This window comes from Undibacterium sp., assembly GCF_030683615.1.
GTDB lineage: Bacteria > Pseudomonadota > Gammaproteobacteria > Burkholderiales > Burkholderiaceae_D > Undibacterium > Undibacterium umbellatum.
Genome location: NZ_JAUXQE010000021.1, coordinates 346029 through 403699 on the forward strand (window position 1 = coordinate 346029; position 57671 = coordinate 403699).

52 protein-coding genes and 1 pseudogene (2 of these 53 cut by a window edge) are annotated in these 57671 nt (G+C 49.5%); 22 read left to right on the forward strand and 31 right to left on the reverse strand.

Features of this window, described 5'->3' with window-relative positions; genetic code table 11:
• The 6 genes from Q8K39_RS11120 to Q8K39_RS11145 all read left to right on the forward strand — a co-directional run.
• Positions 1–141 carry the 3' end of an ABC transporter substrate-binding protein gene (locus tag Q8K39_RS11120; protein WP_305260144.1) on the forward strand. The gene continues 1479 nt to the left of window position 1, outside the view, so 141 of the gene's 1620 nt are visible here — the last part of the coding sequence; its start codon lies beyond the left edge, outside the window; it ends in the stop codon at positions 139–141.
• A gap of 134 nt (positions 142–275) precedes the next feature.
• On the forward strand, positions 276–1280 hold the full coding sequence (locus tag Q8K39_RS11125) for an ABC transporter permease subunit (protein ID WP_305260146.1): 1005 nt from the start codon (positions 276–278) through the stop codon (positions 1278–1280).
• Positions 1281–1328: 48 nt separating this feature from the next.
• Positions 1329–2261, forward strand: coding sequence for an ABC transporter permease subunit (locus Q8K39_RS11130; protein ID WP_305260148.1), 933 nt, complete (start codon positions 1329–1331; stop codon positions 2259–2261).
• Positions 2262–2274: 13 nt separating this feature from the next.
• Entirely contained in the window at positions 2275–3291 is a 1017-nt protein-coding gene (locus Q8K39_RS11135; protein ID WP_186951278.1) for an oligopeptide/dipeptide ABC transporter ATP-binding protein, read from the forward strand.
• Entirely contained in the window at positions 3291–4277 is a 987-nt protein-coding gene (locus Q8K39_RS11140) for a peptide ABC transporter ATP-binding protein (RefSeq protein ID WP_305260328.1), read from the forward strand. Before Q8K39_RS11135 ends, Q8K39_RS11140 begins: the two co-directional genes overlap by 1 nt.
• A gap of 183 nt (positions 4278–4460) precedes the next feature.
• The gene (locus Q8K39_RS11145) at positions 4461–6491 is read left to right on the forward strand and encodes a M13 family metallopeptidase (RefSeq protein ID WP_305260329.1); all 2031 of its coding nucleotides are present in this window, start codon (positions 4461–4463) and stop codon (positions 6489–6491) included.
• 243 nt (positions 6492–6734) lie between these two features.
• On the opposite strand, the gene Q8K39_RS11150 is transcribed toward Q8K39_RS11145, so the two are convergent.
• Positions 6735–8726, reverse strand: a complete 1992-nt coding sequence (locus Q8K39_RS11150) for an ATP-dependent DNA helicase (protein WP_370868593.1) — start codon at positions 8724–8726, stop codon at positions 6735–6737.
• Positions 8727–8770: 44 nt separating this feature from the next.
• Complete coding sequence (locus Q8K39_RS11155; RefSeq protein ID WP_110253319.1) at positions 8771–8971, reverse strand: YdcH family protein; 201 nt, start codon at positions 8969–8971, stop codon at positions 8771–8773.
• A gap of 84 nt (positions 8972–9055) precedes the next feature.
• Between Q8K39_RS11155 and Q8K39_RS11160 the strand changes: the two genes are divergently transcribed.
• A complete protein-coding gene (locus Q8K39_RS11160) occupies positions 9056–9856 on the forward strand; it encodes a PP2C family serine/threonine-protein phosphatase (RefSeq protein WP_186951275.1) in 801 nt (266 codons plus the stop codon).
• A 49-nt stretch (positions 9857–9905) separates the two neighbouring features.
• On the opposite strand, the gene Q8K39_RS11165 is transcribed toward Q8K39_RS11160, so the two are convergent.
• From Q8K39_RS11165 to Q8K39_RS11175, 3 genes are all read right to left on the reverse strand, one after another.
• Positions 9906–10553, reverse strand: coding sequence for a glutathione S-transferase (locus tag Q8K39_RS11165; protein ID WP_186951274.1), 648 nt, complete (start codon positions 10551–10553; stop codon positions 9906–9908).
• An 86-nt stretch (positions 10554–10639) separates the two neighbouring features.
• Positions 10640–12430, reverse strand: a complete 1791-nt coding sequence (locus tag Q8K39_RS11170) for a FimV family protein (RefSeq protein WP_305260154.1) — start codon at positions 12428–12430, stop codon at positions 10640–10642.
• 496 nt (positions 12431–12926) lie between these two features.
• The gene (locus Q8K39_RS11175; RefSeq protein ID WP_305260155.1) at positions 12927–13685 is read right to left on the reverse strand and encodes an RNA methyltransferase; all 759 of its coding nucleotides are present in this window, start codon (positions 13683–13685) and stop codon (positions 12927–12929) included.
• Positions 13686–13891: 206 nt separating this feature from the next.
• Between Q8K39_RS11175 and Q8K39_RS11180 the strand changes: the two genes are divergently transcribed.
• Both Q8K39_RS11180 and Q8K39_RS11185 read left to right on the forward strand, forming a co-directional pair.
• Positions 13892–14683, forward strand: a complete 792-nt coding sequence (locus Q8K39_RS11180) for an inositol monophosphatase family protein (protein WP_186951982.1) — start codon at positions 13892–13894, stop codon at positions 14681–14683.
• Between the two features lie 89 nt (positions 14684–14772).
• Positions 14773–16158 carry a DEAD/DEAH box helicase gene (locus Q8K39_RS11185; RefSeq protein WP_305260156.1) on the forward strand — a complete coding sequence of 462 codons (1386 nt, stop codon included), beginning with the start codon at positions 14773–14775 and terminating at the stop codon, positions 16156–16158.
• A 64-nt stretch (positions 16159–16222) separates the two neighbouring features.
• On the opposite strand, the gene Q8K39_RS11190 is transcribed toward Q8K39_RS11185, so the two are convergent.
• A complete protein-coding gene (locus Q8K39_RS11190; protein ID WP_305260157.1) occupies positions 16223–17020 on the reverse strand; it encodes a hypothetical protein in 798 nt (265 codons plus the stop codon).
• Positions 17021–17279: 259 nt separating this feature from the next.
• Between Q8K39_RS11190 and mutS the strand changes: the two genes are divergently transcribed.
• On the forward strand, positions 17280–19910 hold the full coding sequence (gene mutS, locus Q8K39_RS11195; protein WP_305260159.1) for a DNA mismatch repair protein MutS: 2631 nt from the start codon (positions 17280–17282) through the stop codon (positions 19908–19910).
• Between the two features lie 65 nt (positions 19911–19975).
• On the opposite strand, the gene Q8K39_RS11200 is transcribed toward mutS, so the two are convergent.
• The gene (locus tag Q8K39_RS11200; RefSeq protein ID WP_305260161.1) at positions 19976–20533 is read right to left on the reverse strand and encodes a peptidylprolyl isomerase; all 558 of its coding nucleotides are present in this window, start codon (positions 20531–20533) and stop codon (positions 19976–19978) included.
• 79 nt (positions 20534–20612) lie between these two features.
• Between Q8K39_RS11200 and Q8K39_RS11205 the strand changes: the two genes are divergently transcribed.
• Positions 20613–21746: a cupin domain-containing protein gene (locus Q8K39_RS11205; protein WP_305260163.1), complete on the forward strand. Its 1134-nt coding sequence runs from the start codon at positions 20613–20615 to the stop codon at positions 21744–21746.
• Positions 21747–22052: 306 nt separating this feature from the next.
• Here Q8K39_RS11205 and Q8K39_RS11210 read toward each other — a convergent pair whose 3' ends face one another.
• The 3 genes from Q8K39_RS11210 to Q8K39_RS11220 all read right to left on the reverse strand — a co-directional run bounded on the left by Q8K39_RS11210 (position 22053) and on the right by Q8K39_RS11220 (position 23153).
• Entirely contained in the window at positions 22053–22307 is a 255-nt protein-coding gene (locus Q8K39_RS11210; protein ID WP_305260165.1) for a hypothetical protein, read from the reverse strand.
• Positions 22308–22466: 159 nt separating this feature from the next.
• A complete protein-coding gene (locus tag Q8K39_RS11215; protein WP_186951265.1) occupies positions 22467–22814 on the reverse strand; it encodes a cytochrome c in 348 nt (115 codons plus the stop codon).
• A gap of 15 nt (positions 22815–22829) precedes the next feature.
• Entirely contained in the window at positions 22830–23153 is a 324-nt protein-coding gene (locus Q8K39_RS11220) for a cytochrome c (RefSeq protein WP_305260166.1), read from the reverse strand.
• A gap of 270 nt (positions 23154–23423) precedes the next feature.
• Between Q8K39_RS11220 and Q8K39_RS11225 the strand changes: the two genes are divergently transcribed.
• The gene (locus tag Q8K39_RS11225) at positions 23424–24287 is read left to right on the forward strand and encodes a MoxR family ATPase (protein WP_305260167.1); all 864 of its coding nucleotides are present in this window, start codon (positions 23424–23426) and stop codon (positions 24285–24287) included.
• Positions 24288–24356: 69 nt separating this feature from the next.
• On the opposite strand, the gene acs is transcribed toward Q8K39_RS11225, so the two are convergent.
• Positions 24357–26351, reverse strand: a complete 1995-nt coding sequence (gene acs, locus Q8K39_RS11230) for an acetate--CoA ligase (RefSeq protein WP_305260169.1) — start codon at positions 26349–26351, stop codon at positions 24357–24359.
• A 324-nt stretch (positions 26352–26675) separates the two neighbouring features.
• On the opposite strand from acs, the gene Q8K39_RS11235 reads away from it, so the two are divergent.
• The 7 genes and pseudogenes from Q8K39_RS11235 to Q8K39_RS11265 all read left to right on the forward strand — a co-directional run bounded on the left by Q8K39_RS11235 (position 26676) and on the right by Q8K39_RS11265 (position 32643).
• The gene (locus Q8K39_RS11235; RefSeq protein WP_305260171.1) at positions 26676–27275 is read left to right on the forward strand and encodes a TIGR00645 family protein; all 600 of its coding nucleotides are present in this window, start codon (positions 26676–26678) and stop codon (positions 27273–27275) included.
• A gap of 74 nt (positions 27276–27349) precedes the next feature.
• On the forward strand, positions 27350–28873 hold the full coding sequence (locus tag Q8K39_RS11240; protein WP_305260172.1) for a fumarate hydratase: 1524 nt from the start codon (positions 27350–27352) through the stop codon (positions 28871–28873).
• A gap of 54 nt (positions 28874–28927) precedes the next feature.
• Positions 28928–29773 carry a glutamate racemase gene (murI, locus tag Q8K39_RS11245; protein WP_305260173.1) on the forward strand — a complete coding sequence of 282 codons (846 nt, stop codon included), beginning with the start codon at positions 28928–28930 and terminating at the stop codon, positions 29771–29773.
• A 140-nt stretch (positions 29774–29913) separates the two neighbouring features.
• A complete protein-coding gene (locus Q8K39_RS11250) occupies positions 29914–30573 on the forward strand; it encodes a MarR family winged helix-turn-helix transcriptional regulator (RefSeq protein WP_305260176.1) in 660 nt (219 codons plus the stop codon).
• Positions 30574–30752: 179 nt separating this feature from the next.
• On the forward strand, positions 30753–31505 hold the full coding sequence (locus Q8K39_RS11255; RefSeq protein WP_305260178.1) for a hypothetical protein: 753 nt from the start codon (positions 30753–30755) through the stop codon (positions 31503–31505).
• A 30-nt stretch (positions 31506–31535) separates the two neighbouring features.
• Positions 31536–32080 (forward strand): annotated as a pseudogene (locus Q8K39_RS11260) (carboxymuconolactone decarboxylase family protein).
• 65 nt (positions 32081–32145) lie between these two features.
• Entirely contained in the window at positions 32146–32643 is a 498-nt protein-coding gene (locus Q8K39_RS11265; protein WP_305260180.1) for a redoxin domain-containing protein, read from the forward strand.
• A gap of 80 nt (positions 32644–32723) precedes the next feature.
• Here Q8K39_RS11265 and Q8K39_RS11270 read toward each other — a convergent pair whose 3' ends face one another.
• The 5 genes from Q8K39_RS11270 to Q8K39_RS11290 form a co-directional block, all read right to left on the reverse strand.
• Positions 32724–33071, reverse strand: coding sequence for a hypothetical protein (locus Q8K39_RS11270; protein ID WP_186951255.1), 348 nt, complete (start codon positions 33069–33071; stop codon positions 32724–32726).
• A gap of 16 nt (positions 33072–33087) precedes the next feature.
• The gene (locus Q8K39_RS11275; RefSeq protein ID WP_305260184.1) at positions 33088–33603 is read right to left on the reverse strand and encodes a hypothetical protein; all 516 of its coding nucleotides are present in this window, start codon (positions 33601–33603) and stop codon (positions 33088–33090) included.
• Between the two features lie 123 nt (positions 33604–33726).
• Positions 33727–34203 (reverse strand): hypothetical protein, encoded by a 477-nt coding sequence (locus Q8K39_RS11280; RefSeq protein ID WP_186951253.1) that lies wholly within the window; start codon positions 34201–34203, stop codon positions 33727–33729.
• 57 nt (positions 34204–34260) lie between these two features.
• Positions 34261–35454 carry an amino acid aminotransferase gene (locus Q8K39_RS11285; protein ID WP_305260186.1) on the reverse strand — a complete coding sequence of 398 codons (1194 nt, stop codon included), beginning with the start codon at positions 35452–35454 and terminating at the stop codon, positions 34261–34263.
• A gap of 248 nt (positions 35455–35702) precedes the next feature.
• Positions 35703–38975 (reverse strand): amidohydrolase family protein, encoded by a 3273-nt coding sequence (locus Q8K39_RS11290; RefSeq protein WP_305260188.1) that lies wholly within the window; start codon positions 38973–38975, stop codon positions 35703–35705.
• Positions 38976–39221: 246 nt separating this feature from the next.
• On the opposite strand from Q8K39_RS11290, the gene Q8K39_RS11295 reads away from it, so the two are divergent.
• On the forward strand, positions 39222–43118 hold the full coding sequence (locus Q8K39_RS11295; protein WP_305260190.1) for an ATP-binding protein: 3897 nt from the start codon (positions 39222–39224) through the stop codon (positions 43116–43118).
• A gap of 29 nt (positions 43119–43147) precedes the next feature.
• Here the strand turns inward: Q8K39_RS11295 and Q8K39_RS11300 are convergent, their stop codons facing one another.
• On the reverse strand, positions 43148–44299 hold the full coding sequence (locus Q8K39_RS11300) for a CaiB/BaiF CoA-transferase family protein (RefSeq protein WP_305260192.1): 1152 nt from the start codon (positions 44297–44299) through the stop codon (positions 43148–43150).
• A gap of 23 nt (positions 44300–44322) precedes the next feature.
• Positions 44323–45465, reverse strand: coding sequence for an acyl-CoA dehydrogenase family protein (locus Q8K39_RS11305; RefSeq protein WP_305260194.1), 1143 nt, complete (start codon positions 45463–45465; stop codon positions 44323–44325).
• A gap of 141 nt (positions 45466–45606) precedes the next feature.
• On the opposite strand from Q8K39_RS11305, the gene Q8K39_RS11310 reads away from it, so the two are divergent.
• Positions 45607–46263 carry a TetR/AcrR family transcriptional regulator gene (locus Q8K39_RS11310; RefSeq protein WP_186951249.1) on the forward strand — a complete coding sequence of 219 codons (657 nt, stop codon included), beginning with the start codon at positions 45607–45609 and terminating at the stop codon, positions 46261–46263.
• Positions 46264–46291: 28 nt separating this feature from the next.
• Here Q8K39_RS11310 and Q8K39_RS11315 read toward each other — a convergent pair whose 3' ends face one another.
• The 13 genes from Q8K39_RS11315 to Q8K39_RS11375 form a co-directional block, all read right to left on the reverse strand.
• Positions 46292–46654, reverse strand: coding sequence for a hypothetical protein (locus tag Q8K39_RS11315; protein WP_305260197.1), 363 nt, complete (start codon positions 46652–46654; stop codon positions 46292–46294).
• 227 nt (positions 46655–46881) lie between these two features.
• Complete coding sequence (locus Q8K39_RS11320; RefSeq protein ID WP_305260199.1) at positions 46882–48312, reverse strand: aldehyde dehydrogenase family protein; 1431 nt, start codon at positions 48310–48312, stop codon at positions 46882–46884.
• 25 nt (positions 48313–48337) lie between these two features.
• Positions 48338–49618 (reverse strand): FAD/NAD(P)-binding oxidoreductase, encoded by a 1281-nt coding sequence (locus Q8K39_RS11325; protein WP_305260201.1) that lies wholly within the window; start codon positions 49616–49618, stop codon positions 48338–48340.
• A 14-nt stretch (positions 49619–49632) separates the two neighbouring features.
• Positions 49633–49908: a 2Fe-2S iron-sulfur cluster-binding protein gene (locus Q8K39_RS11330; protein ID WP_305260203.1), complete on the reverse strand. Its 276-nt coding sequence runs from the start codon at positions 49906–49908 to the stop codon at positions 49633–49635.
• Complete coding sequence (locus Q8K39_RS11335; protein WP_305260204.1) at positions 49901–51028, reverse strand: FAD-binding oxidoreductase; 1128 nt, start codon at positions 51026–51028, stop codon at positions 49901–49903. Before Q8K39_RS11335 ends, Q8K39_RS11330 begins: the two co-directional genes overlap by 8 nt.
• A 36-nt stretch (positions 51029–51064) precedes the next feature.
• On the reverse strand, positions 51065–51961 hold the full coding sequence (locus tag Q8K39_RS11340; RefSeq protein ID WP_305260205.1) for a dihydrodipicolinate synthase family protein: 897 nt from the start codon (positions 51959–51961) through the stop codon (positions 51065–51067).
• Positions 51962–52277: 316 nt separating this feature from the next.
• The gene (locus Q8K39_RS11345) at positions 52278–52880 is read right to left on the reverse strand and encodes a HupE/UreJ family protein (RefSeq protein WP_305260206.1); all 603 of its coding nucleotides are present in this window, start codon (positions 52878–52880) and stop codon (positions 52278–52280) included.
• 26 nt (positions 52881–52906) lie between these two features.
• Positions 52907–53551 (reverse strand): urease accessory protein UreG, encoded by a 645-nt coding sequence (gene ureG, locus Q8K39_RS11350; RefSeq protein WP_305260208.1) that lies wholly within the window; start codon positions 53549–53551, stop codon positions 52907–52909.
• Positions 53552–53586: 35 nt separating this feature from the next.
• The gene (locus Q8K39_RS11355) at positions 53587–54267 is read right to left on the reverse strand and encodes an urease accessory protein UreF (protein WP_305260209.1); all 681 of its coding nucleotides are present in this window, start codon (positions 54265–54267) and stop codon (positions 53587–53589) included.
• Positions 54268–54269: 2 nt separating this feature from the next.
• Positions 54270–54788, reverse strand: coding sequence for an urease accessory protein UreE (ureE, locus tag Q8K39_RS11360; RefSeq protein ID WP_305260211.1), 519 nt, complete (start codon positions 54786–54788; stop codon positions 54270–54272).
• A gap of 3 nt (positions 54789–54791) precedes the next feature.
• On the reverse strand, positions 54792–56489 hold the full coding sequence (ureC, locus tag Q8K39_RS11365) for an urease subunit alpha (RefSeq protein ID WP_305260212.1): 1698 nt from the start codon (positions 56487–56489) through the stop codon (positions 54792–54794).
• The gene (locus Q8K39_RS11370) at positions 56486–56791 is read right to left on the reverse strand and encodes an urease subunit beta (protein WP_305260214.1); all 306 of its coding nucleotides are present in this window, start codon (positions 56789–56791) and stop codon (positions 56486–56488) included. Before Q8K39_RS11370 ends, ureC begins: the two co-directional genes overlap by 4 nt.
• 9 nt (positions 56792–56800) lie before the next feature.
• A complete protein-coding gene (locus Q8K39_RS11375; RefSeq protein ID WP_110253278.1) occupies positions 56801–57103 on the reverse strand; it encodes an urease subunit gamma in 303 nt (100 codons plus the stop codon).
• 289 nt (positions 57104–57392) lie between these two features.
• On the opposite strand from Q8K39_RS11375, the gene Q8K39_RS11380 reads away from it, so the two are divergent.
• Positions 57393–57671 carry the start of an RNA polymerase sigma factor gene (locus Q8K39_RS11380; protein ID WP_305260216.1) on the forward strand. Its footprint extends 324 nt past the window's final position, so 279 of the gene's 603 nt are visible here — the first part of the coding sequence; the start codon lies at positions 57393–57395; its stop codon lies beyond the right edge, outside the window.

The window sequence follows — 57671 nt, forward strand, 5'->3', positions numbered from 1 at the left end:
CAGGAAATAGTACGTGAAGAAGCGCCTTTGCTCTTGTTGGCACACTCTTTGCGTTACACACCAGTGCGCAAGAACGTGATTGGTTTCAAAATGGACTCAACCGCGCATCATTATTTTAAGAAAGTAGATTTGGATAAATAAGTAACACCGAAATGTGGCACCAATTTTGCAAGACTTTTGCAAATTGGTGCCACCGTTGTATCTGGAGCGTTGTTTTCAGATCTGCTGAAATTGTTTGTTATCCTGTTTGAATTTTGTTCGCAAAAGGTTTTTCGATGCTGGGTTTTATTTTTCGACGCCTGGGTGTAGTCATCCCCACTTTCCTTGGCATCACGCTACTGGTTTTTTCATTGATACACCTGATACCCGGCAATGTAGTTGAAGCCATGACGGGTGAACGCGGCATGGATCCGGAGCGGTACGCCAGCCTCATGCATCTGTATGGACTGGATCAACCCTTATACCAACAATATTTTTCTTATCTGGGAAAAGTCATACAAGGTGACCTGGGGCGCTCCATCATCACTCAGGAACTAGTCAGCAAAGAGTTCTTTACCCTGTTCCCGGCAACGCTGGAATTGTCGTTATGTGCGATTATTTTTGCGGTTGTCCTGGGCTTGCCAGCGGGCATATTGGCGGCATTAAAGCGTAATACTTTCCTTGATTATTCCGTCATGGGTGCCTCCCTGACCGGTTACTCCATGCCTATCTTTTGGTGGGCACTCTTGCTCATCCTGATGTTTTCCGTGACGCTGGGCTGGACGCCGGTGTCTGGTCGCATTGATATCCTGTTTGATCTGCAGCCAGTCACAGGATTGATGCTGGTTGACAGCTTGCTGTCAGGTGAAGAAGGTGCTTTCAAATCAGCGGTCATGCATCTGATTTTGCCTGCGATTGCGCTTGGCACTATTCCGCTGGCAGTGATTGCCCGCATGACGCGCTCTGCCATGCTTGAAGTTCTTAAAGAAGACTATGTACGCACGGCACGTGCCAAAGGTATGTCATGGATGCGGGTAGTCTGGGTGCATGCCTTGCGCAACGCCTTGATACCGGTCGTCACCGTTATTGGCATGCAAGTAGGTACCTTGCTGGCAGGTGCCATCCTGACTGAAACCATTTTCTCCTGGCCAGGCATAGGCAAGTGGCTGATTGAAGCAATACAAAGGCGTGATTACCCTACCGTACAAGGCGGGATATTATTGATCGCCACCATCGTCATCACCGTCAATCTGGTTGTTGACGTGCTGTACGGCGTGATCAATCCACGCATACGCCACTAATGCCATGCACAACTCCCATCATCATTTAAAAGATTTGATTGCAGAATTATGAGCAATACTAATTTACCGGCTAATGCAGTGAGCACGGCCAACTTGTCGCCGCCTCATCCACTGGTAGAGTTCTGGCACTATTTCAAACAAAACCGAGGTGCCGTCATAGGCCTGGCACTGGTGGGCATACTCAGTCTGTGTGCCCTGTTTGCGGAATGGATAGCACCACATTCCCCGATAGAACAATTCAGGGAATCCACGCTTACGCCACCAGCCTGGGCCGCCACTGGCAGCAGCAAATTTTTGCTTGGCACTGATCCGGTAGGCCGCGACATCCTGTCTCGCTTAATTCATGGCTCACGCCTGTCGCTGTTCATAGGCCTGGTATCAGTTACCCTTTCCATGAGTGTCGGCGTCACCCTGGGCTTGATCGCCGGTTTTTCCCGTAGCTGGACCGGGCGCTTTGCACGCATGCTGGAAACCATCATCGTGCGCTTCATGGATATCCTGCAGGCTCTGCCCAGTCTGTTGCTGGCGATCGCCGTAGTAGCGATACTTGGCCCAGGCCTGATGAATGCGATGTATGCCATTGCCATCGTCCTCATGCCGTCGTATGCCAGACTGACACGTGCGGCAGTCAGTGGTGAGCTGAACAAGGATTACGTCAATGCCTCCCGTATAGCTGGTGCCAGCAATTTGCGCCTGATGTTCAATTGTGTGCTGCCTAACTGTGCTGCCCCCATCATCGTCCAAGCTACGCTTGGATTTTCCACGGCGATACTGGATGCTGCAGCTCTGGGCTTTCTGGGTCTTGGTGCGCAACCCCCTACACCTGAATGGGGCTCTATGCTGGCCAGTGCGATGGAATTCATACAAAGCGCCTGGTGGGTCGTCACCTTTCCTGGTCTGGCGATCCTGATTTCTGTATTGGCCTTTAATCTCATGGGTGATGGCTTGCGCGATGCACTCGACCCCAAGCTAAAACGCTGAACAAAGATTCAACATGAAACCATTATTGGATATTAAAAATTTGCGCGTTGAATTTGGCTCGGAAACTCAGCCATTCAAGGCTGTTGATGGTCTTGATCTTTTCATAGAACAAGGTGAAGTAGTTGGCATCGTCGGTGAATCAGGATCGGGTAAAAGCGTGACTTCCCTGGCTCTGATGGGTCTGATCGACTTCCCTGGACGTGTGCGTGCCGATCAAATGGAATTCGATGGCCGCGACCTGCTGAAAATGAAGGACAAAGAAAGACGGCAACTGTTGGGCAAGGATATCGCCATGATCTTCCAGGATCCCATGACCAGTCTTAACCCTTGCTACACCGTGGCTTTTCAGTTGATGGAAACCCTGCGCCTGCATCAGGGTGGCAAGGAAAAAGACTTGCGCGCCAAAGCATTGGCATTATTGAAGCAAGTTGACATCCCAGACCCGGAAAGGCGCATGAATGCCTATCCGCACCAACTCTCTGGAGGCATGAGTCAGCGTGTCATGGTCGCCATCGCTATCGCCTGCAACCCGCGCCTGCTGATCGCGGATGAACCAACGACAGCACTGGATGTTACCGTACAGGCGCAAATGCTGGAATTACTACTGCAATTACAGAGTGAGCGCGGCATGGCATTGATGTTGATCACCCATGACCTGGCCGTTGTCGCACAGACTGCCAAGCGCGTTGTGGTGATGTATGCCGGGCAAGTGCTGGAAACTGGCACTGTGCCAGAAATATTCAATACCCCAAGACATCCTTACACCCAAGCTTTGCTGGCGGCCCTTCCTGAACATAACCTGGGCAAGGCGCGCCTGCAAACCATACCTGGCGTAGTCCCTGGCCTTTATGACAGGCCAACAGGTTGCTTGCTGGCACCGCGCTGCAGTTATGCGACTGAGCACTGCCAAACTGACCGGCCGCAATTGCAAGGACAGCCTAATGCCCAGGTACGTTGTCACTTCCCTCTGGATGCGCAAGGCGTGCCAGGGAATGGATGGCAAGCACCACAAATTGATCAGGCAGCATGATGCAAAATACCACTACGACTCCCGTATTACTGGAAGCAAAGAATCTGGCCAAGCATTACGCAGTGTCGCAAGGCTTTCTCAAACCCAAGGCAATGGCAAAGGCGCTGGACGGCGTATCTTTCCATTTGACTGCAGGCAAAACCCTGGCCGTGGTTGGTGAGTCTGGCTGCGGCAAATCTACCCTAGCCCGCCAGATCACCATGATAGAGACACCCAGCAGTGGCGAGTTGTGGATGGGTGGCAAAAATATTGCGCATGCAGATAAGCTCACACTCAAACAAGTGCGGCCTCTGGTGCAAATGGTGTTCCAAAACCCTTATGCCAGCTTGAATCCCCGGAAAAAAGTCGGTGCAATGCTGGAAGAGCCATTGATCATCAACACCCATCTGTCAGCTAAAGAGCGGGAAGAAAAAGCCAGGGCGATGATGACGCAAGTGGGGCTACGTCCGGAACATTACGGGCGCTATCCTCATATGTTTTCAGGTGGGCAAAGGCAGCGCATAGCGATCGCCCGGGCACTCATGCTTGATCCTGAAGTCATCGTCGCCGATGAACCAGTCTCTGCACTGGATGTATCTATTCAGGCACAAGTCTTGAATTTATTGATGGATTTACAGCAACAAAACGGTGTTGCCTACCTGTTTATCTCACACAATCTGTCAGTAGTGGAACATATAGCAGACGATGTTCTGGTCATGTATCTTGGGAAAACCGTAGAACATGGCGACAAGCAAAGTATTTTCCAGCGCCCGCTGCACCCTTATACCAAGGCATTACTGGCATCAACTCCGCGCATAGATCCGGCACAGCGCCAACAGAAAATGATGCTGGATGGCGAATTGCCCTCACCGCTCGCCCCACCACCTGGGTGCGCCTTCAATAATCGCTGTCCGCATGCCAATGAAAGATGCCGACAAGAAATACCTCTATTGCGTCCATTTGACAACCGGCTCGTCTCCTGCCACAGAGTGGAAGAAATTATCTAAAACTTTTACTAAATCTGGCGAACTTCGTTAAACTCTCGCAGTCTTACTCAGACTCGTGAAATGTTGCAGCAGCATTATTGTAGCAATTTCCATGGCAGCCTTGATGATTGCCTTATTTTTAAGCTCACCTTCACTCCCAGGAGACCCCAAGTGAAAGCACAAGTACTTAGCGCTATCGCGCTGATGATCGCCGGTACTGTTGGCAGTCAACTCGCGACAGCCGCAGAACCAGCGAAAACAGCATCTGCAGCATCGGTCTTATTGTCCGGCATAGATTCCAAGCATAATGATGCCGCGGTCCGCGCCCAAGATGACTTTTTTCGCCATGTGAATGGTAGCTGGTTAAAAAACACGGAAATCGCCTCTGATAAATCTTCTGCTGGTGCTTTCATCGACTTGCGCGAAGCAACTATCCCGCGCTTGCATGCTCTAATCGAAGGTTTGGCAAAAGCAAAAAATAAACCTGGTACAGATGCGCAAAAAATCGGGGATATGTACGCAAGTTATATGGATACTGCCCACATCGACTCACTGGGTTTAAAACCTCTGCAAGCTGAATTTGCCAAAGTAGATGGCATGACAGACAAAAAACAAATTCCTGGCTTGATGGCTTGGCTGAATCGTGCCAGCATAGGTGCACCATATGACCTGCAAATTCATCAGGATAATAAAGACTCAACCAAATATGTACTTGACATTGTCCAATCCGGTCTGGGTCTGCCTGACCGTGACTATTACCTCAACAATGAAGATGCGAAATTAAAAGAGTATCGCGCCAAGTATATGACCCATATAGAAAAAATGTTGTCCATGTCCGGTGATAAGGATGCGGCGAAACATGCGGCAGACATTCTGGCACTGGAAACTGACATGGCCAAAGTGCAATGGACCAAGGTTGAATTACGCGACCCAGTCAAGGCTTACAATAAATTCGAGATCAACAAACTCGATACGCTGACCCCGGGTTACGACTGGAATGCTTATTTGAGTGATCTCGGCGTCAAAGGCAAGATCGATTATATTATCGTCAGTCAACCCAGTTATCTTTCCGGTTTGAACAAGATTTTGCAAGAGACTTCACTCGATAAACTGAAAACCTATTTCAAATGGCACATCTTGCGTTCAGCAGCGGGTCAACTCCCGGCACAGTTTAGCGATGAAAACTTTGCCTTTAACTCCACCACCTTGCGCGGTGTTCCAGCACAAGAGCCGCGCTGGAAACGTGGCGTGCGCTTGGCTGATTCAGCCCTTGGTGAAAGCTTGGGCAAGATGTATGTGGCCAAGCATTTCCCGGCTGAAAGCAAAGCCAAAATGGAAAAACTGGTTGGCAATCTGCTGCTGGCCTACAAGCAAAGCATAGATACTCTGGACTGGATGAGCCCGGAAACCAAGAAAGAAGCCCAGGCAAAACTGGCGACATTCATGCCCAAGATTGGCTATCCAAACAAATGGCGCGACTATTCTGGCCTGAATATCACCAAAGGAGATGCTTTAGGCAATTTGCGTAATGCGCGCATGTATGCTGCCCAATTTGAATTGAATAAATTGGGCAAACCGGTAGATCGCGATGAATGGGGCATGACGCCACAAACTGTCAACGCTTATTACAATCCAGAGCTTAACGAGATCGTCTTCCCTGCAGCGATCCTGCAACCGCCATTCTTCAATGCCAAGGCTGACGATGCTGTCAACTACGGCGGCATCGGCGCAGTCATCGGCCATGAAATCAGCCATGGCTTTGATGACCAGGGCGCGCAATATGACGGCAAGGGCAATTTACGCGACTGGTGGACCAAGGAAGATCACGCAAAGTTTGCTGCTAAAACCGCAGTACTGGTCAAGCAATATAGTGCCTTCAGCCCTATTCCTGGTTACAACGTCAACGGCGAACTGACTTTGGGCGAAAACATTGCAGATAACTCAGGTCTGGCGATTGCTTACAAAGCTTATAAATTATCTTTGGGTGGCAAGCCTGCACCAGTCATTGGTGGATTGACAGGTGATCAGCGTTTCTTCATGGGCTTCGCCCAGGTATGGCGTGGCAAGATGCGTGAAGCGTCGATGATAGTGCAATTGAAAACAGACCCACACTCCCCGGGAGAGATCCGTGCCAATGGTACTTTGCGCAATATGCCTGGCTTCTATGATGCCTACAAACTCAAGGAAGGTGACAAGATGTTCTTGGCACCAACCGAGCGCGTAAGTATCTGGTAATCCAAGCGCAGTTGACTTAGAACCTGTTTGCGATCTGTAGCGAGCGTGCTCCGTCGGAGTGAAGATCAGCGCAAAAAGCGGAATGTACTTCTTGTACATGAGCATTTTGAGCAGCACATGAGCCCCGATCACGCGCGCGCAGTAAGATCGTAAACAGATTCTTAGCAAAAGGCAGCACTGTTTTCAGTGCTGCCTTTTTACCTCGGTGCAGCAGGTTTCTCAAATGTGTTGCGCAATTCTTGTTTAACCGGGATTTTTGATTTTCTTGAAAAATGCCTGCACTTCTGCCAATTCCCTGGTACGTGCGAAACTTGGCAAGCTTTGCCAGATGCGCTTGCCATAAGGTTTTGAGATCAGCCTTGGATCGCAAATCATCAATACTCCTTTATCACCCTCGTCACGAATCAAGCGACCTGCACCTTGCTTAAGGTTGATAATCGCTTCCGGCAATTGATGATGAACGAAGCCATTCAGGCCTTTTTTCTCCATTGCCGCAATTCGGGCAGACAAGACAGGGTCATCAGGTGGTGCGAAAGGCAGTTTATCGATAATCACCAGAGACAAGGCATCGCCACGCACATCCACCCCCTCCCAAAAACTTTGACTGCCGATAAGGACACCATTGCCCGCCGCACGGAATCGATCAAGCAATTCAGTTCGCCCTGCATCACCATGAATGAATAAAGGGAAATCCAGGCCACGTTTTTGAAACTCATCCCGCAAACGCTCGGCGCTGTGTTTCACTGCTTTCAAGGTGGTACACAACAAGAAAGTCTTGCCACCGGCAGCCTCTATGACGGGCAATGCTGCATCGATTACCGCATCCATGTATTCGTAGGAGTTAGGCTGTGGCATGCCATTTGGTACATACAAGAAGCCCTGCTCCTGATAATTAAAGGGACTAGGCCAGGTGCGGGCTGGCTGATCCCACAAACCCATTTGCGAGACATAGTGGCTGAAGTCATTCTTGACCGCCATGGTGGCTGAAGTGAAAATCCAGGTACGCGGCACGCCTTCACGCTGCTTGTTAAATATGGGAGCTATTGACAAAGGTGTGCGGTGCAATTGCAGAGAAGTGGAAAAAGCCTCTACCCACAAAACATAATCGCCAGATTTTCCATCATCTGCGGCATTCCATTTTTCATATTGCTCCGCCAGCAAAATGGAACGTGCCCTGCATTGTTCCAATGTTTCAGCGCGCTCTGCCTGCTTTTCCAGCACCGCAATCATCTCATCCATCGTGGATTTCAAGGTTTCCAGCGCTTCAAAGAAGGGGCTGGAAGGTGCGATCTGGTCTATGGAATAGCGTACGATGTCTTGCGGAAAAGCCAGGCGCAAATCGCGCGCTGCACGCTCTACAGGAGCTACCAGCTTGGCCCACTCTGCCCCGTCACGTGCATGTGACAAACCTTCTGCCAACACATCACGGCAAAGCTCCAGCACTTGCGAAGTCGAGACCGTTTCGCCAAAAAACAGGGTGGCCGTTTCCGGCAATTGATGCGCTTCATCAAAGATGACTGTATTTGCAGACGGCAACAGCTCTGCAATGCCCGTATCTTTCAGGGCCACATCAGCAAAAAACAAGTGGTGATTGACCACGACCACATCTGCCTGTTGCGCTTCCTTGCGTGCTTTCATGACAAAGCAGTCTTGATAATACTGGCACTCTGACCCCATGCAGGTATCCTTGGTCGAAGTCACCAGGCTCCAGACTGAGGCGTTTTCCGGCACGCGCGCCAACTCTGCCTTGTCGCCAGTCATTGTTGTTTTAATGAAACGACCTATATCACGCAAATAGCCAACATCTTCACGCGAACTGAGCCTGCCGTTTTGTATGGTTCTTTCCAGATGGTAGTGGCAAAGATAATTTGCCCTGCCCTTCAGCAAGGCTATGGATACTGGAGCCTTCAATACTTTACGTATGGTTGGTATATCGCGCAGAAACAACTGATCTTGCAGATTTTTGGTTCCTGTAGAAACGATGACCTTGCCACCCCACAGCAATGCCGGGGTCAGATAAGCATAGGTTTTTCCCGTGCCTGTGCCTGCCTCTGCCAGCAGGGTTGTTTGCCCGGCGATGGCATCGGCAATGGCTTTTGCCATCTCTGTCTGTGCCTGACGCGGGCGATAGCCTTTCACCGAGGCACTCAATGGTCCGGTCAAGCCAAAAATATGTTCTACTTCAGCATCATGAATGCCAATTGCATTCGGTGTGGCGAGTGATTCAGTCAAAATGAGGCAATCAGAAACTAACTACAAAGACGTGGAAAAGTGGATAATCATGCAGGGACATCTGGCGTCAGCTGCATTCTTAACAAAGTAATATGATCTTTTAACTGCAGTTTTCTTTTTTTCAGGCGACGCAGTTGCAGTTCATCGTGGCAGGGATCTTTAATCAGGGTCTCAATTACCACATCCAGGTCTCTATGTTCTACCTCGAGCTCGATAATGCGTTGTAGTATTTGTTCTGGGTGGCTCATAGTCTTCTGGTTGCAGTAAAATAAAGTTTAATTAAGGAAAGACCATTTTTGGGTTAATCCCGTTAGTTTAATCTACCAAGACGTATGAGCCAATATAAGATCGAAGCAGGAACCGGACAACATATCGGTGACCGGCAGGAACAACAAGACCGCACAGCACTTTTTGCGGCACCACATGCGCCAGGTTATGTCATGGCAGTCATTGCTGATGGCATGGGCGGAAAAAGCGGTGGCGCACTTGCCGCCGAGCAAGTCGTTCGCACGGCAAAACAATTATTTGATGAATTTTACCCAGGAAATAATGTTCGCAGCCTATTGGAAAATATCGTCAATGAAGCACACACCGTCATTAAATTGTCTGGTGTTTCATCTGAGAAAGAACCACATAGTACCGTAGTCGCATTAGTTATTACACCGCAACAGGAGGCCATTTGGGCTTATGTTGGGGACTCGCGCCTTTATCGCTTTGATGGCCCTAATTATGCCGAAAAAACCAAAGATCATTCTTATGTAGAAAAATTGGTGGATGAAGGCAAAATTACGGCAGAAGAAGCTAAAACCCACAGATTATCGAATATTCTGGTCAATGTACTTGGCTCTAGCACTGCTGCACCTTACATTACCTTTGGTGAACATGCCCCATTGAAGGCGCATGACAGCTTTTTATTATGTTCAGATGGCCTCTGGCATTACTTTGAAGATCATGAGTTATCAGCAGCCGTTGCTGCCAACAGCCCACGCCAGGCTTCAGAATTTTTGATAAGAAAAGCCAGAGACCGCGCAAGCGGTCGCGGTGATAATTGCACCTTTGCCATTGTCAAGCTGGTTGATCCGCCTACGCAAGCCAAAACTTATACGGTACAAAAAATGCGCAGGGCTGTATAAACACAAGCGGCTGGTGCAATGCTTTTGTTTGTTGCGCCAGCAGCTTTGACTATTTTGCGCGGTTTGCCATCAATTCCTGATTTGCCTTACGGTCTGCATTGACTTTTTGCATGCTTGGGCGTTCAGAAATCTGTTTGACATATTCGCGGGTAGGCAATTCTGCCAGAAAATCCCTGCCATAAATAATCTTGGTCGCCATCGACACCAAAGGAAAATGCACAACTGCAGCGCAATCAGCCAAAGTGAATTCTTTACCGCCAACAAATGGATCAAATTTTGCCAGGCTCGCAAACGCGGGAATACTACGGCCTAGCTGTTTTTCCACTTTGGCCTTGACTTCATCTGTAACTTTGCCGCCAAAGAAGGCCTCTGCATACAATTCACGGGCGGGTAATTCCAGGTGCAACTCCATGAAAGCGATTAATTCGCGTAATTTGGCAGCGGCAAATGGGTCAGCCGGCATCAAAGGATGTGCAGGAAAACGGCTTTCAAGATATTCGACGATAACCTGAGATTCACATAAAGAGCCATGCTCAGTCACAATAAAAGGTATTTTACCCATTGGCGAATGCAATAATTGATCTGGGGACTTAGCTGTCCAGATTAACTCTTCCTCAAAAGGAATGGCCTTTTCCAATAGAGCCAATTTCACTTTATTGTAGTAATTACTGATAGCAAAACCGCAAAGTTTGATCATATGTCCCTAACCTATTTTAAATAATTTGCTGCAATCCTACTTTTTTGAACCTGCTGACTGACACTCTTCAAACGCAACTGTTCGGACTATTTTTCCCTGTGAAACTCGATAGTCTCAAAATTAATCAAATTCGACTCACTACTGTTTTCCTTGGTCGCAAGAACCTCTTCTTCTACCGGCAAGTCTGAAACGTTGTTCCATCCCCGATTTCTTTCCATGCCTGGTAATGCTGGTGATTTCTCTAGCTCATTGGCGACAGAAATGAGCAGCAGAATGTCACGATATACTGGCAACTCGAAACCCATGCGTTTGCCATCCCGGTCGTCCACCAATAGGCTTTCAAGGAAGGGCAGGATGTCGTTACTACTCCACATCTGGCAAATACGGTTCATCAAATGTTCAAAATCTTCCAGTTGCCTGCTCGGCAGTGTTGCAGGATCTGTTTCATACTCTGGGATATTTGCATTGAAAAAAACGATGAAGCGATCGCGCAAGGCATCATATTTTTCCTTACTAGAAGTTACCCGATATAAGTCGAGCAAATACAGCCATGGGACTGGCGACTCTGGATGGTCTATTTCGGCCTGCGGCTCAAGGATTTCTATTGCTCTCTGTGGATCATTGACAGAAATCCAGAATTCTGCCTCTTGGGTCACATCAGATATCTCTTCTACCTTAACCGACGACTGGCCCTTACTGGAAAAGAAGTTAAAAGTACTGCTATTGCTGTCTTCCAGAGTCGGGACATAGGCCTTGCTAAATATTGATGGTGTCTCAAGTTTACCAAGATTGGCAGCCGATCCAGCTTTTCTTACCGGGGCAGTTACCGGCCTGCTGGTTCCAGCCTTATCTTCCTCATCATCACCCACATGATACAAGGCACTTGTCGTTGTCGGGCCATAAGATGCTTGTATGCTGTCAACGATTTCTTCTATATTCTTTTTAGGCTCGGGCTCTGATACTGGCTCTTTCTGTTGCCACCAGCTTGCAGCCAATTCTTTGCGCATGCGGCTGACGTAAAGCAAAAGAAAGGCGATGATAGCCAATCCAGCAAAGATGAATGCACTTAAACCAATCACCCAATTTCGCGAAAAACTGTTTTCCCTGGCCTCTTCCAAAGCGACCTTATCCAACTGACTCTGGCGTTTAAGCTGTTGCGCTTCTTGCTGCAAACCGAGAATTTTCTGCTGCTCACCTTGCAATTTTTCCACAGGCATCTGATTGGGTTTTTCATCCCGCAACATGGCCGCAAGCTGTGCTTGCGCTGCCCGCAAATCTTCAATATTGGATTGTGCCCCACCGAGAGAAAGCTGATCACTAAGACGCAAGCCTTGCGACAAAATAGGCAGATCATCCGATAGCTTTAGCGTATCCCTTTGTTCAACAATTTGCTGTGGGGGAGTGATTTTATTTTCGGTTTGTCTGGATAGCTTTTTTTTCGTGATTGGCACTTCAGCAGCAACAACTTCACCCGCGTCAGGATTACGCCGGGTCTTCCTGCGGCCATTTTTTTCTAAGGCTTGTGAAATTTGTACGCCCTGCAGCCCTGTCGACATAGCCTCTTCATTGCCTGAAGCCACTTTTGGTGCACTGGAAACGCTAGCGGGCAAGGTCGGCGCGAATTGAGGCGGATCAAGCAAAATCAGGAACTCGCGATGCAATTGAATTTCACACCCCATGTCCACCAGGATCTTGACGGCGGGTTCCAAGAGGTCTTTCCTCGTCACCAAAGTCAGGAAGCGGGCGCTCCCCTTTTGAATCAGAGTGACATTTACGGGAGCCAACAAATTGCCATCTGGGCTTTCTACCTTGGCCTTGAAGCAGGATTGTTCAATCTCTGCCGCATCATTGCCAGTCAATTCCAGCTGAGCACGCAATTGCTGCCCCAAAGCAGATTGTACGGTTAAATTGCTGAACCCTAATGCAAAAGCATCCCCTGCTGCTCCAGATGCTAGTGCACCAAGGCAAAGCAGATATATCGTCGATCGGCGGAATGGGACAAAAATAATAATGACCTCAGAAAGAAAATGCGTTACTCCAGAAAATCAATTGCTATTCCTGAATGTATATTAACTGCAATCTTACTGGCTTTATAACAATCCTTGAAGGCGTAACTAATTGTAAAACGCAAACAATGGTAAGAATGTTTGTTGATTTCAACATTTTTATCATTTACAACAACATAATCAAGCGCCCAACTCCCTAGGAATAAGGCGAACTCTTAATGTATTTTCGATCAATTTGAAGGAAAACTACAAAAAGATCAATACTAAAGCCCGGACTATCCTGTTTATTGAATTGGTCAAAAAGACACAAACTGAGCCGCTGATGCTTTGTTTCAGCAGAAATTTGACTGCTTTATTCCTGCGTTATTTATTTCTTGGCAGTGTCTAGTATTTTTCTTGCAATGCCACGCAAAATATTTACCTCCTCAACTTCCAATTGCGTCCGTGACAACATGCGCTTCAGACGTGGCATCAGTTTTTTGGGATTGTCAGGATGCAGAAACTCGATCGCAACTAGCGCCTGCTCCAGATGCTTATACATGCCGTCTATTTCATCCACTGCCGCCAATTGCCCTTGAAAACCAATATTACCTGAGAATAATTCGCCTGTATCGATTGCCATACGACATTCATAGGACAAGAGTTGTATAGCTTGCGCCAGATTCAATGAAGAATAAGCGGGATTAGCCGGGATATTGATTAAGGCATGGCAATTCATGACAATGTCATTTGGCAACCCAAACCGTTCATTACCAAAAATCAGTCCTATTTTTGCATGCTGACTTTGCACCATGGTTTCAGCAAATACTCTGGGACTGAGAATTGGGGGTGAAAACTCCCGCAATCTGGCGCTGACTGCTGCCACATATTCACACCCTTGCAATGCATCGTCAATGTGATCAACGATGCGGGCATTGTCGAGTATATCTTGCGCGCCACTGGCAAGTGCAATTGCTTCTGGATTTTTCAATGCATCTGCAAAACGCGGCTTTACGAGGATCAGTTCACTAAAACCCATGGTTTTAATGGCCCGGGCAGCAGAGCCTATGTTGCCTGGATGACTAGTTTCAACCAGAATGAAGCGCATGCGCTGAAAAAGAGATGTGTCGGTTTTAGGCAAGTTCATTTAAAATAGAGGTATCACGCGTTAATTTCTTATTCGGTTGTCGTTTTGGTTATACGTATTGGTTGTGCATATTATCAACCAGACGGATCGCTGCCGGACGTAAATTGCGCACGCTCTTTATCATTTTTGTCTAGCATCGTGACAGCATCCTTTTCTATGGATAGTTGTTTGCATGCTGTCATTTTATCGGAAACCTTATGCACCCAATGCTGAATACGGCAGTAAAAGCTGCTCGTCGTGGCGCGACCATTATCAATCGCGCATCTTTTGACCTTGACCGTGTCCAAGTCACAGAAAAACAATTCAATGATTTCGTGACCGAAGTCGATCACGCTGCCGAAGCTGCCATCATTGAAGTGTTGACTTCTGCCTATCCTGATCATGCCATTCTTGCTGAAGAATCAGGCGCTTCCGCTAACTTGCACGACGAAAATGATAATGTATGGATCATTGATCCACTCGATGGCACGACCAACTTCATCCACGGCTTCCCACAATATTGTGTGTCCATCGCACTGCAACAGCGAGGCGTGATTACACAAGCTGTCATTTACGATCCTACGCGCAATGAAATGTTCACGGCCAGCAAAGGCGCTGGTGCATTTCTGAATGACAAGCGTATCCGCGTTACCCGTTGCGACAAACTGGCTGATGCTTTGATCGGTACGGGCTTCCCATCCCGTGATCTGTCTGGTCTGGATGAATACCTGGCGATGTTCAAAGTCATGACTACTAAATGCCAGGGCTTGAGAAGGCCAGGCTCTGCTGCACTGGATCTGGCTTATGTAGCAAGTGGTCGCCTTGATGGCTTCTTTGAAAAAGGCCTGGCTCCCTGGGACATCGCTGCAGGCTCACTCGTTATTACTGAAGCTGGCGGTATCGTTGGTAACTTCTCCGGTGATTCTGACTACCTGCATAAAGGTGATGTGTTGGCTGGCACACCAAAAGTATTTGCCCAGATGGTCAATGCATTACAGCCGTTTTCCGCAAAAAAGTAAATTCTCACGCTCCGATTATTTGACCGGGGCGCCTCTCTCTTCGGGCTGATGCAAATCAGCCCGATCATAAAGAAATACAGTAAAACCACATGGCATCATTCAACGAACTCGGCTTATCCGAGAACATTGTTCGCGCAGTAACGGAACAAGGCTACACCTCTCCAACCCCGATACAGCTGCAAGCTATTCCTGCTGTCATCAAAGGCGGCGACCTGCTAGCTGGCGCGCAAACCGGCACTGGCAAAACCGCCGGCTTTACCCTGCCTATCTTGCAACGACTATCAACTTCAGCCAATGCACCAAAAGATAAAACCAGCAGACGCCCTATCCGCGCCCTGGTATTGACACCTACACGCGAACTTGCAGCCCAGGTAGAAGAAAGTGTCAATACTTACGGCAAATATGTGCCACTGAATTCTGGCGTGATTTTTGGTGGCGTGGGCATCAATCCACAAATCAAGTTATTGAAGCAAGGTGTCGATATTTTGGTAGCAACACCTGGCCGTTTGCTAGACCATCATCAGCAAGGCACGATAGACCTGCGCAACATTGAAATCCTGGTTTTGGATGAAGCCGACCGCATGCTAGACATGGGCTTTATCCACGACATCAAAAAAGTGCTGGCGATCTTGCCAGCCAAACGACAAAATTTGCTGTTCTCTGCCACCTTCTCTGACGAAATCAAAACCCTGGCCGACCGCCTGCTTGATAACCCGGCGATGATAGAAGTTGCACGTCGCAATTCCACCGTAGAAATCATTGCACAAAAAGTGCATCCGGTTGACCGTGACAAAAAACATCCTTTGCTGGCGCATCTGATCAAGACCCATCAATGGTCACAAGTGCTGGTATTTACCCGCACTAAGCATGGCGCCAACAAATTGGTAGAACAATTGGGCAAAGATGGCATTGCTGCCATGGCCATTCACGGCAACAAGAGCCAATCTGCACGGACAAAGGCTTTGGCTGAATTCAAGGATGCCAGCCTGACTGTACTGGTTGCGACCGACATCGCTGCCCGCGGTATTGACATTGACCAATTGCCTCACGTCGTCAACTATGATTTACCGAACGTGCCGGAAGATTATGTGCATCGCATTGGACGCACGGGCCGCGCTGGCGCCACTGGCGAAGCGGTCTCCCTGGTGTGCGTTGATGAATTCAAGTTGCTGGCCGACATAGAAAAGCTCATCAAACGTCAAATTCCGCAAGAGATCATCGATGGCTTCATCCCCGACCCACATGCAAAGGCAGAGCCTATTCAGTTGCGCAGCTTTGATCACCGTGGTGGCGGAGGCGGCAGAAGTCAGCCATCAGGCCGAGGCCAACGCCCATCTGGTGATGGCCGCAACCAGCAAGCTCGCACGCCAGGCAAAGCTGCTGCACCGCAGGGTGCCAAACCACGTCCGGCGGGCCCAAGGCCAGCAGTAAAACAATCTGCTCCGCGCAGGTCTGGTAGCCGTGGCAACGGTTAACATCCGCGTTTAAGCAGATTAAAAACACTAAGTGCCATTCTGGCCCTTAGTGTTTTACAAATATTCATTTATTCGTTGCATGAATCGCCTGCTGCAAACTCAGCATACTCGTCTGGCTAACTTGTATAAAACCTCGTCGAGGGCGGTCAAGGTCTATTGTCAAGAATACAGCCATGCTAATCAGTATTTGTAATGCCAAGGTCGCAAAGGCAGCCCTTTGCCCAGTCAGACCAGAGGCATAGCCTATCGTCGCAGCTGTAATGATGATTGTAATCAGCAAAAGCAACACAACTGTCTCAGGCACATGTCTTTGCAAGCCCGCATCCCTTTTACCAAATGCATCGATAGTGTCATTCAACGACTGTACAAACATGCCAGTGGTCACAGCACTCTTATCAAGCTCGACTGACTTCATGGCGAGCGCCCACAACTGATCCGAGATTTGGCTAGATTTTTTTATTAAGGCATCACGTTTTTCTACATCTGCCAGACTAACCTGCCCTTCCTCTACTCGTAGGTCTATGTACAGCTTCAACATGGTCTGCGCCTGCTCGCGTATGCTCGCGGGTAACAACTGGGTGCGCAAATAGGTGGTGCCAATTGCATTCGCTTCACTCACTACCGATTGATTGCGCTCATCAAATCTTTGCAGCGCCAGAGAAAAGGCAAAACTCAACAGCAAAGCAAGCAAGCCCAACATGGAAGCCTGCAAAGTATTGATCTGCGACTTAGCAGCATCATTCGCCAGCGCTTGTTTGCGCACGCCATTTCTATATGCAAGCTCGTTGGCAATCAACATACCGGCCAGAAGCAGAAAAACAATCAGGGCAGTGCTTTGCCCATACATAAACTCATTCGTCATCAGCTGGTGCCCTCTCGAAATTAAGGAAGATATTGCCACAATCAAATTTTTTTATTTTAACAATATCTTATACAGATTTTTGTGTTATCTCTCAATTGCCCCACCTGTAAGTCATTGATTTCAACAATAAGGCCGGCCACCCGTAGACCAAGGCAATCGTCTATGATATGGTGCGCACCAAATTTGAACTGCGTCGATACCAATCCCATCTCTTCGGCAAGTAAAAGCAAGAAAACAAAGCGAATAAAATCAAAGCCTTATGACAGCAAAAGAAACACAACACACGCCGATGATGCAGCAATATTTACGCATAAAGGCAGACTATCCGGAAACCCTGGTGTTTTATCGCATGGGAGATTTCTATGAACTGTTTTTTGGCGATGCCGAAAAAGTATCGCGCTTGCTAGGCATCACCCTTACTCAGCGCGGCAGTTCTGGCGGCGAGCCCATCAAGATGGCTGGCGTACCTTTTCACTCACTGGAACCGTATCTGGCCAAACTGGTCAAGATAGGTGAATCTGCTGCCATTTGCGAGCAGATAGGTGACCCGGCAACCAGCAAGGGGCCGGTAGAACGCAAAGTCTTGCGCGTGATTACCCCAGGCACCCTGACTGATACCGATTTGTTGCCAGAGAAATCTGAACGTCCATTGCTGTCATTGTGTATGTTGCAACAAAGAAAAACCGTCAGCATAGGCTTGGCGTGGCTGTCACTGGCCAGTGGCGCTCTGAAGTTGATGGAAATATCGACCGATGAAAAATCCCTGCCACAACGACTGCAGCAAGAGCTGGAGCGTATCAGCCCCGCTGAAGTATTACTGTCCGCTGGCACGCTTTTGCTGGATGAGCACTACGCTCAACTTCCAGGTAAATTTTCTGAATTGCCCGACTGGCATTTTGATATCAAGCAAGGGCAAAAAGCCTTGCAAGATCAACTAGGCACCGCCTCATTGACAGGCTTTGGCGTAGAAAACCTGAATGCTGCCCTGGGTGCTGCAGGCGCATTGCTCCGCTACGCCGAAAGCACACAAGGCCGCGGTCTAAAGCATGTCAATACATTAAATGTCGAAAGCGAACATGAGTTCATCGGCCTGGACACTGCCACACGACGCAATCTGGAGCTGACTGAGACTTTGCGCGGGCAAGAATCACCCACCCTGTTTTCTTTGCTCGATCATTGCCGCACTGCCATGGGCTCGCGCCTGCTGCGCCACTGGCTGCATCATGCACGACGCGATCAGGCTGTTGCCAGGTCGCGCCATGATGCAATCAAGGCACTGATCCAGGCAGACTCTACCGATGGCCTGGCAACCACTTTAAAGGCCATCCCTGACATAGAGCGCATTACAACGCGTATCGCCCTGCACTCTGCACGACCTCGTGACTTGTCTGCGCTGCGCGATGGCCTGCAAAATCTGCCTGGCCTGCGCAATTATGTGAACTTATGCATTGCCGACAATCAAACCAGTCTGCTAACCAAGGTACTCTCTGATCTGGATACACCGACAGAATGCCTGGATCTGCTAGAACGTGGTTTGATGCTACAACCCGCCTCCATGGTGCGCGATGGTGGCGTAATTGCGACTGGTTTTGACGCAGAGTTGGATGAATTGCGCGCGCTATCAGAAAATGCAGGGCAATTCCTGATAGATCTCGAAGTCTCTGAACGTGAACGTACGGGCATCGCCAATCTGCGCGTAGAATACAACCGTGTACATGGCTTTTATATAGAGGTCACGAACGGACAAAGCGATAAGGTACCGGACAATTATCGCCGTCGCCAGACCCTGAAAAATGCTGAGCGCTACATCACACCAGAATTGAAAGCCTTTGAGGACAAAGCGCTGTCAGCTCAGGAGCGTGCGCTGGTGCGGGAAAAAATGCTGTATGAGCGCCTGCTGCAAGATCTGTTGCCGCAAGTTCCGCTATTACAAAGAGTAGCGAATGCAATTGCACAACTTGACACCCTCGTAAGCCTTGCCGAGCATGCAACCAGGAATAACTGGTGCGCGCCGCAATTGGTGGGTGAGCCAACTCTACATATTGCCCAGGGTCGCCATCCGGTGGTCGAAAACCAGATAGAACGCTTCATCGCCAATGATTGCGATTTTTCTGCTGAACGCAAATTGTTGCTGATCACTGGCCCCAACATGGGTGGTAAATCAACTTTCATGCGCCAGGTCGCGCTGATCACCTTGCTCGCCTATGTAGGCAGTTATGTACCTGCTACTGAAGTGACAATAGGACCAATAGACCGTATCTTCACGCGCATAGGCGCGGCGGATGACCTTGCAGGTGGCCGCTCTACTTTTATGGTGGAAATGACAGAGTCGGCTGCCATCTTGAATGGCGCTACCGACCATTCGCTGGTGCTGATGGATGAAGTGGGCCGCGGCACATCCACATTTGATGGCCTGGCTCTGGCCTGGGCAATTGCCAAGCACCTGATACAGGTTTCCAAGAGCTATACCCTGTTTGCCACGCATTATTTTGAACTGACGCAACTGCCTGAAGTGCACCCGTCAGCAGAAAACGTGCATTTGTCGGCGGTAGAACATAAGGAAAACATCGTCTTCCTGCACGCAGTGCAGGCTGGCCCTGCGTCGCAAAGTTATGGTTTGCAGGTGGCACAACTTGCGGGAATACCTCAGGTAGTTATCCGTGCTGCCCGCAAGCACCTGGCAGACCTGGAAGCACAATCGCTACAATCGACGCCACAGTTTGATTTATTCTCTTCCGCAGCTGGTGCACCTGAAATAGAAGTTATTGAACCAGATCCCGTCAATACCGAACTACTGGACACTCTTGAAACCATGGATCCTGATAGCATGACGCCCAGAGAAGCGCTAGCTGCCTTATATGAATTGAAGAACCTGGCAAACAAGGGCTGATTAAGACAAGTTCCAGAAAGAAAAAATGCCGCGGAGATCATTCAGCGGCATTTTTTAAATCAGACCTAGTGTAAAGGATGGCTGCGATATTCATCGCCCATACCTTCGTCATCTTCATCATCTTCATCATGATGATGTCCGTGTGCACCATGGACGTGACCATGAGCGACTTCCTCTTCCGAAGCCGCACGCACGTCCTCAACTGTCAGGCTAAAACGCAAGGCGATACCAGCCAGGGGGTGATTGCCGTCAAGCACAACTTTATCATCGGCAATATCTGTGACTGTAAAAATATGCGCGTTATCTTCGTCAGTCTCATCATCCGATTCTTCTGGCATGCCTTCGAATTGCATGCCAACTTCCAGCGGTGACGGAAAGCGTTCGCGTGGCTCCACTTTCACCAAAGCTGCATCGTAATCACCAAAGGCGTCTTCGGGATTGAGCTGGATAATGGTGCTAAAGCCCTTTTCCTTGCCTTCCAGGACTTCTTCTATTTTGGGAAACACGTTATCGTACCCGCCATGCAGGTACACCATAGGCTCCTGACCTTCTTCTATCAGGTTATCTTGCGCGTCTTTCAAGGTATAGACTGCAGTAACAACTGAATTTTTGCCTATCTTCATAGCAATTCCTTAAAAATTTATTTTGCACTGAGATTATACCTGTCTAGTCGAGTCGTTTGCCGCAGCCTATAATGCGGGCATGAAAAAAAATACCACTCTCCTGCCCCTGCTGGGCGACATTACAGCAGAAGAATTTCTCAGCGAATACTGGCACAAGAAGCCTTTGCTGATACGCCAGGCTATCCCCGGCTTCCAACCCCTGATCCCAAAAGCTGAGCTATTTGACATGGCTGGCCGTGACGATGTTGAATCCAGGCTGATCAGCTTCTTCAACAAGCACTGGGAAATGAAGTCTGGCCCACAAGCAAGCATACCCTTCAAGGAAAAGAAAGACTGGACGCTACTGGTACAGGGTGTGAATTTACACGATGACAAGGCAGATGCTTTGCTCAGGCAATTTCGCTTCATACCTGACAGCCGGCTTGACGATCTGATGATCAGCTTTGCGGCCGATGGCGGCGGCGTTGGCCCCCATTTTGATTCTTATGACGTGTTCCTTCTGCAGGCACATGGACAGCGCAAATGGCGCATTGGCGCGCAGAAAGACCTTACGCTGATTGATGGCATGCCCCTCAAGATATTGCGCAACTTCAAGGCAGAGCAAGAATTCTTGTTGGAACCGGGCGACATGCTTTACCTGCCGCCTAAATATGCCCACGATGGCATTGCCATAGGCGAATGCATGACTTACTCCATAGGTTTTCGTGCCCCCTCGTACCAGGAACTGGGTGAATCCTTCCTGCACTTCATGTCGGACTCGATAGACTTGCCAGGAAGATACGCAGATCCAGACCTGAAAGTCAGCGCCAAACCGGCAGAAATTAGCAATGAAATGCTGGAACAAGTTGCTGAAGAGATTGCCAAGATTCAATTTACAGATGATGACATACTCATTTTCCTGGGTGAACATCTGACAGAACCCAAACCTAGTGTGTTCTTCAGTGGACCGGAAAAACCGCTGGCACCTAAACGCTTCCATCAGTCAGCCTTGAAAAATGGCGTAAGGCTATCGCGCAAATCCCTGATGTTATACAAAGGAAAACATATTTTCATCAATGGTGAATCATTCGCTGTTGGCAAAGAGGACAAAATCTGTCTGAGCAAATTAGCAAATCAAAGAGAACTCGACGGCGCTGATTTGGCTAATATTTCCGCAGATGCGTTAGAAACATTTTGCCTCTGGTATGAAGACGGCTGGCTGGAAATACGTTAAGGGATGCTGCAATGCGCCATATTTCTAAAATATGAAAGAAAATTTTCTTTCTGTAAATGGCGCATTTTCAAGAAAAAGCTGAAAATCCCCACTAAAATTAGCTACTTAGCTAGAAATAATGACTGATTTGAGTGCAAAAATGCATCTATGCCTATTCCATTAATGGAAAAATCATTATAATTCCGGGTTAGGAAACTTTCGTAGGGGCCGAATGTCGTTTTGGCGAGAAGCTCGCGAATTAACCTATAGAGCGATAATTACCGGTAATTATTCATCGCAACGTTTTGATCTTCTTTTTTGATCTATTTATTGAAAGTACAAACATGAAAAAATCACTCTTGCTCGTTTCCCTGTTGGCATTGACTCTGGCTGCTTGCGGCGAGAAAAAAGCTCCTGAAGCATCCGCTCCAGCATCTGCAACGGCTCCAGCTCCAGCATCTGCACCTGCAGAAGCTCCAGCAGCAGCTCCAGCTCCAGCAGCAGCATCTGACGCAGCAGCAGCATCTGGCGCAGCTCCTGCAGCATCTGCAGCAGCTTCCGCTCCAGCAGCAGCTTCCGCATCTGCTTCCAAGTAATTTTTAATTACTTAAGAAAAACCGACCTTCAGGTCGGTTTTTTTTCGTCTAGAGAAATGCGAATAGCTATTCCTTACCCATTAAGCGAAACAGAAGATATAAAAAAAGCCACGATAATTCGTGGCTTTTTCATACAAGCAAAAGTTTATTTCTTCAACACAAGCTCACTTGGCAAACTTTGCAAGTAGGCTGCAATATTTTGTATGTCTTTGCTTGATAAAGCTTTGGCTTGCGTGACCATGGTTGGATTAGAGCGGCCATAAGCGCCATCGGCTCCACGCTGATAAGCGTACAAAGCCTGGGCAAGATAGTCCGCATGCTGACCAGCCAGCTTTGGATAAGAAGGATCCAAAGGTTTGGAGTAGTTTTCGCCATGACAAGATGCGCAATTGAATTTCTTTGCAGCCTCTTTACCCGCATCAATATTACCTCCAGCATAAGCTGCGAAAGACAGGCTAGACAACAAAGTTGCCATCAACAGATTTTTCTTCATGATGCTATCCTATTCTTATTTTTGTTGTGAGTAGTATGCTGCCAGATCTGCAATATCCTGATCTGTCAGGCTACCAGCAATGCCGCGCATGGAAGGATGTTTACGATCACCTTTTTGATAGGCTTTCAAGGCACTCTCAATGTATTTGGCAGATTGACCACCTATCACGGGTACTTGGTATACCTCAGGAAAAGTCGCTTTATACCCTGGAATAGCGTGACAACCGATACACATCGCGATTTTCTTTTCAGCAGCATCTTTAGGATTGCCAACTGGATCTGCTGCCGTAGCAGCTTGAGCGAAGCTCGCCAAAGCGAGGAGTGCAAACAATTTTTTCATATGAGCGATTATTAATTAGCAGGCAGATCAATAAATATAGCGTTTTGATATAACTCAGTATTTTAGCTGATTACAATCAAATTTGCGCAAAAAACCTGGCATCAGCCCCCTATCAAGGGGTGAAAAAGCTGCATTTATGCAATTGCGAATGCAAAATTTAATGTCCTCCGAATTCGATTGCAAGTGAAAAGAACAGTCGTTCACAAGAGTATCAGTTCTCGCTTATACTCTTTACACCTTTATGTAACCAAACACGCTGAGCCGATACCCATGACCCAAGCTCCAAATACCTTGCGCTTTGACGGCGCTGACAATTATGTCGCCACAGACGATTTGAAACTGGCAGTCAATGCTGCCCTGAGCCTGCAACGCCCGCTATTGATCAAGGGTGAGCCGGGCACCGGCAAAACCATGCTGGCCGAAGAAGTTGCTGCCGCCCTGAATATGCCTTTAATGCAATGGCATATCAAATCTACCACCAAGGCACAGCAAGGCCTGTATGAATATGATGCAGTCTCTCGCCTGCGCGATTCCCAACTGGGTGATGAACGTGTCAAAGACATTCATAACTACATTATCAGAGGTGTGTTGTGGCAAGCCTTTACTGCTGATGAGCCAGTCGTTTTACTCATCGATGAAATCGATAAAGCAGACATAGAATTCCCCAATGACTTGCTGCGTGAACTTGACCGCATGGAGTTTTATGTCTATGAAACCCGCGAAATGGTACGCGCCAGGCACCGCCCGCTAGTGATCATCACTTCAAACAATGAGAAAGAATTGCCTGACGCCTTCTTGCGTCGCTGCTTTTTCCACTACATCAAATTCCCTGACAAGGAAACGATGCAAAAGATTGTTGACGTCCACTTCCCAAAATTGAAGTCCGACTTGCTGGCACAGGCGCTGCAAACCTTTTATGAAATCCGCGATGTTGCAGGGCTCAAAAAAAAACCTTCTACGTCTGAATTCATAGACTGGCTGAAACTCTTGCTGGCAGAAGATATTCCGGTAGACGCCATGCGCAGCAAGGACAATAAAGCCATCGTCCCTCCCCTGCATGGTGCCTTGCTGAAAAATGAACAAGACGTACATTTGTTTGAACGCCTCGTACACATGTCCCGCACCAATCGCTAACCAGACGCGATGACAAAAATGGCGCTGCACTCCAGCGCCATTTTTTTAACTTATAGATTTAAACCCAATTTATTGCGCTTGTTTCAACTGCTCCAGAATAGCTGGGTTTTCGAGTGTTGAAATATCCTGAGTAATTTCTTCACCCTTAGCCAGTACCCGCAACAAGCGGCGCATGATCTTGCCAGAACGTGTCTTGGGCAAATTATCACCGAAGCGGATTTCTTTTGGTTTGGCGATAGGGCCAATTTCTTTTGCTACCCAGTTGCGCAATTCCGTCGCAATTTGTTTTGCTTCATCACCAGTTGGACGTGTGCGTTTCAATACAACAAAAGCACAAATCGCTTCTCCGGTAGTATCATCAGGCTTGCCAACCACAGCAGCTTCTGCCACCAGAGGATTGGCCACCAGGGCAGATTCAATCTCCATCGTGCCCATGCGATGACCGGATACGTTCAGCACATCGTCAATGCGGCCAGTGATAGTGAAATAACCAGTATCTTTATTGCGTATTGCGCCATCGCCAGCCAGATAGACCTTGCCACCGAACTCTTCAGGGAAGTAACTCTTCTTGAAGCGCTCAGGATCACCCCAGATCGTCCGTATCATGGAAGGCCATGGACGCTTTACCACCAGAATACCGCCCTGCCCATTAGGTAAATCATGGCCAGTTTCATCGACAATAGCCGACATGATGCCTGGCAATGGCAAGGTGCAAGAACCAGGCACCATAGGCGTTGCGGCTGGCAACGGTGTCATCATGTGACCACCTGTCTCTGTCTGCCAGAAGGTATCAACGACAGGGCAATTGCCACGACCTATATTATTGTAGTACCACATCCAGGCTTCAGGATTGATAGGCTCACCTACGGAACCCAGTAAGCGCAAGGAAGATAAATCAAATTTATCTGGATGGATACTGGCGTCGCCATCTGCAGCCTTGATCAGTGAGCGTATCGCCGTTGGTGCAGTATAGAAAATGGTAGCCTTGTGTTTTTCTATCATGCTCCAGAAACGTCCGGCATTCGGGAAAGTGGGCACACCTTCAAACACAATTTCAGTCGCGCCAGCTGCCAGTGGACCGTAAGTGATATAAGTATGACCAGTCACCCAGCCTATGTCTGCAGTACACCAGAACACATCTGCCGGTTTGATATCAAAGGTCCATTTCATCGTCAAGATAGCCCACAACAAATAACCACCCGACGAATGTTGCACGCCTTTTGGCTTGCCTGTGGAGCCAGATGTATACAGTATGAATAAAGGATGCTCGGCACTAACCCATTCAGGCTCACACACTGCTGATTGCGTCGCTACCAGATCATGCATCCATATATCGCGCCCATCAGCAAGATTGATATTGCCGCCTGTGCGTTTATAGATAACGACACTTTTTACTTTCTCGCAATCACCCAGGGTCAATGCTTCATCAACAATGGATTTCAAGGGTAAATGCTTGCCACCACGGACTTGTTCATCGGCCGTGATTACAGCGACTGCACCCACGTCAACGATACGCTCTTGCAAGGATTTGGCAGAGAAACCGCCAAACACAACAGAATGTGTCGCCCCTATGCGCGCGCATGCCTGCATGGCCACCACGCCTTCAATGGACATGGGCATGTAAATCACAACACGGTCCCCCTTGCTGATGCCGAGAGATTTCAAGCCATTGGCAAACTGACAGACTTTTGCATGCAAATCCTTGTACGTCACCTTGGTAATTTCGCCACCATCTGCTTCAAAAATCACCGCCACTTTATCGGCATTGCCATTCTGCAGATTCACATCCAGGCAGTTATAGGACACATTCAGCAAACCGTCCTCAAACCATTTGTACATGGGGGCTGTTGACTCATCCAGCGTCGTGCTGAAATCTTTATGCCAGTGCAGGTTTTCACGGGCTAAGCGCGCCCAGAAGCCCTCATAATCTTGCTCGGCTTCATTGCATAGTGCGTTATAGGCATCCATGCTAGGGATAGCCGCATTGGCAACAAATGCTGCCGGTGGGTAAAAAACACGGGATTCTGTTTTAGCTTCTGTTTGCGCAGTGTTGAGGTCAGACATTTGTATCTCCAGCTTGTTATCGTTTGATTGAAATCTTCTCTTCTGTTGAATCTGGGCAGGTGATTAACACCCATGCCAATATCTCATACAGCCCCATAAAAACCTGACATTGCGCCAGATTTTGACAGTCAAACTCAAGGCAAACCTTAAACTTGCAGACTTACTCAAGCCTTACGCTTGCTCTTTTAGAAAATGATACCACAAAGATACCATTGCATCACCACTACACGCCTGCCTTTATTACCTGCGCTACCCGAGTGGGCTTTGCCCATGTAAAATATCGGTTAACATTAAAAATTGCCCCTTTCACCAACGATTGCCGACATGAACAAACCAGTAACTTCAGCAAAACTCTCTCCCCTTGCCAGTTTGATTTTCTTCAGCCGTTGGCTGCAACTACCACTTTATCTCGGATTGATACTTGCGCAATGCGTTTATGTATTCCACTTCTGGGTAGAACTGGTTGATTTGATCGGTGCTGCAATGGGCAACGAAGCAGCCCTGAAACATATTATTGATGCAGTAGCCAGTGGCGGCATCAGGCCAACAAAATTGACGGAAACCACCATCATGCTGGTTGTGCTTGGCCTGATAGACGTAGTCATGATTTCCAACCTGCTCATCATGGTTATTATCGGTGGCTATGAAACCTTCGTTTCACGCCTTGGGCTTGATGGCCACCCGGATCAGCCGGAGTGGCTTTCGCATGTCAATGCATCGGTACTCAAGGTGAAACTGGCGATGGCGATCATCGGCATCTCATCCATCCACTTATTGAAAACCTTTATCAATGCAGCTAACTATGAACCTCCAGTAGTGCTGGCACAAACAGGTATTCACGTAGTGTTCTTATTGTCAGCCTTGGCCATTGCACATTGCGACCAGATCATGACAAGAACTGCGCAAGCAGGCAGTAAGCATTGATCCATAGAATCTTGCCCAAGCATACAAAGTAATCAGCTATTTAAGTTTTTCTACACCTAGCCAAGAGCCATATCATGACAGTAATCAAGCAAGACGATCTGATCGAATCAGTAGCCGCCGCGCTGCAGTACATCAGTTTTTATCATCCAGCCGACTATATCGCCCATCTGGCGCGTGCCTACGAGGCAGAACAAAGCCCGGCAGCAAAAGACGCCATTGCACAAATCCTGACCAACTCGCGCATGTGCGCAGAAGGCCGTCGTCCTATCTGCCAGGACACAGGCATAGTGAATGTGTTTCTGAAGATCGGCATGGGTGTACGCTTTGAAGGCTTCAGCGGCTCCATCATCGATGCAGTCAATGAAGGTGTGCGTCGTGGTTACAACGACCCAGACAATAAACTGCGCGCATCTATCGTCGCAGACCCGCATTTCGAACGCAAAAACACCAAGGACAATACCCCTGCCGTGGTACACATGGAACTGGTGCCTGGCAATACGGTAGACGTCAAAGTTGCAGCCAAAGGTGGCGGTTCTGAGAATAAAACCAAGTTCGTCATGTTAAACCCTTCTGATTCCCTGATTGACTGGGTCATGAAAACCGTACCGACCATGGGCGCGGGCTGGTGCCCTCCTGGCATGCTGGGCATAGGCATAGGCGGCACTGCAGAAAAAGCCATGCTGATGGCGAAAGAATCCTTGATGGATGACATCGACATGTATGAACTCAAGCAACGCGGCCCACAAAACAAGACTGAAGAACTGCGTATAGAACTGTGCGACAAGATCAATGCACTGGGCATAGGCGCACAAGGCCTGGGTGGCTTGACGACAGTGCTGGATGTCAAAATCAATATGTACCCTACCCATGCAGCGTCCAAGCCTGTTGCCATGATCCCTAACTGCGCGGCTACCCGTCATGCGCATTTTGTTCTTGATGGTTCTGGCCCCAGCTACATAGAACCACCAAAACTGTCGGACTGGCCAGATGTGAGCTGGGCACCTGATACAGAAAAATCCAAGCGCGTAGATCTAGACACCCTGACCAAGGAAGAAGTCGCTTCCTGGAAGCCAGGCCAAACTTTGCTCTTGAACGGAAAAATGCTGACTGGCCGTGATGCCGCCCACAAGCGCATCCAGGACATGCTGGCCAAAGGCGAGCAATTGCCTGTCGATTTCACCAATCGTGTGATTTACTATGTAGGCCCGGTTGATCCGGTACGTGATGAAGCCGTTGGACCAGCTGGTCCGACAACTGCCACCCGCATGGATAAATTCACTGACATGATGCTGGAAAAAACCGGCCTCATCTCCATGATAGGCAAGGCAGAACGCGGCCCGGTCGCCATTGAATCCATACGCAAACACCAGTCGGCATATTTGATGGCAGTTGGCGGTGCGGCTTACCTGGTTTCCAAAGCCATCAAATCAGCTACGGTCGTTGGTTTTGCTGACCTGGGTATGGAAGCGATTTACGAATTTGATGTGGTCGATATGCCTGTTACGGTTGCGGTTGATTCCAGTGGCACATCCGTACACAATACTGGCCCAAAAGAATGGCAAGCGAAGATAGGCATCATCCCTGTCAGCGCATCCTGATCGCATGCTGACTATTGTTGACTATTGCTAACTGAAACAGGAATAAATACCACAATGGCATCAGAGGAATTTGCACGCTCTGCTCCAATTGGGGTATTTGATTCTGGCCTGGGTGGTCTGTCAGTATTGCAGCACATACGCCAAACCCTGCCAAATGAAGCATTGGTGTATGTGGCCGATTCAGGTTTTTCGCCTTATGGCGACAAGACCAGCGCAGAGATTCTGGAGCGCAGTATCGCCGTAACAGATTTTTTGCTGAGCAAGAAAATCAAGGCTCTGGTAGTTGCCTGCAATACTGCCACTGCTGCAGCCATCAAGCATCTTCGACTGCATTATCCTGACCTCATCATTGTTGGCATCGAGCCTGGCTTGAAACCAGCAAGCTTGCTCAGCAAGACAAAAAAAGTCGGCGTCCTGGCTACTCTGTCCACCATACAAAGTGAAAAATATCACCGCTTGAGCACACAGTTAAGTGCTGAAACCGCCGTAGAATTTATTCCCCAAGCATGCGTAGGCCTGGTGGATCAAATAGAAAAAACTGAAGCAAATGCAGCTCACACCCGACTTTTGCTGAAAGGCTATCTGAATCCCTTGCTCGACGCAAAAGTCGATACCCTGGTATTGGGTTGCACCCACTATCCCTTTGTAGCCAAGCTCATACAGGAACTCACGTCTGCGCATATCCCTGACCGTGATCCCATCACACTGATTGATACCGGAAAAGCCGTTGCATCTCAATTACAACGCTTGCTGGCTGAGCGTGATCTGACAAGCAGTAATAGCGATACTCCCCACATTAATGCTTACACCAACGGCAATCCAGAAAAGCTGAAACACGCCTGCACCCATTGGATTAGCATGCCAGAAGACAATTTAAGTGTTTCCAGCTTCAGCACCTGATTTCAACACCAGATGCATCCTGCTTCGACTGTACCGATAAAACCCAATGTATAGAAGCAGGTAAATCCACAAGAAATCAAAGCACAACAATTTAATTAGGACTCCTTTACATATTTGTTTTATTGTTCCATAATGCGAACATGAAAAAATCAGCCAACCATCCTTGGGACGAAACGACAGCAACTAGTGAACGCATATTGGATGCGATTGCCAGAATTGCCGGCGTATTGCGCTCTGGCACCTGGCAGTTCGCCACGTCTGAAGGCTTGAATCCCACGCAAGTCGATATCATAGACATGCTGGCCGCGCGCAAGGAGGGTGTCAGACTATCGTGGATTGCCGAGCAATTGGGTGTCAGCACAGCCAGCGCCAGTGACTCTGTCAGTTCATTGACGGCCAAGGGCTTGGTAGAAAAAACCCGCGCACCAGACGATGGCCGAGCCATTGCCTTGAGACTGACCGCCGATGGTCACACCCTGGTCAAAAAGATTGCTGGCGCAACTGGTTTTGCCAGCGATGCCATCAAGCAGTTGTCACCTGCCGCACAAGAACAAACTTTCACCAGTCTGTTGAACCTGATAGGCAAATTGCAGCAAATCGAGCATTTTCCCGATATACGCGCCTGCGTCACTTGCACTCATTTCATGCCCGACAGGCACGACAATACACTTGCCCCCCATCATTGCGCCCTGGTGGATGCTCCTTTGCGCAAAGAGCAATTGCGTCTGGATTGCCCTGAACATCAACAAACGGCAAGCAACATCATTCGCAGTAACTGGAAAAAGATAGAAATGAAATAGGAGAAAATGAAATAACTAAGACAGATCGCCTATTTTTTTCAATTATTTAATTAGGACTCCTACCATTTATATTTGATGCTGTGGTTCTTGCATCGAATGCGAGCAGTACACGCAACAGAAATCAGCCTGGCAATGCGTGCCAATAAACAGAACCGTAACATGACATTTGAAAGATAAACATGAAACACCGATACAAGAAACTCTGCGTGTGTTTGGCGATGGTCTGCGCAAACCAATGGGCTACGGCTCATGATCATGCGCATCAGGGCGGCATACAAACTGAAACCAGCAACAAGATCAAACCTGCCTTTGATATTTTCCATACCAAGATTACGACTGAAGGTAATGTGGCAATTTTTCATATTGCCGTCTCAGGCAAGGCTGGCAAAACCAGGCCTACCAAATCTGGCAAACTCGCGGGCAGTTCTGTTTTCTCTTATGTGTGGCCAACCACTCTGGACCCATCTGTAGTCGGTTTCGAGCCTAAAAGTGGCATCCTGGCTTTTGCTGTCACTTCCCACCCTGACTTTGATGACACCCCACTGTTTGATGAAAACGGTGATAGTAACCCCAGCAATGATGGCAATGTCTGGCATTCGCACTGGGTAGTCTTGCAGCCTGACCAGGCTTGTGGCAAAGATGCGCTAAAGGTGGTTGATATTCCCGAAGGTAGCAAACCCCGCCTACCCAAAACCTGGCCTGGTTTACCAATACTCATAGACAGCCCCGGCTGGAGCCCTACATTCACAGGCAAGACGCTGGAAGTGCGGGTGCCTTTTGATGATATCGAAATCATTAAAACCGCCGGTTTCGATGGTGTCACGGCTGCCCTGCGCGTAAATGCAAGTGTCCATGCCCCACTGCTTTGCGTCACCAATGTTTTCAAAGTCGCCTCAGGCAATTTAAGCCTGCCTGGCAAAATCAATCAGTAAGTCAAAACCGCAAACCCGAAAGGAATCACCATGCTCCACGTTCAACTCGTCAATCTCAAAGAAACCTCCGGTACACGTCATGCCATTTTGAGTGACATCAATACCGCTTTTGGCAACACGCCAAATATGTTCCGTGCTGTCGCCAACTCCAGTGCAGCACTCAAAAGCATGTGGTCTGCATTTGCAGCACTGGGCAATGGTGTTATCCCGGCAAAGTTGGGGGAGCAGATTGCAGTTGCCATAGCTAACCAGAATCAGTGCGAATACTGTCTGGCGGCGCATACCGTTCTGGGACAAAAGCAGGGGCCAGTAGCGCAGAAATGGCAGCAGCCCAATCAGGCAATTCATATGATGCGAAAACTGACGCCGTATTAAAATTTGTCTTGAAGGTCGTCAACCAGCGGGCACAAATCAACAAGGAAGATGTGGAATTCTTGCGGTTACATGGTTATGGCGATGAACATATCGTTGAAATCATGGCGCATGTCGCTCTCAATCTGTACACCAACTATATCAATGTGGCACTGGCCGTACCGGTTGATTTCCCAAAAATAAAACTGAACACAGCCAACTAAAATTAATCAGTTTTTCAGGGTGCGGATATGTCCGCACTCTACACAAAATAAAAGGGAAAATGGGGATGTCCTTGATCAATAACATCGCACCTGAACTAATCACATCGGATTGGCTCAATACTGACTCTGTCATCAGCTTGCAATCTTTACGCGGAAAAGTCGTATTTCTGCATGGCTTTCAAATGCTATGCCCTGCTTGTGTCACGCATGGGTTACCACAGGCAAGTGCAGTAAGAAATGCATTTTCGCAGCAAGATCTTGCTGTTATAGGCTTACATACCGTGTTTGAGCACCACCATGCAATGGGTAAAGAAGCCTTAAAAGCTTTTATCCATGAATATCGTTTGCGCTTCCCGATTGCCATCGACATGCCAGATCCAGTCAGTGGAATACCTTTGAGCATGCAGCAATTTGGCTTGCGCGGCACACCAAGCATCTTGCTCATAGATCGGCAGGGGCACATCAGATTTCATCTATTTGGTCACATTGATGATCTTAAACTGGGCTGCATGCTAGGTCAGTTGGTGGCAGAAACTGATATCACAGAAGCCTGCCGTCGATAACAAGTCCAGCGCCAACGAGACCAAGGGATGCAATGAGCATTCATGCATCTCGCCTTAATATATAGTGGTAACGATGTGCTTTAAGAATTCATGACCGGCACTGGCAATACCAGGCTAGTCGCTTTTGAAATCGCACTCCACAATACGCCAACAATCGCATTCCAGACTTTTTCTATCGTTACCATCAGCAAACCACGCAAGGTCTTGGCAAAACTCAGCGCCATATCCTCAAGGCCATCAAGAAAAAATTCCTGTGTCGCAGGTGTTATCTGCTTGGTCAATATGCCAGTACTGACCAGTTCTGCCTGCTGGGCGATGGCCTGTAGTTGCTGTTGCGTGAAACCGCGCAAAGTCGTCACGTCAGTTTGCAAAACGCCTGTGGCGGCTGTTTGCATATCAGTCACGAGTTGATCAAGATCCAGTGCCATATCTTCTCTCCAGAGTTCAACGCTGCAAGAAATTTTCGTAAGTAATTGCCTGGTCCAGATATATCACAGCCTGCCCCTTGAAGGCCTGTGCCTCATAAGCGGTCACGCCTTGCAAGCGATCTACATCACGCATTTTGCCCAAGGTTTCCGAAACTTTTTTGATGGCATAAGCACTTGGCGGCGTGCTGTCATCATCAGACATTGCAGGGCTGCCGCGTTTATCAAGCAATTGATTAATGGTATCAGTCACTTTATTTTTGGGCATAGGCCTGGCACCAGCCTGCAAACTCAAGGCATCCAGTCGGCCAATCAGGGAATTGTAATTATCAAGGCGAGAGGGGAAGCTGCTTTTATCGGTGCCGTTAGACATGCTGGCGAGCAAAATCATGGTGTCAGTATTGACAGCTGCCAAGCCATCGACCACTGTTTTGTCATAAGCAGGCGCAAGTTGGGTTGCACAGCCTGAGAGCGAAATACAAAGCCCCAACAGGTATAGACGCATCCAACACAATAATTGCACCGCTGGTTTCATGACTACTCCGCATGGAATGATAATGACAGAACTGCCATATTAGCATCTGGAGTTCAATTTATCATCGCCAGACTTGTCTTTTTTGATATTTTTTTTAATCTTTTTTATGTTGAAGTACAAGAATCAAGGCTTGAAAGAGTTTGCGATGAGCCTGGTCGCTTCATCATATTTTTCTTTGTTGCTGGCGGCGTAATTCCATTGAAAGAAAGTGCACCAGTTGCCAGTCGTCATTAATTTATCGTAGTAAATCTGTTTGCCTTTGGTACCGGAGACCACAGCGAAGCCTTTTCCTTTGGCACGGTAAGAAATGACTCTGCCTTCTTTTACTTTTTCTGCTTCTGCCTTTTTAAGGAATTCTGCGGGAGTCGTATCCCGGTCATCGATGCAGGCTCTGGCATAAACACGCAATTCAGCTTCGCCATCCTTGGACAGAAAGACCTGTCCATCACCACTCGCAGCTTCGCCTTGCGGAATCAGATAATCTGGATAATCTATCGAAAAGCCATATCGACTATTCACATAGGTTTTATACACCAGTTCAGCAGCAGAAGCATTTACGCCGAAAACCATCAACAAAAACAACAGGCAAGCTTTTTTCATATAAATCACAACGTTAAAAGCCCTGTCCGCAAGGGCATGCGGACAGGGCTTTTATAATCAGCTCAGGACAGCTGCAATTGCATTTGCAGTCGCTTCTACATTGCCAGTATTCAAACCGGCAATGCACATACGGCCAGAACGCACCAGATAAACGCCGAACTCTTCTTTCAGGCGATCACATTGCTCAGCAGTCAAACCTGTGTAGCTGAACATGCCGCGCTGCGTCAGGAAGTAACTAAAGTCGCGACCTGGCAATTTTGCACTCAGCACGTCATGCAATTTACGGCGCATGAACTGGATACGGTCACGCATGGCAACAACTTCTGCTTCCCACATAGGGCGCAATTCAGGGTCGCTCAATACACGGGCAACCAGCTGACCGCCATGCAGAGGTGGATTGGAGTAATTGCGGCGGATAGTTGCCTTCATCTGGCCCAGCACATTCACAGCCTGTGCTGCATCCGGGCAAACCACGCTCAGGGCACCGCAACGCTCGCCATACAAGCTCATGCTCTTGGAGAAGGAGTTCGCTACGAAGAAACTCAAACCCTGATCAGCCAGCAAGCGCACAGCATAAGCATCCTCCACGATGCCGTCGCCATAGCCTTGGTAAGCCAGGTCGAGGAAGGCGATCAGTTCACGCTCTTTCAATACTGGCACCAGTTGTTGCCATTGCTCTTGCGTCAGGTCTACACCGGTAGGGTTGTGGCAGCAAGCGTGCAGCAGGACGATGCTTTTCTTTTCTGCTGCTTTCAGTGCTTCTATCATGGCGTCAAATCGCAGGCCACCGGTTGCTGCATCGTAGTAAGGATAGGTTTTGACCGTCAGTCCACAACCTTCAAATACTGCTTTGTGATTATCCCATGTAGGATCACTGACCAGCATGGTCGATGTCGGGAAATAACGCTTGATGAAATCACCGCCCACCTTGAGGCCACCGCTGGAACCAACAGCCTGTATCGTCACAACACTGCCAGCCTTGACTACTGCACTGTCTGCACCAAACAAAAGTTCCTGTACAGCCGTGCGGAAATTTGCTGCGCCTTCCATAGGCAAGTATGGACGGGCGCCAGCATCTGCCACGACCTTGTGTTCTGCGGCCCGTACCGAAGGCAGCATAGGAATCTTGCCAGCATCGTCAAAATAAATACCGATAGACAAATTGATCTTGTTGGTGCGCGGGTCTTTACCAAACGCCTCATTCAAAGACAAGATAGGGTCGCCAGGATAGGCTTCAACGTGCTGAAACATGATAGAACTCCAGATGGTTGGACATAGAATCAAGGCTGCAAAGTCGGCAACTCAATATAATTAATGCAATAAAAAATACACCAGACTAATGCGTCAAGCCTCCATTGTGACACATGCCACCAGCAACTTAGGATACAGGCTGTTTGAATAGCTGAATCAAACTGTATGTTTGGCTGGCGAAAGATGTAAAAAATGCAGCCATTTTTCAATAGCTGCATTTTTCATTATCACTCAGAGCTCACCTGGCATCAGTGGCCGTGCGCATGCTCCTCAGCTTCCACAGGCATTTCTCCACCACTCTTACCTTCAAAAAAGAAAGCTTTGCGGACTTTTTTGGTTTTACCCACTTCATTCAAAGTACCGGATTCATACAAACGTCCGTTCAGCATGACATGGCTAAGCTTGTCTGACTGATGTATATCCTTAAGAACATCGCCATCAATAATCATCAGATCAGCCAACTTACCCACCTCAAGAGAACCTATGTCCTTATCGAGGCCAAGGTAGCGTGCGCCGTTGATGGTGCCGCTGCGTATTGCTTCCAACGGAGTCATGCCGCCTTTGACCAGCGTCCACAATTCCCAATGCGCCGCCAGACCTTCACGCTGACCATGCGCACCCAGATTGACTGGAACACCGGCACGCTGCAAGGCGGTCGCTGTCTGCGCTACCTTAATGACATTGAAGTCCTCTTCCGGCGCCGTTTCACGCCTGATGCTGCGCGGCTCCAATATGGAACGTGGCACATATTTACTCAGCAGCGGATGTTTCCAGACATCGGTACGGGCATACCAGTAATGCTCACCATCCAGGCCACCATAAGCTACCCCCAGCGTCGGAGTGTAGCCAACCTGCGTCTGCGACCACAATTGCTTGACATCGTCATAGACTTTTTCAACAGGCAAGGCATGCTCAACACCGGTATGACCATCTACCACCATACTCATATTGGTCTGGAACAGAGAACCACCTTCTGGCACCACCATCATTTTCGTCTGGCGCGCTGCCTCCAGAACTTGCTGGCGTTGCTCACGCCTTGGCTGGTTATAGCTCTTGACTGAAATGGCCCCTGCTGCCTTGAGACGTTTCAGATGCGTCAAGGCATCATCGAGATTATTCACGATGGCAGCAAAATTGCCCTTTGCACCGTAAAGTATGGTGCCGGTAGAGTAAATGCGTGGTCCCAACACCTGCCCCGCTCTTTGCAACTCGCTTTGCGTGAAGATCTCGCCCGTGTCATTCGACGGATCATGGATAGTCGTCACGCCAAAAGCCAGCGAAGCATAATTCACCCAGCTTTGTTGCGGGATGATGCCGCTCTCACCCATGCTTCCATGCCAGTGTACGTCGACCAGACCCGGCAATATGGTTTTGCCTTTGGCATCAATTTGCGTTGCACCTGCAGGTATGGCCACATCCGCAGATTTGCCTACACTGACGATACGGTTATCCTTGACGACGATACGGCCATCTTCTATGACTTCTTCACCTTTCATGGTGACGATTCTGGCGCCGGATATGACTGTATAGCCAGCAGGTTTATCCGCCGCCTGGCGGAAGCCTATCTTTTGCCCTTGCTCTGCGGGTTTTGGTAAATCAGTTGGTGCGCCTGGCACAAAGGCGAAAGCATCTTTCAATTCACGGCTGAATAATTCATCACCAAGTGAGAAATTGATGCGCTTGCTGTCGCCAGACCAGTGCAGGTATTGACCGGCATTCACGTCCAGTTGCTTGACTGGCAATGCATCCATTTTCTGACCGATAGTGATTGCTTTACCAGCCAGTGGCAATGGTGTTACATAGGCGTGATAACGCTCACCAAAAGCCAGCCATTCACCATCTGGCGAAATTGCAAATTCACCGGCAAATTCACTTTTTGCAACTGGTTGTTCAGGTTTTCCATCAAGTGACAGACGTATTAGTGAAGTAGTCCAGTCAACTTCACCAGTGTACTGGGTGCGTGTGACATAGACTGCTTGTCCATCTTTGCCAAATTGCGGCGAGCCGCCCTCTTCTGTCAACAAGCGTGGCTCGGATTTACCATCCGCATTCGTCAGGAATACCCCGGTTTCCATGCCATGCCACGGGGTAGTCAGGTAGCCACCTTTGGCCTTGACGTATGCAACTTGTTTGCCATCGGGTGAAAACCTGGCCTGCAAATATTTGCCTGGGGCTTTGGTCACGATAGTTTCCTTGCCGCTGGCAAGCTCTATTGTCCGTACAGCACCCAATTTTTCATCATTCCAGCTACTGAATACGACGGACTTACCATCACGTGAAAAGCTGGGGAAGAATTCAAAATGTGTGCTCTGCGTACTCAGGCGGCGTGGTGTGCCATTTGGCAGATCTTTGACATAAATATGTCCCAAGGCTGAGTAGACAACTTTATCTCCCATTGGCGCGACATTCACCCAACGCAACTGGTGCACATCGAATTGATCAGGTGCTACCTCATGTGGAAAGCGCAAGGCACTACGTATTTCCCGGGTATCTTGCACATGAAAAGGGATGTCGACTGCCTTTCGGCTGAATGGATCGAGACGCCAGAGCTTGCCCTTGGCCCATACCACGATCTCTTTACTGCCTGGCATCCAGGCAAAAGCTGGATACACGCCTTGTATGGCCCAGGCTTCTTGCATATCGCGCTCAAGTTCTGGCCAGGCTGCAGTTTCTTCGCCAGTCTGTAAGTTCTTCAGGAACAGTGCTGACTGATTGCGGATGCGGCGCACGAATGCAAGGTATTTGCCATCAGGTGAAGGCACAGGGCGCACTGCACCACCGGGGCCACTGACGAAAGCTTTGACCTTGCCGTCTTGCAGGTCACGTCGAAAGATCTGGTAAATCTGCCCGTTGGAATTTTTATTGTATTCAAACGCCGTACCTGGCGTCGTATCTTGCGAATAGTAGACATAGCGGCCATCAGGCGAAAATGCCGGTTCGCCCAGGTCTTTTTGCCAGTTGGGCTTTTCATTCAATTGCACACCTGTACCGCCGCTCTGATGATACAGCCAGATTTCGCCAGAACCCAGTGAGCGAGTACCGCTATAGTGCTTGCGCGCGGCGATGTACTGTCCTTTCGGGTGCCAGACGGGATTATTCAAGAGGCGGAAATCCTCCTTGCTGACTGCATGCGCATTGCTGCCATCGGCATTCATGACCCAGACATTGTCACCACCACCAGCATCGGACATATAAGCGATCTGTTTGCCATCAGGTGAGAAGCGCGCCTGCATTTCCCAGGCCATGGAGTGTGTCAAAGCCTTGGTTTCACCACCGCCAATGGGTAGCGTGTATAAGTCGCCCAGCAAATCAAATATCAATTGCTTGCCATCAGGGCTGACATCCACACTCATCCATGTGCCAGTACGGGTGTCAATATTGACTGTCTTGCTTTCACCAGGGGGATGATTGACATCCCATTTCTTTTTTTCTGCATCCGGTTTAGTGACTGGCTCAGCAGCCAGTGCAGGTAAACACAGCATAACCGCCCAGGCCAATGGCAACAGTTTTGACACACGCATAGATTCTCCCTCTTGGATCATTATTTAATTTGCCAGATTTCAGACTTGGCTGCATTAATCAGCACGCGATAATATATCAATAGAATATCAGCCAAGTCGAATCAGATGCATTAACTGCTAAAAAGTTCCTGTTTTGCTACTGACTAAACTTACACGCCTGCCGAGTTTGCAACAAAACCCACCTCAGAATCCTTCAATCAGCGTGGCATAAGGTATGATTTGATCAATTCTATTTCGCCTGCGATCATGAATCTATTTGCCACTGAAGAAGAAGTAAACCAGCTTGCCAGCAGGCTGACTTCAGCACAGGGGCTGGACAAATTCATCAGTCAACTGACCATGGCCTGGTATTTGCGGCAAAGAGATAGTCAACGGGCCTCAACACTGGCGATGGAAGTATTGGCTGAACTGGCTGATCTGGATGCACCGGAAACCCTGAGAAGACAGTTTCATGCCCGCCTTTGCCTGATCCGGGCAGAAATTGCCGCCCTTTTTTGCGATTTGAACGGTGGCGAACTTTTGCTTGCTGAAGCCGTCACCGTATTCAGCGACCTTAACGACAATATAGGCCTTGGTGACGCCAGCCTCACTGACGCAGTAATGGCTCAGGAACAAGGCGATGCCGCCAGAGAAGCGCTAGCTTGTGTAACGGCAATCAGTTGGTATTCAAGGGCCCATGATAGCCTCAGAATTGCGATCGCCGAATCCTGGGTCATCTACGAACTGGCATTTTACGATCCGCTGGCAGCATCGGTGCGCCACGCTGCTTTTGACAAACAATATCTGCATGGTGACCACCCTGCCGTTGCCGCACATCTTGCAGCAGCGTCAGGCGTAATACATGGCAGACGAGAACCGGCCAGAGCATCCGTTTATTATCTGCAATCCAGCGAACTGGCACGCCAGACTGGCATGATCAGGCTGGCTATAATTTCAGCTGGCAATTCTGGCGAATCCATGCAAACAGTGGATGATCTGGAAGGTGCGGCAGGCGTGTTTGAATGGGCAGCAGAACGTGCCCATGAAACCGAATGGCCAGCCTTGATAGGTTATGCCATGTCACATCTGGGTAGCTTGTTAAGGCAATTGAGCCAATATGATCGCAGCCAGAAAACACTTGAAGAAGCACTCAATGGTTTTTCCAGGACACCAGGTGGTATCAATAAAGCCATAGTGCACGCAGAACTGGCAGAATGTCTGCTCATGCAAGGTCAAATCGATCAAGCAGTAAGTGCATTCAATGAAGCGATTACCCTGTTTCGCGCTGCTCACTCCATGGATGACTTGCCTCAAGCCCTGGTACGTTATGCTCGAGCATTATCAATCTCAGGTCAGGCTGATGCGGCGCTGGCCACTATCGCCGAAGCAAAAACGCTGATACACCAGCATCAATTCACGGCACTAGGCGTCACGCTGAACCAGACCCTGGCCGAAATACATGCGCGTCATGTGATCACTCTTCCCGAAAAAATGGATGCGCCGAATGCCATCATCCATTATCTGGAAGAGTCCCTGCAGACAGGTGAACTGACTGAAGGCTGGCAAGCCAGTACAGAATTGTTGATGGCGCTGAGCGATGCCTGGGCTGATGTCGGTGACAGTAATAAGGCATTGCTATATGCACGCCAAGCCATTACCGCAGAACAGCGCGAAAGCAAAAAACAGGCAAATAACCGCACCGCCATGGCACAAGTCAGGCATGAAACTGAATTGATACGTGCCGAGGCTGAGCAACACAGACTGGTTGCCGTATCCGAAGCACGCCGGGCAGCCACCTTGCAGGAGGCAGGTGCCACCCTCGAACGTCTGGGTCGTATAGGCCAGCAAATTACCTCCAACCTGGAACCTGAGGCGGTTTTTGAAGCTATTCACTTTCATCTCAAAGATTTATTGGATGCGACGACTTTCATCATTTACATGCTGTCGCCAGATGGACAAATGCTGACTCAGGCATTTGGTATAGAAGAAAACCTGCCACACCCCTATCACGAAGTCGCGCTGACAGATGAACGTGCCTCCAGTGCACGCTGTGTACGCGAAAGACGGGAAATCAAGCTGGAATTGCGACCAGATAATGATTTCCCTGTCGTACCAGATACGCTGGAAACCCTGAGCCTGCTATTTGCCCCCCTCAGCATAGGTGAGCGCATCCTGGGCGTAATGAGCATACAAACACCGCGCGAATATGCCTATGGTGAAAGAGAATGCCTGATCTTTCGCACGCTATGCTCTTACGGCGCAATTGCACTTGACAATGCCAATGCCTATCGTGAACTGCGCCTGACCCAGCAGCAGCTGGAATCTGCCAGCATGACAGAAAGACAGGCGCGCAAGAAAGCAGAAGATGCTACAAGACTTAAGAGTGAATTCCTGGCAAATATGAGCCATGAAATCCGCACCCCCATGAATGCCGTCATAGGCCTGGCTCATCTTGCCCTGCAAACCAGGCTGACACCCAAACAGTACGACTATGTCAGCAAGATCCATCATGCCGGTGAATCGCTGTTGGGCATCATCAATGACATACTGGATTTTTCCAAGATAGAAGCTGGCATGCTGGATGTGGAAAAAATTTCATTTTCCATCAAGGATGTGCTTAATAGCGTATCCACCCTGACCAGCCAGAAAGCCATAGAAAAACAAATAATCTATATCGTAAAAATTGCTGAAGAAGTGCCTGCACGCTTGCGCGGCGACCCACTGCGGCTTGGGCAGGTATTGACCAACCTGGTCAATAACGCAGTCAAATTCACCCCTGGTGGTGGTGAAATAGAGCTCAGTGTCGGCAGGCCGCCTACCACATCTGCAACGACTGATCTGACTTTCTCGGTGCGGGATACTGGCATTGGCATGTCTGCCAAACAGCAGCAAAGCCTGTTCCAGCCTTTTACCCAGGCCGATGGTTCAACTACCCGCAAATATGGGGGAACAGGTCTGGGCTTATCAATCTCGCAGCGCCTGGTGGAATTGATGGGCGGCCAAATTGAAGTCTGCAGTCAAGAGAATCAGGGTTCGACTTTCTCATTCACCCTGCCACTTGAAATAGATTTCACTTTACACGGCGAATCAGAAGCACACCTGGAATCACGTAATACACACAGTGCCAGTATCTCGGCACAAAACCATGCTGGCCGCCGTATTCTGCTGGCTGAAGACAATCCGGTCAATCAGCAAATCGCAATCGAGTTGCTAAGTATGGTTGGCATTACTGCTGATGTTGCCGAAAATGGCGAAGAGGCCGTACGTCTGATCATGGCAAATGAGCCGGGGTTTTACGCCATGATATTCATGGATTTGCAAATGCCCATCATGGATGGCCATGAAGCTGCTGCAAAAATCAGGCAAGACGCGCGCATGAATGACACTCCCATCATCGCCCTCACTGCGCATGCAGTTGGTGATATCCGTGAGCGTTGCATGCGCGAAGGCATGCAGGACTATCTGACCAAACCCATACAACCAGAAGCCTTATTCACGATAGTCTCGCACTGGATGGATACGGAACATGAATTACCGGTACCCGGCAGCCTGATCACCAGTACCGTGTTTGATGATGAGGATGCTGGATTCCCACAATTCAATGAACTCGACACCAGCCTGGGCCTGCATTACATGGGCGGGCGTCACGAGTTTTATATCAATATGCTGCACAGGTTTGAGCAAAGTCAGGCAGATACCTTGCATGAATTAAACAGGCTCATACAAATTGGAGAATACGGTAATGCAGAACGACTCAGCCACACCCTCAAGGGTTTGGCTGGTAGCATAGGTGCCACGAAATTACAAAAAATAGCTGCTGAACTAGAATACAAACTCAGCAAGGAAGAAGCCAGGGAATTCATACTGGAAACGCTGGGGCCACTTACGCTATCACTCAACGCAGTGCTGAATGAATTAAAAACAGTATTGCCAGGGATTTTACCCCAGCATGAAGAAGTTATTGTCGATGAAGCCGAGGCAAAAAACATTGTGGCTGAATTGCGCATCTTGCTGGCTGCCTCAGACGCAGATGCACAGAGCTTGTTTGAAGAAAATGAAACCGCAATTGCCACTCAGTTCAACTCGGATGCCATGATACAACTCAGACATTTCATGCATCAATTTGAATTTGAAGCTGCGGCAAAATTAATAGAACAGCAATAGCCATCAGCAATTCGCCAGCACGCGCGATTTCAAATCACCTGATTTTCTTTTAAATGGGTGATACGCTCTTCGCTCATTCCCCAGTCATGCAAAATTTCTGCACTATGCTGGCCTGACACTGCCGGCGGTCGGCTGATTTCTGCCGCTGTCCTGCTGAATCTCGGTGCAGGTGCTGGCTGCAATATGCCTTCAATATCAGTAAAATTGGCTCTGGCCTGATTATGCGGATGCTCAGGCGCTTCTGCCATATCCAGTACCGGGGCGAAACAGATATCTGTTCCTTCCATCAAGTCACACCATTGCTGGCGGGTTTTAGTCTTGAACAGCGCCGTACATTTTATCTTCAGTTCTGGCCATTTCCGGCTATCCATTTGCGCATTGAATGCAGGATCACTGATACCAGCAATTTTCAGCAGCAAAGCATAAAACTGTGGCTCTATCGCCCCTATGGAAATGAATTTCCCGTCAGCACAGGCGTAGGTGTCATAAAAATGCGCGCCGCCATCCAGCATATTTGCTCCACGCTGGTCTGACCATGCACCAAAGGCACGAAAGCCATAAATCATCGCCCCCAATAAAGCGGAGCCATCGACCATGGCAGCGTCCACCACCTGACCCTTGCCAGAACTGCGCGCCTCCAGTGCAGCACAAACCACACCAAAAGCCAGCATCATGGCACCGCCACCAAAATCACCGACCAGATTCAAGGGCGGAGCCGGTGGCGTATCTGCACGTCCCATGGCATGCAACATGCCGCTGAGTGCAATGTAATTCAGGTCATGCCCTGCTGCCTGGGCAAGCGGGCCATCCTGGCCCCAGCCAGTTATCCGCCCATACACCAGACGTGGATTGCGTTGCTGGCAAATTTCAGGCCCCAGGCCTAGCCTTTCCATGACACCGGGGCGGAAACCTTCCAGCAAGATATCGGCACTTGCTACCAGATCCAGCAACACCGCTTTGGCTTCTTCATGTTTCAGGTCCAGCGCCAGCGAGCGGCGCCCTCTGGCCATGACATCATATTTGGTGCCAAGCATGGGAAAAGGGTTATTCGCGCCTGGAGCCAGCTTGCGGTCTATGCGTATCACTTCCGCCCCCATGTCAGCCAGCATCATGGCCGCAAAGGGACAAGGCCCCAGTCCTACCATTTCTATGACACGTATGCCCTGTAAAGGTCCAGCCATGTTCTATTCCCGTCTTTTTTTGTTTATAAATTACGTGAAATGATTTCTTTCATGATTTCATTGGCACCACCATAGATGCGCTGTACCCGCGCATCGACATACATTTGCGCTATCGGGTATTCCAGCATGTAGCCGTAACCGCCAAATAATTGCAGGCACTGGTCGATGACCTTGCACTGCAAATCAGATATCCAGTATTTGGCCATTGATGCCAGCTCGGTATCCATGCGCCCTTCCATCATGTCAACGATACAGCGGTCAATGAAGGTACGGGCTATGGTTGCCTCAGTCTTGATCTCTGCCAATACAAAACGAGTATTCTGCATTTCTATCAGGGCCTGACCAAAGGCTTTGCGCTCACGGGTATGGGTGATCGTCAGATCCAGTGCGCGCTCTATGGCGGCAACGCCGGATACGCCCAGTATCGTGCGTTCATAAGGCAATTCTGTCATCAGTTGGGTAAAGCCCTTGCCTTCAACGCCACCGAGTACCCTGTCCAGCGGCACGCGCACATCATCAAAGAAAAGTTCGCAAGTATCCTGGCCTTTTTGACCTATCTTTTCCAGTATGCGCCCTACCCGATAGCCTGGGCAGTCTTTGGTTTCTACCATGATCAGCGATATACCTTTGGCGCCAGCTTCAGGGTCAGTCTTGGTCACGACCACCACCAGATCGGCCATATAGCCGTTCGATATAAAAGTCTTGGAACCATTGATGACATAACTGTCACCCTCACGTCTCGCGGTCGTTCGTATGCCTTTGAGGTCAGACCCTGCACCGGGTTCAGACATGGCGATAGCGGCGATCATTTCGCCTGAGGCCAGCTTGGGCAAATACTTTTTCTTTTGCTCCTCCGTACCCTGGTTCAAAATATAATGGGCAACTATCGCATGCACATGTATGCCAAAGGCCATGTCACCGGCATAAGTCAGCTCTTCAAAAACGACGGATTGATGGGCAAAGCTGCCACCAGAGCCGCCGTATTCTTCAGGTATGTCAGCCAGCAAGAGACCCATGGCACCACCCTTGTCCCAGATATCGCGGTCTACATGTTGTTGTTTTTTCCAGCGCTCCTGGTTTGGAGTAACTTCGGCATCGACAAAACGGCGTACTGCGTCTCGAAAAGTTTCCAGCTCTGGCGTCATCCAGCTTGGTTTGATTTTCATACTGTGTCTCCATTGTTATGGTCTCAGGCATTTGTGCCTGATTTTTTCTCGCTTGATTGATAGCGGCTATATTTAAGGTTACCATCAAGATCAATCAGAAAAGCACCCAACACATTTTTTAGAAGACTATCCCCAATAGCAATGCCTAAAGAAATTATCACAGACACGACAGGCCAAGCATTGCCAGGCGCAGAAACCACAAAAAAACGCGGTCGCCCTGTGCTGGATGACTCTGAGAGCATACGCCAGGATTTGATCAGAAAATCAGCACAACTATTCAGAAAAAAGGGATACGACAACACCACCGTGCGCGATATCGCTGCCGCCGTGGGGATACAGTCTGGCAGCTGGTTTTATCACTTCAAGACCAAGCAAGACATCCTGGTCGCCGTGATGGAGCAAGGCATGCAAAAATCATTGGAAGAAATAGAGAAACTGACCTTGGCAGATTTGCCTCCACGCCTTGCTTTTCAACATCTGGTCAAAGTGCATCTGAATACCTTGCTGGCGCCCGAACATGATTTTATTGCTGTCTTGCTGTATGAATGGCGTGCGTTGGACAAACCGGCCCGCGCACGCATCATTGCACTCAAGGACAGGTATGAAGCAGCATGGGAGCAAGTCATCATTGCCCTGCATGCTTCAGGAGACTGGGCCATGCCAACCCGTATCGACAAATTGCTGATGTTTGGTACGCTGAACTGGACTGCGCAATGGTATAGGCGCGGTTCCGGGATCAGTATTGATGAACTTGCGGAGCAAGCCATACAATTTATTTTACGTACCAAACCTCAATAGCTAGTCAGGTAGCTATACAAGCGATTACTCAAGTAGTTTTGCGAGAAAACAAGGCTACCAGACCGACCACCAGCAAGATGGGGAGGAGCAAAGGCAGCAATGCCAGTGCCAGAGAACCTACTACCACAGCAAAAATCACACATAACAATACCGCCACACTGGCCAGCACCATGCCTGTCAGGCTAAGGGCAAAAACCACTGCCACAACTGCAATCCCGCAACCAAGCACGATGCCAAAGAAGCCGCCTATACCATCCATATCTTCATTATCGATCTGCACGTCCATGCCATGGAAGGATGACATGACTATCATGACAAAGACAAGGATGGATAAGAGAATGATGGCCATGCGCTTATTTGATGTGATGTTTGTTGTGGTTTCGGATTTCATGATGGGCTCCCTGTAGCTCAATTGTGAATTTGATGATTTCTTGTGTTCTGTGATTCGATGTAAGCATCTTATAAAAGAACACCAGAGGCTTCCACAGGCCTGCGACAGAATGCACAAATCAGGGCCTGAACAGTGATATCAACGGAGGAATGGGTCAAAAACAGGCACAAAAAAACAAAAAAGCAGCCATCAGCTGCTTTTTTGCTTGCTAGAGAGCGAATAAAAGATCAGCAACCGGTATAACTGGTCTTCATCGTAGTAAAGAATTCCACAGCAGCACTACCCTGTTCGCGGGCACCATAACTGGACGACTTGCTGCCGCCAAATGGAACATGATAGTCAACTCCCGCCGTAGGCAGGTTGACCATGACCATACCTGCACGGGCATGTCGCTTGAAGTGAGTCGCATATTTCAATGACGTTGTACAAATCCCTGCTGTCAGGCCAAATTCAGTATCATTTGCCAGTTGCAGCGCATGCTCATAGTTTTTGGCGGGGATTACGGACGCTACCGGGCCAAAGATCTCCTCCCGGGTATGTTGCATGGCAGGATCGCAATCAACGAACAGGGCCGGATTGAGGAAATAACCATCGGTATCACGCGACAGGCGTTCGCCACCAAAGGCCAGCTTGGCACCTTCATCTTTGGCGATCTGAATGTAACGCAAATCCTGATCGAGTTGAGACTTGTCGACAACCGGGCCTATATCTATACCAGCCTGCAAGGCATGTCCTACTTTCAGGCTCTTCAGTTTATCTATCATCGCGGCCACAAATGCCGGGTAAATTTTCTCTTCAACGATAAGACGGGAAGAAGCCGTGCAGCGCTGGCCAGTAGAAAAAAAAGATCCCTGAATTGCTGCATTGACTGCCACATCGAGGTCAGCATCTGCCAATATCACAAGCGGGTTTTTGCCACCCATTTCCAGTTGCACCTTGGCGCGACGTGCAGCGCAAGCTGCCAGGACCCGGCTACCGGTGCTTACGGAACCTGTAAAGCTGATAGCATCCACCCTGCTGTCCTTACTCAAGGCTTCACCGACAATACGGCCAGGGCCTGACAAGAGATTGAAGACGCCTGCAGGCAAACCAGAACGGCTGATAATCTCTGCCATAGCCCAGGAACAACCTGGCACCAGTTCTGCAGGTTTCAAAATCACGGTATTGCCATAAGCCAGCGCAGGTGCAGCTTTCCAGGCTGGAATGGCAATAGGGAAATTCCAGGGGGCGATAATGCCGACCACGCCTACCGGTTCGCGAGTAACATCAACGTCTACACTCGGACGTACCGAGGCCAGTTTGTCACCGCGTATGCGCAAGGCTTCCTGGGCAAAGAATTTGAAAATGGCGGCTGCACGGCCTACTTCACCTATGGCCTCTGGCAGGGTCTTGCCTTCTTCCCGTGCCAGCAAACTGCCGAGTTCGGCTTTGCGTTCATTGATTTCTGTGCCTATCTTGTCAAGCGCATCTGCCCTTTGCTGCACACCAGAATTGCGCCAGCCTTCTGCCGCATCGCGCGCAGCAGCAATCGCCAGTTCCACCTGTTCAATACCTGCACTGGCGTACTCGCCTACTACCTCACCCAGGTCAGAAGGGCTGCGTGTGACAGTCAAGTTTGCGCCGTCATGCCAGCTACCGTTGATATACAGTTGTTTCATCTTTATTCTTCCTTGTTTTATAGTCTTATTGTTCAGCATTACCCGCGGCACCATTCAGGGCAGCGAGAGTTGATGTTTTTGTCGGGAAAACCGGTTGTCTCAAGCCTGGTGCATCCCAGCCAAACATGAATTGGCAGGCCGCTCCACAAATACGCCCCTGACAGGCGCCCATACCTGCCCTGGTCATCAGCTTTGCTGTACGCCAGTCGCTATGTTCACCTAATTGCCTGGCGCTGACATCTTCACAGCGGCACACCAGCGTGTCTGGCTTGCATAACTTGCGTAGGCTGTCATCTGTCGCAAAACTGTGCTTGAGTAAATCAGCAAATTCCCTAGCATGGGCACGACGTGCGATATCATCTTGCTCAGCTGTATGTCCAATCGCAGCCAAACCTGCAATGTGCCCTTCTGCCAAAGCCTTGTCAACACCGCCTATACCACAAGCCTCGCCTGCCACCCAGATATCGGCACGTGTACTGGCCTGGTTGGCATCGACAACAACGCTGCCATCCCTGATTTCGCATCCCAGCAGGGTGCCAATTTCCAGATTTGGTAACAGACCAAAACCACAAGCAAGCAAATCACAGCTCAAGTCAATTTTCTTTTCACCATGCTGCAGACTGATGCCAAGCAGGCGCTGCTCACCATGCGCCTTGACCACTCTGGCATCGTGTCGATAACGTACGTGCTTGAGTTGCCAAAACAATTTCAGTGACTGTAACAGCTTGCCGCGATGCGACTTGAGCAAAGCCACGAAAAACTGTATCAAATTTTGGCTGCTTTTTGTTTCGATGATACTGACTACCTGGCCACCAGCACGTATGACTGTCTCGGCCACCGCCAACAGCAAAGGACCGCTACCGGCAACGGCGACACGCTTGCCTTCAACTGGCATGCCACCTTTGATCAAGGCTTGCAAACCGCCAGCACCTGTAACGCCAGGCAAAGTCCAGCCTGGAAAAGGCAAAAGCAATTCACGGGCACCGCTACAAATAATCAACTTATTCCATGTTAATTTTTGCGCGCCATCTGCTGTCTCCAGCAAAAATTCTTTATCAGCAAGAGTAGCGACAATGCGTACACCATAGACCATGCGCACATTCAGGCAATTTGCCAATGCATGCCACAAGTCATGTGCCCGCTGGTCGCGCCATGATGCGGGGCCACCGCGCCAGATTTGTCCACCAGGTGCGGGGTTTTCATCAATGACAGTAATAGTGGACGATAGTTCGGCGGCAGCCAGCGCCGCCGCCAATCCTGCAGGGCCAGCACCTATGATGAGGATATCCGTGGAAAACGGTAACATCGCCGATACCATATTCAAGCCCCTGTACCAGTAGCTTCGGTATTGATCACCATGCCTGAGCGACAGTATTCCTGACAGGCAAGTTTGTGTGACTGACCATTAATACGCACCCTGCATTCCTGACATACGCCCATGCCGCATACAGCAAAACGTGGCTGGCCAGAAACCGATTGACGTGTCTGCATATTGTCGTAACGCATCAGGGCGGCAGCCACACTCATGCTTGTTGTCGCCTCAAAGGAGGATCCATTAATCCAGATTTTTGCAGTTACAGGATTGTGCTCACGCATATTTCAACTCCCGCACAGGAAAAAAACGTTCAGGTGAATAATAGTGATGATCTATTTCCCCTGCCCGCCCGACGATCTGGTCTGCCAGCATTTTTGCTGTCGCCATTGCCGTCGTCACACCCAATCCCTCATGTCCTGCCGCCAACCAGACACCAGCCAGTTCAGGGTGAGGTCCAATAATCGGGTGACCATCGGGGGACGCCGGGCGCATGCCTGCCCAGGCGCGTATGATTTGCATGTCGGCCAGACAAGGCAATAACTTCATGGCGGACTGCAGGACTGCTCCCAGCGCCTTGGGGTCCAGACTGTTATCAGTTTGCTGATCCTGTCTGCAAGAACCGATCAGCCATTGTCCATTACTGCGTGGCTGCACATTGGCAGCCACGGCCAGTGCATCGGCAGAGACTGCGGCCTGACCATAATCCATGCTGACAATCTGATGTGAAAGACGACCGGGATAGCGGTCAGTAATAGCGAGATGGCCTTTGCGGCCAAACACGGCAATTTCTGGCAAGAGCTTGGCTACTTCCAGACCGGCAGCGACGATAATGATATCTGCAGTCAGCTTGCTGCCATCAGCAAAAACCAACTGGTTTGCTGTTAGCTGCGCAACACGTTTACCCAGAATAAGATGACCACCGCGCTTGACCAGAAGCTGAGCCATGAAATGCGCGAGCTTGGGCGGGTACACCACGCTATCGCCAAATACCCTGACACCACCAGCAAGGCCAGGTCGCAATGCCGGTTCCAGTTTTTGCACTTGCTCACCAGTCAAGGCTTCGGCACGCCATAGCCGCGCATTCATTGCTTGCGCGCGATGATGCGCTTCCACAAGCTGGTCTTCGTTCTCTGCCACCCACAAGGTGCCGCATTGACTGACTTCACCCACACCTGGAAATTCAGTGAAGAAGTCTTTCCACATACGCAAAGACAGCAGGCACAAGTCCAGCTCCTGGTCGCTTTCATCCAAAGCGACCAGGTGACCCATACCAACTGCGGTTACCCCACAGCCGGGGGATGCGGCATCAATCAAACTGACCTGATAGCCCTCTTCCTGCATTTTCAAGGCACAGGTGGCGCCGACTATGCCGCCACCAATAACACACACTGTCGTCTTCATAGGCATGTTTCCTGCGCCATCACATCAATTTTAAAATCAGTTAAATGTTGGCAAAACCGGGCGATTAGCCAAAGAAGCACTGACCACTTGCTCTACACGGGTGCGCAGAGCACCTTCCAGCGGCAGACGCGGTGCACGCACACGGTCATTGGAATCGATGGCCAAAGTTTCTACCAGTTTGATGTTCTGTACCAGATAGGAAGATACATCCAGGTCCAGCAAAGGACGGAACCAGCGGTAGATATCCAGCGCTTCGTTATAACGGCCAGCCTTGATGAGGCGATAAATTGCCACAGTCTCATGCGGGAAAGCCACTACCAGACCGGCTACCCAGCCTGTCGCACCGGCAGTCAACGCCTCAAAAGCCAGGTTATCTACGCCAGTGAACAAGTCATAGCGGCTACCCAGGCGATTGATGATTTCTGTAGTACGGCGGATATCGTCGGAAGATTCTTTTACCGCCACAAAACGTGGGTCATCAGCCAACTCTTCCAGCATGTCTGTCGTCACATCGACGCGGTAAGCCAGGCGGTTGGAGTAGATCATCACAGGCAAATCACCAGCAGCGGCGATGCTGCGCAGGGTTGCTACGGTTTCACGATGATTGGTGTGATAGATGGTGCTAGGCACAACCATCAAACCATCTGCGCCAGCTTTGGCGGCTTTTTCTGCCAGGGCACAGGCGTCTCGTGTTGCTGCCTCAGCGACGGTCAAAAGGGCTGGCTTGTTGCCTGTCACTTCTTTTGTCAATTTCAGCACATCAATACGCTCCGCATGTGACAGCAAAGGACCTTCGCCCAAAGAACCACAAGCGATCAGACCGTCACAACCGGCATCCATCAAATAACGGAAGCAGCGTTCCATTTCCTTGAAGTCCAGCGTATCGTCCTGGTTGAATTTTGTCGTAACTGCGGGAATGACGCCTTGCCACATGATATTTACCTTGTCTCCGGAGCGAACCGGTCAATTTTTGAAAATCAATCAAAGAACCTGATACTGACAAATCGCGAAGAAATCGATCACAGTAAATATAAGCTATTTGCAAACTTATTTCACGCGCTGCCAGATTCGAACATGACAAAGTGTAAGCCCGCAAGCAGGCCCAGTCTTGATGTTTGTATGCATTTTGAAAGACGAAATCGGCACAGTCGATTATTACTGTGCGACAAGGATCAACAAGAGGCAGCAGGCCAGGAGAAATAGACCCTCCTGGCCTGCCTAATGAAATTTTATCAACTACGAACAGGGATCATTCGAGTGATGAAAGGAAAAAAGCACCCGCCACAGTGATCATCACTCCGGCAAAGCGCGGCAACTTGCTAGCCAGCATCTTTTGAGCAGTATTGCTGACAAACCAGCCTGCAGCATGAATCAGGGCTGTCGCCAGTACGAAGCCAGCGCCATACAACATGGCAGACTCAGAGACTGGCATTTCCTGCCCGTGTGCATAGCCATGAGCCATTGCAAATACGGACACCAAAGCCATTCCCGCACCAACAGACAACTTGACCGCAAAGCTGATCAACAGTCCAAGCACAAGCACAGATGCTGCTATGCCATGCTCCACGCCTGGCAACACGACACCCAGCAGATACAGCGCGCCACCAGCAAGCATCATCAGTGGAAAGCTGGCCGGTATAAACCAGGCATGTGTATGCTTTTGTTGTGCCGACCAGATACCTATCGCCAGCATGGCCAGCAAATGATCCAGCCCAGTGAATGGATGAAGAAAACCATCCTGCAAGGCATTCATGGAATGCAGCACACGGTCATGCGCCAAAGCTGGCAATGAAATCATGGCGCCGCCGAGGGCAGCGACCACACACAGGCAGCACAGTTTATTTAGTTTCATATTGATCTCCAGATTTCAGATTGAAATTAGTTTTTGACTTCGTCCAGCATGCCTTGTTTGCGGATGAAGCTGACGACTGCCTCCAGCCCGTCGCCTGTACGCAAATTGGTAAATACAAAGGGGCGTTCGCCACGCATGCGCTTGGCGTCTTGTGCCATGATGTCGAGATTGGCACCCACGTGCGGTGCCAGGTCGGTTTTATTGATGATCAACAAATCAGAGCGTGTAATACCAGGCCCACCCTTGCGCGGGATTTTTTCGCCTCCAGCCACATCAATGACGTAGATAGTCAGGTCAGACAGTTCCGGGCTGAAGGTCGCAGCCAAGTTGTCGCCACCGGATTCCACCAGTATCAAATCAAGGTCAGGAAAATCTGCGCTCATGCGGGCTATCGCTTCCAGGTTGATGGAGGCATCTTCACGTATCGCGGTGTGCGGACAACCACCTGTTTCCACCCCCATCAAACGCTCGGCAGGCAAGGCATCGGCACGCAACAGGATTTCCATGTCTTCCTTGGTGTAGATGTCATTGGTGATGACTGCCATTTCGTAATGGTCACGCATGTTTTTGCACAGCATTTCGCACAGTGCGGTTTTGCCAGAACCGACCGGGCCGCCTATGCCTACACGCAAGGGATTTGGTTCTGGCGAGTTTGAATTTTGTGTGTTCATCTATTCGATTCCTGTTCGTTTCCTGTTTTCAATTTTTATGATCTGTACAGACGGCTGTACTGCACCTCATGTTGCATGGACAGCAAAGACAGGCCTGGGGACCAGTTCGATAATTGATCATCTTCCAGTTCTTGCGCCAGCCGGGCTGCTTTTTCCAGTTCGGGACGCAGCGACAGCAATAAGCGTTGTCCAGACACCTGGCCCAGAGGGATGGATTTCACGCCTACCAGTACCTGATTCTCTGCCCATGAAAACAGCATGCCCAGCAAGACTGATTCCGGCGGCACCTGCAAGGCAACTGCAGCAGCAGCCATGGCCGTGGGCAAAGGCAATTCATGTTGTGCCAGTAAAATTGCCAATAACTGAACATCAGCAATCTTCAAGTCGTTCACCAGTTTGCCCAGCGAATAACCCATCTGTATGCTCTCTGCCCGAAATTCTGAGGTATCCCTGGCGGCGATGAACAAACTGGTCCAGTGCGATACGGCGACCAGATCCCTGCTCTCGAAAGCCTGCAACAAGCGCCATAGTACTGGTGCCTCAAAACGCGCCACCACCTCATGCAGGCAATTGACAATCCATTCCCGGGCTGTGGTTTCGTTGCGCACCAGGCCTTTTTCTATCGCCGCTTCCATCCCTTGCGAATAGCTATAGGCACCGATGGGCAAAGATGGGCTAGCCAATTGCAGGAGATGGAGTAAGGCTGCAGACTGCATGCTCAAGCCTTGCTGTCAGAAGGACGATGTATGCGCTGGCGCAAAGGTATCGGTGCCAGCGGATTATGCGGATGTACATCATCGCCTGCATGATGATGTCCGCCGCCATAAGCGCCGGATTCCGGCTCAAAACTGGCCTGCTCTTCAGTGACGACTGCGCCCAGCCCTTGCAGCATTTCCTTCAGCACAGGGTCTTTGCGTATACGCAAAAAACCGTCGCCCACCTGCGCCTGGGTATGCCGGTTACCCAGATGAAAGGCGCAACGCAATAAATTAAAAGCCGTTTCGCATTCCACCTTATACGTCGGCTCGGCAGCAGCAACGACTTCAATCACACGACCATCATTGCCCAGCATCAGGTCACCATGGCGCATGACAGTACCTCGCACGGTAAACACGGCGACATCCTCGCCACTGGTTAAGGTTGCGCGCAAACGGCTTTTTTCACGCAACTCATACGGCAAAACCAGTTGCCCGGCGATGCTGTCGGCAGTCTCTATCTTTGTTTGTAATGTCAGCATTGTTTAAAATAAGAAATAACGTTGGGCCATAGGCAGGATTTTTGCTGGTTCGCATACCAGCAATTCACCATTGGCACGGACTTCATAGGTTTCGGAATCGACTTCCATTTTCGGCGCCAGGCTATTGTGTATCATGTCCTTCTTACGAATCTGGCGCGTGTTCTTGACAGCGATCAGGGTCTTGTTCAGCTTCAGTTGTTCTGCCAGACCGGCATCCAGCCCCGCCTGCGAGACAAAGGTAAATGACTTTTTCAGTCCACCTCCAAAGGCTCCAAACATCATGCGGTAATGCACAGGCTGTGGCGTTGGTATCGATGCATTCGGGTCACCCATCTGGGCTGCCGCGATCATGCCGCCCTTGATGATCATCGATGGTTTCACGCCAAAGAACGCTGGCTTCCATAAAACGATGTCAGCAATCTTGCCCACTTCCAGTGAGCCTACTGCATGGGCAATGCCATGGGTCAGCGCCGGGTTGATCGTATATTTGGCGATATAGCGTTTGACGCGAAAGTTGTCGTTACGCGCATTGTCTTCTGCCAGCGAGCCACGCTGTTGCTTCATCTTGTCTGCCGTTTGCCAGGTACGCATGATGACTTCACCTACACGACCCATGGCCTGAGAATCGGAAGACATCATAGAGATGGCGCCAATATCATGCAAAATATCTTCAGCAGCGATGGTTTCGCGCCGTATGCGTGATTCGGCAAAGGCAATGTCTTCTGCAATAGCCGGGTCTAGATGGTGGCAGACCATGAGCATGTCGAGATGCTCATCCAGGGTATTGACAGTGTAAGGCCGGGTAGGATTGGTGGAGGACGGCAGTACGTTCGCCTCGCCCACTGCCGCAATAATATCCGGCGCATGACCACCGCCCGCTCCTTCGGTATGGAAGGTGTGGATAGTCCTGTCCTTGAATGCGGCCAGAGTGTGCTCCAAAAAGCCACCTTCATTCAACGTATCGCTATGGATAGCAACTTGCACATCCATCTGGTCTGCCACGGTCAGGCAGTTGTCGATGGCTTGCGGCGTCGTACCCCAGTCTTCATGCAGCTTCAGGCCGATGGCACCAGCCCTGACCTGTTCTTCCAGTGGCAACGGCAGGCTGACATTGCCCTTGCCCATAAAGCCCAGGTTCATGGGGAATGCATCTGCCGCCATTAGCATGGAATGCAAATGCCATGGGCCAGGCGTACAAGTCGTTGCTGCCGTCCCGGTGGCCGGGCCAGTACCGCCACCCAACATGGTGGTGACGCCGCTCATCAACGCTTCTTCTATCTGCTGCGGACAGATGAAATGGATGTGTGAGTCGATGCCACCAGCGGTCACGATCTTGCCTTCACCGGCGATGATCTCGGTCGCACCACCAATTGCCATATCAACGCCCGACTGTATGTCAGGATTACCAGCCTTGCCTATACAGGCAATCAAGCCATTTTTAATCCCAATGTCAGCCTTGACGATGCCCCAGTGATCAATAATGACGGCATTGGTGATGACAGTATCCATGACTTCAGCATGTGATCTTTGTGACTGGCCCATGCCATCGCGTATCACCTTGCCGCCGCCAAATTTCACTTCTTCGCCATAGATGGCAAAGTCTTTCTCGATTTCTATGAATAGATTGGTATCTGCCAGACGGATGCGGTCACCCGTAGTTGGCCCGAACATTTCAGCATAGGCATGACGTGAAATTTTCATAGCGCCCCCATGACTTTACCGCTGAAACCATAGACTTTCCTATCACCCGCCAGGGCCACCAGCTCTATGCTGCGTTGCTGCCCCGGTTCAAAGCGTATGGCAGTGCCAGCGGCAATATTGAGACGCATGCCATAAGCAAGCTGGCGCTCAAATTGCAGGGCAGGATTGGTTTCGTAAAAATGAAAATGTGAGCCCACCTGTATCGGCCTGTCACCGCTATTGGCCACAGTAATGCTGACGACGGCACGACCGACATTCAATTCTATGTCCCCATCCTCTATCAGGGTTTCGCCTGGTATCATGATTTTCTCCTAAGGAATGGGGTGATGAACGGTGACCAGCTTGCTGCCATCTGGGAATGTCGCTTCGACCTGGATATCAGGAATCATTTCCGGCACGCCTTCCATGACATCGGCACGGCTGAGAATTTGCGTGCCTTCCGACATCAGCTCTGCCACCGTCCTGCCATCACGTGCGCCCTCCATGATGGCAGCGGTGATCAGGGCAACTGCTTCCGGGTAATTCAGCTTCAGGCCGCGCGCCTTGCGTCTCTCTGCCAACAGGGCGGCGGTAAATATCAGCAACTTATCTTTTTCTCTGGGTGTCAGATCCATATCTTCTTTCACTTATTGTCTGTGCTATCACCAAACTTATTATTTATCGCCATTTCCAAAATAACAAGCAAGTCAACATTGGTGACAGACCATCCCTCTAAAAACATTATAAAAAGCAACACAGCAAGTTTTGAACCAAGGGCAAACAGCCTGGATTGCAAAGATGCGCACCAAATAAAGGCAGATACTCACCAAGTTGGTGCATTTCATACAAATGCGGTTAGGTAGAAAATAGTTGGAACTTTTAGTGCCCCTGAGAGTAATACCTTAAAACAACCAACAAATAAACGTGGATAACCAAGAGACAGATTCCAGCTTGCTGACACAAATGCGCGACGGTGATGTTGCCGCATTTCAACGTCTGTACCAGCGCCACCAAGGGCCCATCTATCGTTATGCCCTGATGCGTTGCGGTCAGAGTGCGCTGGCTGCCGACGTGGTGCAGGATGTTTTCATGGGTTTGCTGAGCAAGTCCTATCGCTATGACGCAGGCCTGGGCAGTTTGCAGAATTTTTTGTTCGGTGTGGCCAGGAATTTATTGTTGAAACAGGACCGGGCAGAACGCCGC

What these genes read in the sequence shown, in the direction of transcription:
- Q8K39_RS11300 (WP_305260192.1), bottom strand. Translation starts at nt 44,299, where the DNA reads ATGGCTGGACCTTTACAGGGCATACGTGTCATAGAAATGGTAGGACTG.
- Q8K39_RS11225 (WP_305260167.1), top strand. Translation starts at nt 23,424, where the DNA reads ATGACCCAAGCTCCAAATACCTTGCGCTTTGACGGCGCTGACAATTAT.
- Q8K39_RS11335 (WP_305260204.1), bottom strand. Translation starts at nt 51,028, where the DNA reads ATGAAGACGACAGTGTGTGTTATTGGTGGCGGCATAGTCGGCGCCACC.
- Q8K39_RS11200 (WP_305260161.1), bottom strand. Translation starts at nt 20,533, where the DNA reads ATGAAGATAGGCAAAAATTCAGTTGTTACTGCAGTCTATACCTTGAAA.
- Q8K39_RS11135 (WP_186951278.1), top strand. Translation starts at nt 2,275, where the DNA reads ATGAAACCATTATTGGATATTAAAAATTTGCGCGTTGAATTTGGCTCG.
- Q8K39_RS11220 (WP_305260166.1), bottom strand. Translation starts at nt 23,153, where the DNA reads ATGAAAAAATTGTTTGCACTCCTCGCTTTGGCGAGCTTCGCTCAAGCT.
- Q8K39_RS11210 (WP_305260165.1), bottom strand. Translation starts at nt 22,307, where the DNA reads ATGCGGAAGCTGCTGCTGGAGCGGAAGCTGCTGCAGATGCTGCAGGAG.
- Q8K39_RS11140 (WP_305260328.1), top strand. Translation starts at nt 3,291, where the DNA reads ATGCAAAATACCACTACGACTCCCGTATTACTGGAAGCAAAGAATCTG.
- Q8K39_RS11205 (WP_305260163.1), top strand. Translation starts at nt 20,613, where the DNA reads ATGAAAAAAAATACCACTCTCCTGCCCCTGCTGGGCGACATTACAGCA.
- Q8K39_RS11310 (WP_186951249.1), top strand. Translation starts at nt 45,607, where the DNA reads ATGCCTAAAGAAATTATCACAGACACGACAGGCCAAGCATTGCCAGGC.
- murI (WP_305260173.1), top strand. Translation starts at nt 28,928, where the DNA reads ATGGCATCAGAGGAATTTGCACGCTCTGCTCCAATTGGGGTATTTGAT.
- Q8K39_RS11320 (WP_305260199.1), bottom strand. Translation starts at nt 48,312, where the DNA reads ATGAAACAACTGTATATCAACGGTAGCTGGCATGACGGCGCAAACTTG.
- Q8K39_RS11330 (WP_305260203.1), bottom strand. Translation starts at nt 49,908, where the DNA reads ATGCGTGAGCACAATCCTGTAACTGCAAAAATCTGGATTAATGGATCC.
- Q8K39_RS11280 (WP_186951253.1), bottom strand. Translation starts at nt 34,203, where the DNA reads ATGAAAAAAGCTTGCCTGTTGTTTTTGTTGATGGTTTTCGGCGTAAAT.
- ureG (WP_305260208.1), bottom strand. Translation starts at nt 53,551, where the DNA reads ATGAACACACAAAATTCAAACTCGCCAGAACCAAATCCCTTGCGTGTA.
- Q8K39_RS11345 (WP_305260206.1), bottom strand. Translation starts at nt 52,880, where the DNA reads ATGAAACTAAATAAACTGTGCTGCCTGTGTGTGGTCGCTGCCCTCGGC.
- Q8K39_RS11295 (WP_305260190.1), top strand. Translation starts at nt 39,222, where the DNA reads ATGAATCTATTTGCCACTGAAGAAGAAGTAAACCAGCTTGCCAGCAGG.
- Q8K39_RS11215 (WP_186951265.1), bottom strand. Translation starts at nt 22,814, where the DNA reads ATGAAGAAAAATCTGTTGATGGCAACTTTGTTGTCTAGCCTGTCTTTC.
- Q8K39_RS11270 (WP_186951255.1), bottom strand. Translation starts at nt 33,071, where the DNA reads ATGGCACTGGATCTTGATCAACTCGTGACTGATATGCAAACAGCCGCC.
- ureE (WP_305260211.1), bottom strand. Translation starts at nt 54,788, where the DNA reads ATGCTGACATTACAAACAAAGATAGAGACTGCCGACAGCATCGCCGGG.
- Q8K39_RS11250 (WP_305260176.1), top strand. Translation starts at nt 29,914, where the DNA reads ATGAAAAAATCAGCCAACCATCCTTGGGACGAAACGACAGCAACTAGT.
- Q8K39_RS11325 (WP_305260201.1), bottom strand. Translation starts at nt 49,618, where the DNA reads ATGTTACCGTTTTCCACGGATATCCTCATCATAGGTGCTGGCCCTGCA.
- Q8K39_RS11125 (WP_305260146.1), top strand. Translation starts at nt 276, where the DNA reads ATGCTGGGTTTTATTTTTCGACGCCTGGGTGTAGTCATCCCCACTTTC.
- Q8K39_RS11165 (WP_186951274.1), bottom strand. Translation starts at nt 10,553, where the DNA reads ATGATCAAACTTTGCGGTTTTGCTATCAGTAATTACTACAATAAAGTG.
- Q8K39_RS11355 (WP_305260209.1), bottom strand. Translation starts at nt 54,267, where the DNA reads ATGCAGTCTGCAGCCTTACTCCATCTCCTGCAATTGGCTAGCCCATCT.
- acs (WP_305260169.1), bottom strand. Translation starts at nt 26,351, where the DNA reads ATGTCTGACCTCAACACTGCGCAAACAGAAGCTAAAACAGAATCCCGT.
- Q8K39_RS11305 (WP_305260194.1), bottom strand. Translation starts at nt 45,465, where the DNA reads ATGAAAATCAAACCAAGCTGGATGACGCCAGAGCTGGAAACTTTTCGA.
- Q8K39_RS11285 (WP_305260186.1), bottom strand. Translation starts at nt 35,454, where the DNA reads ATGTTTCAGCACGTTGAAGCCTATCCTGGCGACCCTATCTTGTCTTTG.
- Q8K39_RS11155 (WP_110253319.1), bottom strand. Translation starts at nt 8,971, where the DNA reads ATGAGCCACCCAGAACAAATACTACAACGCATTATCGAGCTCGAGGTA.
- Q8K39_RS11375 (WP_110253278.1), bottom strand. Translation starts at nt 57,103, where the DNA reads ATGGATCTGACACCCAGAGAAAAAGATAAGTTGCTGATATTTACCGCC.
- Q8K39_RS11315 (WP_305260197.1), bottom strand. Translation starts at nt 46,654, where the DNA reads ATGAAATCCGAAACCACAACAAACATCACATCAAATAAGCGCATGGCC.
- Q8K39_RS11180 (WP_186951982.1), top strand. Translation starts at nt 13,892, where the DNA reads ATGCTGAATACGGCAGTAAAAGCTGCTCGTCGTGGCGCGACCATTATC.
- Q8K39_RS11160 (WP_186951275.1), top strand. Translation starts at nt 9,056, where the DNA reads ATGAGCCAATATAAGATCGAAGCAGGAACCGGACAACATATCGGTGAC.
- Q8K39_RS11185 (WP_305260156.1), top strand. Translation starts at nt 14,773, where the DNA reads ATGGCATCATTCAACGAACTCGGCTTATCCGAGAACATTGTTCGCGCA.
- Q8K39_RS11240 (WP_305260172.1), top strand. Translation starts at nt 27,350, where the DNA reads ATGACAGTAATCAAGCAAGACGATCTGATCGAATCAGTAGCCGCCGCG.
- Q8K39_RS11175 (WP_305260155.1), bottom strand. Translation starts at nt 13,685, where the DNA reads ATGAACTTGCCTAAAACCGACACATCTCTTTTTCAGCGCATGCGCTTC.
- Q8K39_RS11275 (WP_305260184.1), bottom strand. Translation starts at nt 33,603, where the DNA reads ATGAAACCAGCGGTGCAATTATTGTGTTGGATGCGTCTATACCTGTTG.
- Q8K39_RS11265 (WP_305260180.1), top strand. Translation starts at nt 32,146, where the DNA reads ATGTCCTTGATCAATAACATCGCACCTGAACTAATCACATCGGATTGG.
- Q8K39_RS11370 (WP_305260214.1), bottom strand. Translation starts at nt 56,791, where the DNA reads ATGATACCAGGCGAAACCCTGATAGAGGATGGGGACATAGAATTGAAT.
- Q8K39_RS11290 (WP_305260188.1), bottom strand. Translation starts at nt 38,975, where the DNA reads ATGCGTGTGTCAAAACTGTTGCCATTGGCCTGGGCGGTTATGCTGTGT.
- Q8K39_RS11255 (WP_305260178.1), top strand. Translation starts at nt 30,753, where the DNA reads ATGAAACACCGATACAAGAAACTCTGCGTGTGTTTGGCGATGGTCTGC.
- mutS (WP_305260159.1), top strand. Translation starts at nt 17,280, where the DNA reads ATGACAGCAAAAGAAACACAACACACGCCGATGATGCAGCAATATTTA.
- ureC (WP_305260212.1), bottom strand. Translation starts at nt 56,489, where the DNA reads ATGAAAATTTCACGTCATGCCTATGCTGAAATGTTCGGGCCAACTACG.
- Q8K39_RS11235 (WP_305260171.1), top strand. Translation starts at nt 26,676, where the DNA reads ATGAACAAACCAGTAACTTCAGCAAAACTCTCTCCCCTTGCCAGTTTG.
- Q8K39_RS11190 (WP_305260157.1), bottom strand. Translation starts at nt 17,020, where the DNA reads ATGACGAATGAGTTTATGTATGGGCAAAGCACTGCCCTGATTGTTTTT.
- Q8K39_RS11340 (WP_305260205.1), bottom strand. Translation starts at nt 51,961, where the DNA reads ATGTGGCAAGGCGTCATTCCCGCAGTTACGACAAAATTCAACCAGGAC.
- Q8K39_RS11130 (WP_305260148.1), top strand. Translation starts at nt 1,329, where the DNA reads ATGAGCAATACTAATTTACCGGCTAATGCAGTGAGCACGGCCAACTTG.
- Q8K39_RS11145 (WP_305260329.1), top strand. Translation starts at nt 4,461, where the DNA reads ATGATCGCCGGTACTGTTGGCAGTCAACTCGCGACAGCCGCAGAACCA.